Origin of the sequence: uncultured Gimesia sp. (assembly GCF_963976445.1) — a bacterium.
Classification (GTDB): Bacteria; Planctomycetota; Planctomycetia; order Planctomycetales; family Planctomycetaceae; genus Gimesia.
The window spans coordinates 57672-114637 of the sequence record NZ_CAXBKP010000001.1; the positions used below are offsets into that span (position 1 = coordinate 57672).

The 56966-nt window shown below is 50.6% G+C and carries 58 protein-coding genes and 1 tRNA gene (2 of these 59 cut by a window edge); 35 read left to right on the forward strand and 24 right to left on the reverse strand.

What is annotated here, in order from left to right; all coding sequences use genetic code 11:
* Positions 1 to 76, reverse strand: the start of a protein-coding gene (locus AAC022_RS00210) for an isoprenylcysteine carboxylmethyltransferase family protein (RefSeq protein ID WP_339726838.1). Its footprint begins 638 nt before the window's first position; the window shows 76 of its 714 coding nt (coding positions 1-76); the start codon lies at positions 74 to 76; the stop codon falls past the left edge of the window.
* A gap of 314 nt (positions 77 to 390) precedes the next feature.
* Between AAC022_RS00210 and AAC022_RS00215 the strand changes: the two genes are divergently transcribed.
* The 11 genes from AAC022_RS00215 to AAC022_RS00265 all read left to right on the forward strand — a co-directional run bounded on the left by AAC022_RS00215 (position 391) and on the right by AAC022_RS00265 (position 8238).
* Entirely contained in the window at positions 391 to 960 is a 570-nt protein-coding gene (locus AAC022_RS00215; RefSeq protein WP_339726840.1) for a hypothetical protein, read from the forward strand.
* A gap of 99 nt (positions 961 to 1059) precedes the next feature.
* Positions 1060 to 1494, forward strand: coding sequence for a GNAT family N-acetyltransferase (locus tag AAC022_RS00220; RefSeq protein ID WP_339726842.1), 435 nt, complete (start codon positions 1060 to 1062; stop codon positions 1492 to 1494).
* A 46-nt stretch (positions 1495 to 1540) separates the two neighbouring features.
* Positions 1541 to 1897, forward strand: coding sequence for a VOC family protein (locus tag AAC022_RS00225; RefSeq protein ID WP_339726843.1), 357 nt, complete (start codon positions 1541 to 1543; stop codon positions 1895 to 1897).
* Positions 1898 to 2139: 242 nt separating this feature from the next.
* A complete protein-coding gene (locus AAC022_RS00230; protein WP_339726845.1) occupies positions 2140 to 2511 on the forward strand; it encodes a DUF805 domain-containing protein in 372 nt (123 codons plus the stop codon).
* A gap of 113 nt (positions 2512 to 2624) precedes the next feature.
* The gene (locus AAC022_RS00235) at positions 2625 to 3014 is read left to right on the forward strand and encodes a DUF805 domain-containing protein (RefSeq protein WP_339726848.1); all 390 of its coding nucleotides are present in this window, start codon (positions 2625 to 2627) and stop codon (positions 3012 to 3014) included.
* A gap of 321 nt (positions 3015 to 3335) precedes the next feature.
* Positions 3336 to 3983: an SET domain-containing protein gene (locus AAC022_RS00240; RefSeq protein ID WP_339726849.1), complete on the forward strand. Its 648-nt coding sequence runs from the start codon at positions 3336 to 3338 to the stop codon at positions 3981 to 3983.
* Between the two features lie 479 nt (positions 3984 to 4462).
* Positions 4463 to 4873 (forward strand): SMI1/KNR4 family protein, encoded by a 411-nt coding sequence (locus AAC022_RS00245; protein WP_339726851.1) that lies wholly within the window; start codon positions 4463 to 4465, stop codon positions 4871 to 4873.
* Positions 4874 to 5218: 345 nt separating this feature from the next.
* Positions 5219 to 5800 (forward strand): TetR/AcrR family transcriptional regulator, encoded by a 582-nt coding sequence (locus AAC022_RS00250; RefSeq protein ID WP_339726852.1) that lies wholly within the window; start codon positions 5219 to 5221, stop codon positions 5798 to 5800.
* An 87-nt stretch (positions 5801 to 5887) separates the two neighbouring features.
* Positions 5888 to 6472 carry a carboxymuconolactone decarboxylase family protein gene (locus tag AAC022_RS00255; RefSeq protein WP_339726854.1) on the forward strand — a complete coding sequence of 195 codons (585 nt, stop codon included), beginning with the start codon at positions 5888 to 5890 and terminating at the stop codon, positions 6470 to 6472.
* A gap of 96 nt (positions 6473 to 6568) precedes the next feature.
* Positions 6569 to 7525, forward strand: coding sequence for an alpha/beta hydrolase (locus tag AAC022_RS00260; protein ID WP_339726856.1), 957 nt, complete (start codon positions 6569 to 6571; stop codon positions 7523 to 7525).
* A 92-nt stretch (positions 7526 to 7617) separates the two neighbouring features.
* Complete coding sequence (locus tag AAC022_RS00265) at positions 7618 to 8238, forward strand: pyridoxamine 5'-phosphate oxidase family protein (RefSeq protein ID WP_339726857.1); 621 nt, start codon at positions 7618 to 7620, stop codon at positions 8236 to 8238.
* Between the two features lie 35 nt (positions 8239 to 8273).
* Here the strand turns inward: AAC022_RS00265 and AAC022_RS00270 are convergent, their stop codons facing one another.
* Both AAC022_RS00270 and AAC022_RS00275 read right to left on the reverse strand, forming a co-directional pair.
* Entirely contained in the window at positions 8274 to 10694 is a 2421-nt protein-coding gene (locus tag AAC022_RS00270) for a right-handed parallel beta-helix repeat-containing protein (RefSeq protein WP_339726859.1), read from the reverse strand.
* A 348-nt stretch (positions 10695 to 11042) separates the two neighbouring features.
* Positions 11043 to 12557 carry a PcfJ domain-containing protein gene (locus AAC022_RS00275; protein ID WP_339726860.1) on the reverse strand — a complete coding sequence of 505 codons (1515 nt, stop codon included), beginning with the start codon at positions 12555 to 12557 and terminating at the stop codon, positions 11043 to 11045.
* Between the two features lie 344 nt (positions 12558 to 12901).
* Here AAC022_RS00275 and AAC022_RS00280 point away from each other — a divergent pair, with 344 nt between their 5' ends.
* The 7 genes from AAC022_RS00280 (at position 12902) to AAC022_RS00310 (ending at position 18241) form a co-directional block, all read left to right on the forward strand.
* Positions 12902 to 13069, forward strand: coding sequence for an SEC-C metal-binding domain-containing protein (locus tag AAC022_RS00280; protein WP_339726861.1), 168 nt, complete (start codon positions 12902 to 12904; stop codon positions 13067 to 13069).
* Between the two features lie 213 nt (positions 13070 to 13282).
* Positions 13283 to 14023, forward strand: a complete 741-nt coding sequence (locus AAC022_RS00285; RefSeq protein WP_339726862.1) for an RNA ligase family protein — start codon at positions 13283 to 13285, stop codon at positions 14021 to 14023.
* On the forward strand, positions 14020 to 15132 hold the full coding sequence (locus tag AAC022_RS00290; protein ID WP_339726863.1) for an AAA family ATPase: 1113 nt from the start codon (positions 14020 to 14022) through the stop codon (positions 15130 to 15132). Before AAC022_RS00285 ends, AAC022_RS00290 begins: the two co-directional genes overlap by 4 nt.
* Positions 15133 to 15144: 12 nt before the next feature.
* Positions 15145 to 16095, forward strand: coding sequence for a nucleotidyltransferase domain-containing protein (locus AAC022_RS00295; RefSeq protein ID WP_339726865.1), 951 nt, complete (start codon positions 15145 to 15147; stop codon positions 16093 to 16095).
* Complete coding sequence (locus AAC022_RS00300; protein ID WP_339726867.1) at positions 16092 to 16853, forward strand: nucleotidyltransferase domain-containing protein; 762 nt, start codon at positions 16092 to 16094, stop codon at positions 16851 to 16853. Before AAC022_RS00295 ends, AAC022_RS00300 begins: the two co-directional genes overlap by 4 nt.
* Positions 16810 to 17328: a hypothetical protein gene (locus tag AAC022_RS00305; RefSeq protein WP_339726869.1), complete on the forward strand. Its 519-nt coding sequence runs from the start codon at positions 16810 to 16812 to the stop codon at positions 17326 to 17328. The genes AAC022_RS00300 and AAC022_RS00305 overlap by 44 nt, the downstream gene beginning before the upstream one ends.
* Before the next feature lie 223 nt (positions 17329 to 17551).
* Positions 17552 to 18241, forward strand: coding sequence for a LamG domain-containing protein (locus AAC022_RS00310; RefSeq protein WP_339726870.1), 690 nt, complete (start codon positions 17552 to 17554; stop codon positions 18239 to 18241).
* Here the strand turns inward: AAC022_RS00310 and AAC022_RS00315 are convergent.
* The 4 genes from AAC022_RS00315 to AAC022_RS00330 form a co-directional block, all read right to left on the reverse strand.
* A complete protein-coding gene (locus AAC022_RS00315; protein WP_339726871.1) occupies positions 18222 to 18752 on the reverse strand; it encodes an ArsI/CadI family heavy metal resistance metalloenzyme in 531 nt (176 codons plus the stop codon). The genes AAC022_RS00310 and AAC022_RS00315 overlap by 20 nt on opposite strands.
* Before the next feature lie 30 nt (positions 18753 to 18782).
* Positions 18783 to 19202, reverse strand: a complete 420-nt coding sequence (locus AAC022_RS00320; protein WP_339726873.1) for an arsenate reductase ArsC — start codon at positions 19200 to 19202, stop codon at positions 18783 to 18785.
* A gap of 18 nt (positions 19203 to 19220) precedes the next feature.
* Positions 19221 to 20468 carry an ACR3 family arsenite efflux transporter gene (arsB, locus tag AAC022_RS00325; protein WP_339726874.1) on the reverse strand — a complete coding sequence of 416 codons (1248 nt, stop codon included), beginning with the start codon at positions 20466 to 20468 and terminating at the stop codon, positions 19221 to 19223.
* A 132-nt stretch (positions 20469 to 20600) separates the two neighbouring features.
* The gene (locus AAC022_RS00330; RefSeq protein ID WP_339726875.1) at positions 20601 to 20921 is read right to left on the reverse strand and encodes a metalloregulator ArsR/SmtB family transcription factor; all 321 of its coding nucleotides are present in this window, start codon (positions 20919 to 20921) and stop codon (positions 20601 to 20603) included.
* A gap of 321 nt (positions 20922 to 21242) precedes the next feature.
* Between AAC022_RS00330 and AAC022_RS00335 the strand changes: the two genes are divergently transcribed.
* Positions 21243 to 21785 carry a DUF3365 domain-containing protein gene (locus tag AAC022_RS00335; protein ID WP_339726876.1) on the forward strand — a complete coding sequence of 181 codons (543 nt, stop codon included), beginning with the start codon at positions 21243 to 21245 and terminating at the stop codon, positions 21783 to 21785.
* A gap of 59 nt (positions 21786 to 21844) precedes the next feature.
* On the forward strand, positions 21845 to 24070 hold the full coding sequence (locus AAC022_RS00340) for a nitric-oxide reductase large subunit (protein WP_339726877.1): 2226 nt from the start codon (positions 21845 to 21847) through the stop codon (positions 24068 to 24070).
* Position 24071: 1 nt separating this feature from the next.
* On the opposite strand, the gene AAC022_RS00345 is transcribed toward AAC022_RS00340, so the two are convergent.
* The 4 genes from AAC022_RS00345 to AAC022_RS00360 all read right to left on the reverse strand — a co-directional run bounded on the left by AAC022_RS00345 (position 24072) and on the right by AAC022_RS00360 (position 26714).
* Positions 24072 to 24437, reverse strand: a complete 366-nt coding sequence (locus AAC022_RS00345) for a DUF488 family protein (RefSeq protein WP_339726878.1) — start codon at positions 24435 to 24437, stop codon at positions 24072 to 24074.
* A gap of 23 nt (positions 24438 to 24460) precedes the next feature.
* Complete coding sequence (locus tag AAC022_RS00350) at positions 24461 to 24775, reverse strand: metalloregulator ArsR/SmtB family transcription factor (protein WP_339726879.1); 315 nt, start codon at positions 24773 to 24775, stop codon at positions 24461 to 24463.
* Between the two features lie 364 nt (positions 24776 to 25139).
* Positions 25140 to 25538, reverse strand: a complete 399-nt coding sequence (locus AAC022_RS00355; protein WP_339726880.1) for a carboxypeptidase-like regulatory domain-containing protein — start codon at positions 25536 to 25538, stop codon at positions 25140 to 25142.
* A gap of 213 nt (positions 25539 to 25751) precedes the next feature.
* Positions 25752 to 26714 (reverse strand): DUF1559 domain-containing protein, encoded by a 963-nt coding sequence (locus AAC022_RS00360; protein WP_339726882.1) that lies wholly within the window; start codon positions 26712 to 26714, stop codon positions 25752 to 25754.
* A 419-nt stretch (positions 26715 to 27133) separates the two neighbouring features.
* Between AAC022_RS00360 and AAC022_RS00365 the strand changes: the two genes are divergently transcribed.
* The 3 genes from AAC022_RS00365 (at position 27134) to AAC022_RS00375 (ending at position 29196) form a co-directional block, all read left to right on the forward strand.
* A complete protein-coding gene (locus AAC022_RS00365; protein WP_339726884.1) occupies positions 27134 to 27823 on the forward strand; it encodes a DUF2293 domain-containing protein in 690 nt (229 codons plus the stop codon).
* Between the two features lie 97 nt (positions 27824 to 27920).
* Positions 27921 to 28949, forward strand: coding sequence for a class I fructose-bisphosphate aldolase (locus AAC022_RS00370; protein ID WP_339726886.1), 1029 nt, complete (start codon positions 27921 to 27923; stop codon positions 28947 to 28949).
* Between the two features lie 37 nt (positions 28950 to 28986).
* Entirely contained in the window at positions 28987 to 29196 is a 210-nt protein-coding gene (locus AAC022_RS00375) for a DUF1653 domain-containing protein (RefSeq protein WP_339726887.1), read from the forward strand.
* A gap of 26 nt (positions 29197 to 29222) precedes the next feature.
* Here AAC022_RS00375 and AAC022_RS00380 read toward each other — a convergent pair whose 3' ends face one another.
* Positions 29223 to 29411 carry a CPXCG motif-containing cysteine-rich protein gene (locus AAC022_RS00380; protein WP_339726889.1) on the reverse strand — a complete coding sequence of 63 codons (189 nt, stop codon included), beginning with the start codon at positions 29409 to 29411 and terminating at the stop codon, positions 29223 to 29225.
* A gap of 228 nt (positions 29412 to 29639) precedes the next feature.
* Between AAC022_RS00380 and AAC022_RS00385 the strand changes: the two genes are divergently transcribed.
* From AAC022_RS00385 to AAC022_RS00400, 4 genes are all read left to right on the forward strand, one after another.
* A complete protein-coding gene (locus AAC022_RS00385; RefSeq protein ID WP_339726891.1) occupies positions 29640 to 30647 on the forward strand; it encodes a TIGR00341 family protein in 1008 nt (335 codons plus the stop codon).
* A gap of 190 nt (positions 30648 to 30837) precedes the next feature.
* Entirely contained in the window at positions 30838 to 31062 is a 225-nt protein-coding gene (locus AAC022_RS00390) for a hypothetical protein (RefSeq protein WP_339726893.1), read from the forward strand.
* A gap of 60 nt (positions 31063 to 31122) precedes the next feature.
* A complete protein-coding gene (locus AAC022_RS00395; protein ID WP_339726895.1) occupies positions 31123 to 31584 on the forward strand; it encodes a DoxX family protein in 462 nt (153 codons plus the stop codon).
* Entirely contained in the window at positions 31577 to 31936 is a 360-nt protein-coding gene (locus AAC022_RS00400; protein WP_339726897.1) for a dual specificity protein phosphatase, read from the forward strand. Before AAC022_RS00395 ends, AAC022_RS00400 begins: the two co-directional genes overlap by 8 nt.
* 102 nt (positions 31937 to 32038) lie before the next feature.
* Here the strand turns inward: AAC022_RS00400 and AAC022_RS00405 are convergent, their stop codons facing one another.
* The 5 genes from AAC022_RS00405 to AAC022_RS00425 all read right to left on the reverse strand — a co-directional run bounded on the left by AAC022_RS00405 (position 32039) and on the right by AAC022_RS00425 (position 37787).
* Positions 32039 to 33658, reverse strand: a complete 1620-nt coding sequence (locus AAC022_RS00405; protein WP_339726899.1) for a hypothetical protein — start codon at positions 33656 to 33658, stop codon at positions 32039 to 32041.
* Between the two features lie 245 nt (positions 33659 to 33903).
* Positions 33904 to 35622, reverse strand: a complete 1719-nt coding sequence (locus AAC022_RS00410) for an EAL domain-containing protein (RefSeq protein WP_339726901.1) — start codon at positions 35620 to 35622, stop codon at positions 33904 to 33906.
* 409 nt (positions 35623 to 36031) lie between these two features.
* Positions 36032 to 36478 carry a DoxX family protein gene (locus tag AAC022_RS00415; RefSeq protein ID WP_339726903.1) on the reverse strand — a complete coding sequence of 149 codons (447 nt, stop codon included), beginning with the start codon at positions 36476 to 36478 and terminating at the stop codon, positions 36032 to 36034.
* 49 nt (positions 36479 to 36527) lie between these two features.
* Entirely contained in the window at positions 36528 to 37226 is a 699-nt protein-coding gene (locus tag AAC022_RS00420; RefSeq protein WP_339726905.1) for a pirin family protein, read from the reverse strand.
* 69 nt (positions 37227 to 37295) lie between these two features.
* Positions 37296 to 37787 carry a MarR family transcriptional regulator gene (locus tag AAC022_RS00425; protein WP_339726907.1) on the reverse strand — a complete coding sequence of 164 codons (492 nt, stop codon included), beginning with the start codon at positions 37785 to 37787 and terminating at the stop codon, positions 37296 to 37298.
* Positions 37788 to 37969: 182 nt separating this feature from the next.
* On the opposite strand from AAC022_RS00425, the gene AAC022_RS00430 reads away from it, so the two are divergent.
* The 3 genes from AAC022_RS00430 to AAC022_RS00440 all read left to right on the forward strand — a co-directional run bounded on the left by AAC022_RS00430 (position 37970) and on the right by AAC022_RS00440 (position 40435).
* On the forward strand, positions 37970 to 38491 hold the full coding sequence (locus tag AAC022_RS00430; protein WP_339726910.1) for a hypothetical protein: 522 nt from the start codon (positions 37970 to 37972) through the stop codon (positions 38489 to 38491).
* Between the two features lie 235 nt (positions 38492 to 38726).
* Positions 38727 to 39293 (forward strand): hypothetical protein, encoded by a 567-nt coding sequence (locus AAC022_RS00435; RefSeq protein WP_339726913.1) that lies wholly within the window; start codon positions 38727 to 38729, stop codon positions 39291 to 39293.
* Between the two features lie 74 nt (positions 39294 to 39367).
* Positions 39368 to 40435 carry a hypothetical protein gene (locus tag AAC022_RS00440; protein ID WP_339726915.1) on the forward strand — a complete coding sequence of 356 codons (1068 nt, stop codon included), beginning with the start codon at positions 39368 to 39370 and terminating at the stop codon, positions 40433 to 40435.
* Positions 40436 to 40441: 6 nt separating this feature from the next.
* Here the strand turns inward: AAC022_RS00440 and AAC022_RS00445 are convergent, their stop codons facing one another.
* The 5 genes from AAC022_RS00445 to AAC022_RS00465 form a co-directional block, all read right to left on the reverse strand.
* Complete coding sequence (locus AAC022_RS00445) at positions 40442 to 43903, reverse strand: efflux RND transporter permease subunit (RefSeq protein WP_339726916.1); 3462 nt, start codon at positions 43901 to 43903, stop codon at positions 40442 to 40444.
* Between the two features lie 3 nt (positions 43904 to 43906).
* A complete protein-coding gene (locus AAC022_RS00450) occupies positions 43907 to 46021 on the reverse strand; it encodes an efflux RND transporter periplasmic adaptor subunit (protein WP_339726917.1) in 2115 nt (704 codons plus the stop codon).
* Between the two features lie 275 nt (positions 46022 to 46296).
* A complete protein-coding gene (locus AAC022_RS00455; RefSeq protein ID WP_339726919.1) occupies positions 46297 to 46779 on the reverse strand; it encodes a hypothetical protein in 483 nt (160 codons plus the stop codon).
* Between the two features lie 80 nt (positions 46780 to 46859).
* On the reverse strand, positions 46860 to 48431 hold the full coding sequence (locus AAC022_RS00460; RefSeq protein WP_339726921.1) for a TolC family protein: 1572 nt from the start codon (positions 48429 to 48431) through the stop codon (positions 46860 to 46862).
* 270 nt (positions 48432 to 48701) lie between these two features.
* Positions 48702 to 48775: transfer RNA gene (locus AAC022_RS00465), tRNA-Val, on the reverse strand.
* Between the two features lie 275 nt (positions 48776 to 49050).
* On the opposite strand from AAC022_RS00465, the gene thrS reads away from it, so the two are divergent.
* From thrS to AAC022_RS00485, 4 genes are all read left to right on the forward strand, one after another.
* Positions 49051 to 51231 (forward strand): threonine--tRNA ligase, encoded by a 2181-nt coding sequence (gene thrS / locus AAC022_RS00470; protein ID WP_339726924.1) that lies wholly within the window; start codon positions 49051 to 49053, stop codon positions 51229 to 51231.
* Positions 51232 to 51534: 303 nt separating this feature from the next.
* Positions 51535 to 52902, forward strand: a complete 1368-nt coding sequence (locus AAC022_RS00475; RefSeq protein WP_339726926.1) for an aspartate aminotransferase family protein — start codon at positions 51535 to 51537, stop codon at positions 52900 to 52902.
* 32 nt (positions 52903 to 52934) lie between these two features.
* Entirely contained in the window at positions 52935 to 53477 is a 543-nt protein-coding gene (gene mug, locus AAC022_RS00480) for a G/U mismatch-specific DNA glycosylase (RefSeq protein ID WP_339726928.1), read from the forward strand.
* Positions 53478 to 53677: 200 nt separating this feature from the next.
* Positions 53678 to 54238, forward strand: coding sequence for a hypothetical protein (locus tag AAC022_RS00485; RefSeq protein ID WP_339726930.1), 561 nt, complete (start codon positions 53678 to 53680; stop codon positions 54236 to 54238).
* A gap of 6 nt (positions 54239 to 54244) precedes the next feature.
* Here AAC022_RS00485 and AAC022_RS00490 read toward each other — a convergent pair whose 3' ends face one another.
* Complete coding sequence (locus tag AAC022_RS00490; protein ID WP_339726932.1) at positions 54245 to 55348, reverse strand: hypothetical protein; 1104 nt, start codon at positions 55346 to 55348, stop codon at positions 54245 to 54247.
* Positions 55349 to 55616: 268 nt separating this feature from the next.
* On the opposite strand from AAC022_RS00490, the gene AAC022_RS00495 reads away from it, so the two are divergent.
* Positions 55617 to 56072, forward strand: coding sequence for a hypothetical protein (locus tag AAC022_RS00495; protein ID WP_339726934.1), 456 nt, complete (start codon positions 55617 to 55619; stop codon positions 56070 to 56072).
* A 429-nt stretch (positions 56073 to 56501) separates the two neighbouring features.
* On the opposite strand, the gene AAC022_RS00500 is transcribed toward AAC022_RS00495, so the two are convergent.
* Positions 56502 to 56966, reverse strand: partial view of a glycosyltransferase gene (locus AAC022_RS00500; RefSeq protein ID WP_339726936.1) — the end only. 711 nt of this gene lie beyond the right edge of the window; 465 of the gene's 1176 nt are visible here — the last part of the coding sequence; its start codon lies beyond the right edge, outside the window; the stop codon is at positions 56502 to 56504.

Sequence of the window (56966 nt, forward strand, 5' to 3'; positions counted from 1 at the left end):
GGCCAATTAGTCCCCGAACCACACGGCGGCGATTGATTCCCTGTGGCGGTTTGTCCGAGCCGCTGGCAACAGTCATGAATCGTTTCTCATTTCTCGCAGATATCGAGCAATCGCTTGTTTCAGGAGGAACGAAATCAGCCAGAGAACCGGCTTCGCCATCACCGACTTAGCATAAATCGCATTGAGTCCTACGTCAATGCCGTGTCGCCGGTTGTCATTACGAACAAACAAAGGTTCCCGAAACCCAAAACAACTTCGATGAATCTACATGTATCGGGGCCGTTTTCTTTCTTGGAAAATTAACCGGGCTGTCTGATTTTTGTAGTGACTCGCAGGTCAAACAGTTATGTTACAGTTATCGACTGCATTCTCTGCTCTCTGAGGTCGCCGATGAGTGACGAAACGAACCAATCAGAAAACACAGCCACAGCGAAGCCTCGCAAACGCAGGATCATTCGCAGGCTGATTTTCTTTGTGCTGGTTGGCTTATTTCTGTTTCTGCTTCCTGTGATCAGCGAAACGTATTTCAAATGTGCCATCTGTGCGATGCGACAGACTGAGCAACGGGTAACCGGCGCTGGTTTTCTGATTTCCTCCTGGGAACGCCCTACCCCCAGCAGTGACTGGTATCAGGCTAACATCGAACCAGAGCATGATCATGTCTGGGTGCGTGGAGGTTATGCGGAAGGACTCAACTGCTTCGGACGCACAGCCGCGATGTGGCAAGACAGCTCGCTGAGCACTGGCCCTTATAGCTGGCTACCTCTGTCGCGCGACAAGCAAATTAGAATTTACCAGAAGAGTCCTGATCCACAACAGGCGCGGGCGATGTTCTTACAGCTTGCGCATCACGAGCCTGATGGTTCAAAGGCGTATGCAGCGCAGCAGGAAATCATCAGGCGACTGGATGCGTGGATCCGTTCCGATATGGAAGCACCGTGGCCGTTTGAGAAATTTTGAAAATCAGACCGAACCTGTTCGACCCCGGCGTGTCGACAGCTTACAATCAGCCGTCACTCATCACGGCTCTCTCTTCTCAATGACTCATCAGGAACTCAAATGAATCGAACTGTTCGCGAATACCAGGCTGAAGATCTGGAGGATGTCTTATCATCATGGGAAAACGCCACCCGGCTGGCTCATCCTTTTCTGACCGACGAATTTCTGGATCAGGAACGATACAACATTCCTAATCTGTATTTGCCGAACGCAGAAACCTGGGTCATTGAGCAGGCGGGACAGGTCATCGGCTTCATCGCCTTGTTGGGGAATGAAGTCGGTGCGATCTTTGTCCAGCCGGAATTTCATGGCACGGGCGCTGGTAAAGCATTGATGGATAAGGCACAGGAATTACGTGGCGATCTGGAAGTTGAAGTCTTTGAAGCCAACAGTATCGGACGCCAATTTTATCAGCGTTACGGTTTTACGCCGTTATCAGAATCGATTCATGAGCCTACGGGGAACCCATTAGTCCGGCTGCAGTTTACGGCTTAATTGTCTCCAGCATTCAGACAAGTTTAATCGATCAGGAACTCTCTTCATGCCCGCACACGAAAAAATTAACTACGTCGAATTCCCCTCGAACGATCTTCCTGCGACGAAGGCGTTTTTTGAAGCCGCGTTTGGCTGGACCTTCACCGACTATGGTCCCGAGTATACGGCTTTCTCAGACGAAGGACTGGACGGCGGCTTCTTCAAAGCTGACCTGTGCTCTACCACATCGAATGGCGGGGCACTGATCGTGTTTTTTAGTCAGCGGCTGGAAGAAACCCAAACGAAAGTCGAAGCAGCCGGCGGAAAGATCATCAGACCAATCTTTTCCTTTCCCGGCGGTAGACGTTTTCAGTTTACAGAGCCTTCAGGGAATGAATTCGCCGTCTGGTCTGATTTGCCGTAAACGTGTGCCCGGATCACACGGAGCGATCTCTTTTGCAAACGCTGCAGACGACACAATCCCTATATCTACGCTCTCAATCCGCTCATTTCTTTTGAATATTTGAACAGTTCCATTCACGTACACTTTCGTAAGCTACCTTTCAGCCGGTTAACAAGCTATTTTCTGACAGCTTCCATGCCGCCATGAGAAGATGTTCGCTCATGCTTCTATTCATCCTCCTAGCGAGAACGAAAGGTTACGACATGAACTGGTACCTGGCAGTCATCAACAAATATGTGGATTTCAGCGGACGGGCACGCAGAAAAGAATACTGGATGTTCTTCCTGTTTAATATCATCATCTCCTTTGTCGTCGGTCTTCTTGGCGGACTCATCGGGGGCAAGAATGGCCTGATTGCCGTGAGCCTGCCTGCTTTGTATACGCTGTTTATCTTTTTACCCAGTCTGGCGGTTACCGTGCGTCGTCTGCATGATACCAACCGTAGCGGCTGGTGGGTGCTGATCTCACTGATTCCATTTTTCGGTGCGCTCATCCTGTTTGTCTTCACGATCCTGGATAGTGACCCGGAATCGAACTCATACGGGCCGAATCCAAAACTCGCAACAGACCCATAATTCGTAACAACGATTCGATGAGGCACAGATGACTCTCTGTGAATGCGCGCATCAGGATTCACATCCGTGATGACTCTGCGCCTCTGATGATACGACTTTCAAAAGAGAAACGCATGCACTGGTATCTGACCGTTCTGAAAAAGTATGCCGTCCTTGATGGCCGTGCCCGTCCCATGGAATACTGGATGTTTACTCTGCTCGACACACTGTTTGCCATCCTGGCTATCGTAGTGGGAACCATGATCGGCTCAATGATCGGTGGCCCGGGCGAGATCTCCTTCCTGGGATTTTGGCTATTGCTTGCTTACATGTTTATTCTTTTGATGCCCAAGCTGTCCGTGACGGTCCGCCGTCTGCATGACACCGGCAGAAGTGCACTCTGGCTGTTTGTGGGATTGATTCCGCTGGTTGGTTCTTTGATCATACTCGTGCTGATGGTGCTGGAAGGGGAACCGGGCGAAAATGAGTACGGCCCCAATCCGATAGCCGTGCCATCGGTCTAAATAGTGCGCCTGTTGAAATGAAGTCACTCCCCTGCTCTTTCTGGCCATCTCTGCGCCTGACCATCTCTGCGCCTGACAGTTCCTCGAACTGAAGCTGGCTCCTTCTCCCCTGACCGGAATTCCTTTCTGGATTCATAGAATTTCGGTATGCGAGGCTGTGCAATGCCAGATCCCCACGGTATATATCTTCCTGAACTTGTACATGTAACAAAGAGGTGCTCTGTGAAATGAAATTCCGTCTGGTGGTTGGTCCTCAAGTGGGAGCTGTCACCGGCACATTCCTTCCGTGTATTCGCCCGTCATCGGGTCAGGAAACAAACAATGATACACCCCAAAACTGAGCTGAAATTTATCAGTAACGAAATCGGTTACGGCGTTATTGCCACCGAATTCATTCCCGCCGGCTCCATCACCTGGGTTCTGGATAAACTGGACCGTGAGTTCAGCCCCCTCGAATTTCAGTCGATGGAAGAGATCTACCAGAATATTCTGGACACCTACTCTTTCCGAAACAACCAGGGCAATCTGGTTTTATGCTGGGACAACGGCCGCTACGTCAACCACAGTTTCAATTCGAATTGCCTGACCACCGCCTACGATTTTGAAATCGCCATCCGCGACATTCACCCGGGCGAACAGCTGACCGACGATTACGGATATCTGAATATCCCCACCCCATTCCGAGGCATCGATGAAGGGACCCGACGGAAAATCGTTTATCCCAACGACTTGATCAAATACTATAAAATCTGGGACAAGAAACTGCTCAAAGTGTTTCATCGCATTCCCCATCTGGAACAGCCGCTGAAGGAACTGCTCACCGAAACCATGTGGGACGAAATCATAGATGTCTCGAAAGGGAGCCAGGAGATGAAATCGATTTTGACGAACTACTACAACGGGGAAAACGGAGAGGAAGCCAAGCAACCGCCCAGGAAAAGTAGAACCGAGAAAAATGTCTCCGGCTGACAACGGATTCTCTAACCGACATTCTTTCTTGACTCTTAGAGGCGCAAGCTCCGTCCTGTGAGTGTGGCCCCCCACTTGATCCAGACAAACTTGAGGATCTGGTACTTTATGAAGCCGCCAAGGGGGCGCCGCAAAGGGGGCACAGTCTCGTCCCACCGATTGGGGGTGTGCCCTGGGCTTTGTCAGCCTGATCGCCCTGATCCTGCTCTTCTTTTTCGCGATGTTTGTGCTGAAAGGCTGAGATTATAAAACCGGCACTTCAGGCATCTGCTTAATCATGCGAATTGTCTCCGTTTTGGCTTGAAGTCTGGAATTCCGTATTGCTACGATACGCCCAGCTCTCGCAGGAATCATGAGGTGCAGACCTTGCAGCGTTCTCTCTGAATCAGAGATCACAAGCTTTGTGTATTTTAAGTCACTGGTCTCATGCGATCAGGTTAACCGTTCTCACTTTTCATTAGCTGTATAAGGGTCTCGAAATGACCACCCCCAAACTGAATCTGCCAGAAAAATACCTCAAATGGCTCGATGGAATCGACGAAGACGCCTATCTGGAAATCGAAGACTGGCAATGGGCCTTAGCGGGCCGTAAGGAACTACTGCAAACGATTGAGATCAACGAAGATGAAACCATCTGGATCGATCAAGCTAGACTACTGGTGAAAATTATTGAGGAAGTCGCAGAGGAATCGGGCACTGAAGAAAATGAAATCCCCTTTGCACGCATCGCCGGCTGGTTGACTATTGGCGGCAACGAGGAAAACCTGCTCTGCGTTGATCCCGCTGACAAATACTCGGTCTGGGTTTTTTATATCAACGAAGGGGGAGACGTCGAGAAAATCGCCAATTCACTCGATGAACTTATGGAAGAGGCGGAACAGGTAAATTAGAATATCATCAGTTAAATCAATGAATCCACTTTTTTATTGAACTGAAGTATCTGGATTTCATAGGCATACGATTGATGATTTCCGTAATCGTCAAATCGAACTCCTTCCTCTTGCGCCAAAACATCCGGCGATGTTTGGTGGTGATACACTGGGGCAGAGCGAACTTTCTCAGTACTTCTGTAAGATCTCTGCTGGATCGAGGAACGTAAAATCGTGTGGTGCCTTTCAGATCAAACACTGCAAGAGAGCCCCAGATAGACCAGAGCTCGGTCTCAAAATCCGATTTCGTTGAGGAAAATGGAAAAACATGCTTGACAAAAACAGACAGGTCTGTATATTTCAAGTATGAGCAAAACACAACGACCATCCAGTGCCCGTAAACGAATCCTGGAAACAGCAGAACGTCTGTTTTATGCGGAGGGGATTCGGTCTGTGGGGATTGACCGTGTGATCGCCGAAGCGGGGGTCGCCAAAATGACGTTGTACAACCACTTCCCGTCCAAGGACCAATTGATTCTGGAAGTCCTGAAATTCCGCGAGGAACAGTTTGATCTGTTTCTGAAGCAACGAATGATGGAGCACCAGTCCCGAGGACTGGATTCGCTCAAAGCATTTTTTGCAGCCCTTAAAGACTGGTTTGAAAACCCGGATTACCGAGGCTGCTCCTTTATCAATGCCACGGCAGAACTCGCTGACCCACAGCATGCGGCAACACAATTTTGTACGGAGCACAAAAGACGATTTCGAGATCAATTAACAGACATCATTATTGAAGCAGAAGGGGCGAAAGCTGCTGCGGTCGCCCCTGCGATTTCCGTCCTGGTCGAAGGTGCCATCGTCACTTCAGTCAGTGAAGGAAATTCGGAAGCAGCACAGATTGCCGAAGAAGCAGCTTACATGCTGATTGCCAAAGCAAAACGGAAATAGCGTTTCATTTTTATTTAACCAGTTATATACAGACCTGTCTGTATATAACAAATCACTGTTTCACATTTTTTTTGAAGGAGAACTACCATGACTCGTTTAACTGCCATCAACCCTGAAGTAGCAGAAGGAAAATCAAAAGCATTACTGGAGGGAGTGAAAGCCCAACTGGGAATGGCCCCCAACCTGATGCGGACAATGGCGCATTCCCCGGCCGTTTTGGATGCCTATCTCAAATTCAGCGGCACCTTAGCCGAAGGCGTCCTTTCAAAACAGCACCGAGAACAAATTTCGTTAACGGTCGGCGAGTTCAATCAGTGCGGCTACTGTCTGGCCGCTCATGCCACGCTTGGCAAAATGGTTGGTCTGGAGCCGGAACAGATACAGCAAAGTCGGATGGGCTCTGATGCAGATCCTTCCACCGATGCCCTGCTGAAATTCTCCCGCAAGATTCTGGAGAAACGAGGTTTTGTGTCTGACCAGGATCTACAGGACGTGCGCAACGCAGGTCACGATGCCCCAGAGATTGCCGAGGTCGTGGCGAATGTCGCGCTAAACATCTTCACCAACTACTTCAACCACATGGCGCAAACCGAAATCGACTTTCCTGAAGTCGAATCGCTTGACTCACACGCCGCTGCATGCTTTCAGGCAGAAGGATCCACCTGTTCTTGATCAACGGCAAACCGCCTCTCATTCGTCACGTGACGAATGAGAGGTTTCACAAAATGAATCGACACACATATTTCTAATTTGGAAGGGAGAATTCTTATGAATGATCGAAAGCAGCCATTTTTTCTCGGAAGTTTGATCATGATCACAGCCGCATTGACCAACTCGGCTTTGGCAGAACCAACAAATCCTCAGCAGGTACAACATCGGACCGTCAAAGTGAACGGTCTGGACATTTTCTATCGAGAAGCAGGTCCCCAGGATGCACCAACCGTGCTCCTGTTGCACGGCTTTCCGACCTCGTCGCACATGTTTCGCAATCTGATTCCAGAGCTGGCAGACAAATACCATGTGATTGCCCCTGACTATCCCGGTTTTGGAAACAGCAGTGCCCCGCCCGTCGATGAGTTTGATTATTCCTTTGCGAATCTGGCAAATGTAATGGAGCAATTCACCGAACAATTAAATCTAGAAAAATACTCTCTGTATCTGATGGACTATGGTGCTCCAGTTGGTTTTCGACTGGCGGTCAAGCACCCGGAACGCGTCGATACTCTCATCATTCAGAATGGGAATGCGTATGCTGAAGGTCTGGACAATCCGTTCTGGGAGCCGATCAAAGCCTACTGGAAGAATCCTGTTCCAGAACAGGGCAACAAACTGCGATCGCTGCTGACGCTGGGCGCCACCAAGTGGCAGTACACGCACGGCGTCCGTAATCCGAGTGTCATCAGTCCCGATACTTGGGGGCACGTGCAACCTCTGTTGGATCGTCCCGGCAATCAGGAAATCCAGCTGGCACTGTTTTTGAGTTACGGCAGTAATCCAGCCCTTTATCCCCAATGGCAGGAATATCTGCGGACGCATCAACCGCCGACGCTGATTGTCTGGGGAAAGAACGACCAAATCTTCCCGGCTGCGGGTGCGTATCCCTACAAGCGAGACCTCAATAACCTGGAATTCCACTTGCTGGATACCGGTCATTTTGCGATTGAAGAAGAGGGGCAGACCATTGCTCAACTAATGCGGAGCTTCCTCTGCCGACAGACAGACTAATCGAAGTGCCGTTTATGCGTCCGGGTCTTGTAGACGATTCTGCAAGGCTCGGCTTTTTCATTTCCAGATCACGCAAGTCAGGGAGCCTTGAGATGAATCAGTATGCGAGCGATATCGCTTTTACGCCGTCGGTCAAAGCGATTCAATCCAGCAAGGGGTCACGTTCGGTGTATGCGAAAGTCGAACAAGGCTATGGCTGGCAGACAGAAGTCACAACGGAACTGGAAGCCTTCCTGGCGGGAATGGATATGTTTTACCTGGGGACCGCCAATCAAGCCGGTCAACCCTATATTCAATACCGGGGCGGCAGTCCTGGATTTCTGAAAGTCGTCGATAAAAACACACTGGGATTTGCCGACTTTGGTGGTAATCAGCAATATATCACACTCGGAAACTTAGCAGAAAACCCCAAGGCGTTTCTGTTCCTGATGGATTATGTCAACAGCCGTCGCATCAAAATTTGGGGAACAGCGCGGGTGGAAGAAGCCAACCCTGATTTAATCAACCAGCTGCATGATCCAGAATATCCGGCGCGAGCCGAACGTGCGATTCTATTTTCGATCGAAGCCTGGGATATGAACTGCCCCCAGCATATTCATCGGCGTCTTCCCCAAAATGAAATACTGCCAGTCATTCATTCCTTGCAGGAAGAGAATCGACTGTTAAAAGAAAAAATGGCCAGGTTCGAGAAAGGCGTTGAACCTGGCCATTGAACAAAGCAGTCACCCTTTAAACTGCTTCCAGATGATCAGAAATCATCGTCGCTCCCATTATTAGAACCAGTGTTCGTTCCCACGCCGTTTTGTGGTGTTCCAGACAGTACGTCGTAACCTTTAGCTGTGTTGTCTGTCGCTGAGTTGTTCGAGAACGTGGCCGTATTGCCGCCACCAAAGAGATTCACCATGAAGCCATCGCCCGCGTTCTGCTGAGCACTGTTATCGCTAATCGAACCACCTATGATTGGTGCACTAAAATCATACCCGTTTTCGATATTTCCGATGGAGAGATTATTACTGAGAGTACCACTATTGAAGACATTGTCGAAGTCAAAACCGTCTTCCATGTTTCCTGACGCGGTGTTATTAACAATCGTACCGCCATCTATGTCTTCAAAGTCGAAGCCGTCGTCATCGTTTCCACTGGCCATGTTGAAGCTGATGACAGCCCCACTATTGACTGTGTCTCCAAACTTGATTCCATTCCCCCCGTTTTGATTCGCGATGTTCTGAGTAAAGGTCATATTTGATACATCGTCAGCAAAGTAGAAACCGTTGTATCGGTTCAGATTTGCTGTATTTCCAGAGAAGGTCCCGCCGGTGACGTCGTCATCAAAATAAAATCCGTCGTCATTTCTGAGAGCGACATTCCCAGAGAGAGTTCCCCCTGTGAACTCATCGAAGAAAGCAAAGCCGGCGTAAGCGTTATCCAATGCCTGGTTGCCGCTGAGCGTACCTCCGGACATCCCATCTAAATTGAATCCGAAATTTCCGTTGTGCTGAGCGATATTATTGGAGAACACGCCACCGGTGATGAAATCGTCAAAATAGTATCCATCTTCACCGTTGTATTGAGACCTATTTTGTGTAAATGTTCCCCCGTTAAATGTATCGAAATCAAATCCGTCATAGGTATTCTGCTCTGCGAGGTTGTTGCTGATCGTGCCGCCGTTGACCGTCACGAAATAGTATCCATATTCGTTACCACGAGAGATATTTCCCGTGATACTTCCCCCCGTTAAGTTTTCAATTTCCAAGCCATCGTTACCTGTTGGTAATCCATTGCCGGTGAAGGTGTTACCAGTGATACTACCGCTCGTAGCTCCGTCCAGATGCACGCCATCCTCAAACGCACTACTAACGGTATTGCAGGCAATCGTAATTCCGCTCAGGTTGTTACCATAGATACCGTTCTGTCCCCCGATGATTTCCATTCCAACGATGCTGGAATTGTCTGCCATTGTGAAGACATTGTTCGTGAAATCGTTTCCTTTGACGGTAGGCTGTGATCCATAATTAAAGCTGGCTACGGCTCCTGAATTACAGCCCACTACGTTCACGCTCTTGCCACCGCCGAGTGCCAGTTGACCGTTATTGAAGACAAAGCCGGAAGCAGTACTAATCGTTCCCGCGCTGCCGTCAAAAAGCACGACACTGTCAGCGCCGGCTGCGTTGAAGACCGCTTCTGCACTCGCCGTATTGGCGTCAATAATCGTAATGTCATTCAGCATCTGACCAGTCAATTGCAACTTGGCATGTTCTTCCGGCCCCTGTTCCTGATTCAGCACGATATCGAGATCACGCACAATCGGGTTGACCATTCGCCTCTGGAAACGACTCAGTTTCTGGCTGCTTCCATTTCCGGGCAGTGGAATACGTACCGTTAATAACCCCGTCCCTTGAGAGCCACGGACATCATCATGCTGGTACTGACCTGCCAGTACAACGCGGGAACCATTCCCCAGAAAGGGAAGATCGAACATTCGAAATTCCACACGAGCACGGGGACCTGTGATTTCTTTGAATCCTGGTGCAGAGTTGTCAAAATAATAGCCGCCAACATACCCACGCAATTCCGCGTCCACATTCAGGTTTTCAAACGTTTTCAACAGTCGTCCTACTTCAAAGTCGGTCCCCCAGTAAGCCCGCTCTTCACCAGCCCGCATCACAATGTTATTCCCGCTGAGATAGGCGGTATTCAACGAATCAACACGTTGCTGTTTCATGTTGGGGATGTAGCCATTGACCCGGAAATCCCATTCGACGCTCATCAACTCAACTCCAAAACTGCCCTGGCGAAAGATGTTGTCATACTGACTCCGGCGGACATCATAAAAGCCATACGCACCCGCAATCCATTGATCATCAATCATACGACGGTAGGCGAGTCCAAAGTTGCCTTCCGCTGACGAGTTGTCAAAGATGTTTCCCCGCAGATCGGCGAAGAACAGACTCTCTTCATCCTGAGACAGAGGAACAAACAACAGCCCCTGCCCTGTTTCATTCACTCCACCTGCCATTCCCGTGAAGTCGAAATAGGCACGGTAGAGGTAATCCTCTTCTTCGAACCATTCCGGGTCTTGGGCTGAGGATTGCGATGTGAGAAAAAAGCAAATAATACAACAGATCAAGAGGCGCAGTAGAGACTGAGAGCGCAGAAATCGGGCAAGCATGAAAACACGTCTGTTTCTATTTTGAGTTAGAAGACAAGAGAAGTTATTAACAATGCAGGCCACCCGTAACTTCGTCCAAATGGAGGGATTCCCTTCATGTCCTCTTCGCTGCTAACTATACACAGATACAAAAATGTCTAATTACAGATCCGATTAGTTAAAATGCGTGATATATCCGATGCATTAGTACCATCAGGAGTCGGAATTAGTTTGTTTCGGATCAGGTTTTCGATAAACAAACGCCAGTAGCAGCCCCGCCAGGGTGAATTGAATGGCCAGAAGAGTGAGACATATCGGGGTCAGCGAGCGATCGAAGTTCAATGTTGGCCGATTGCTCTTGTGCGGAATTCATACGTAGCTGGATACTTTCAAGCCACTTGACTCCGCCCAGCGACATAGAACGCTACGTTCTAGTTTATTCGGGAGGCGGTTCGCTTTGCCGCGTACCTCACAAATCTGGTTGGACTCCTTACTGACTTCAATTGTAATTGCCTTTTTGAAGCCGCCTTTGAGTTCAATTTCCATAGACCAGATCGAGCATTCACCACTGACACAGGAAGAGACATAGGTCGCCACACAATGATTCATCTGGCGTCCTTCCCTCTCCAGTTCGTGGCTGTTCAATAATTCCCGGATGATCCAACGTTTTCCTTTTTGATTTTCCTGGTCCTCATCCTGATGCTCATACTCAGGAATTTCACTCGCTTCCCATTCACAATCGGGAATCCGGTTTTTACTTTCCAACTCGCGGTGCCACTGAGCAATATCTCTCAAAAGAGACTGAAGAGTCCGCCCCTTGATGGAATAGTCCGGTACAGGAGGAGTCGCTTCTTCTAACAACCCCTCTTGGAAGAGACCATTTTCGTCATCCATGAGTACGCATCCATAACGCTGAAAGAGCAGATACTCAACAATGGGTCTGACGTGAACATAAGCCAACTGCGAACGCTGGGCCAACCAGTGAATGATAGCCGACCAGAATTTTTCTTTCGTGAAGTCTTCGGCAATGCTGGTCCGCAGCAAGGCTCGGGCAAGACGGGCATTTCCTCCCATTCCCAGAACCTGTCCCCAACGAAGGGCCTGTAGAAATGTAAGATCCTGTGGCGCCCGCATGAAATGGTGTGCCATTTTTTTCGTATAAGCAAGTGGCAGTGAGCAATGACGAATATTGTGTCCCAGCCCTATATCCAGATACCATCTTCTCCAAATTTTACAAATCGGCGCATAATTCATCAGCCAGACTGAATCAAAAAACAACGGCATCTGATATTTGACAAACAAATGTCTCAATAAAGAAGCGAACTGTCTCCGCGCGTTACTACCCGTAGGACGCCATTTTTCAATCGGGCGTATCCAGTATCGTGCTTCTTTAGCGATTAATACCAGCGCATCAAGATAGCGTCTCCCCTGATAATTTTCCCAGTCTGCATTCACAGGAGCATTATCAAAGAACTTTGCTTTGCAACAGTATAGATGAGATACCAGCTGTAGAAATGAGTTTCGAATCATTTCTGACCCGTTGATGACACTACTTTGATACCGATATCGTTCGCTGACTAATTTTAGCAAAGGATCTGAATATGATTTTTTATAGGCATTCTCGGAACAGGCTGCGGAAAGCTTATCCACAATGCTTCGCTTTTCCTGTTTTCTCTGCCAGAGATGACTGACGGCAACCGTTTCCCGGTAATGTAACAGTTCCCCTTTTCGTTGAGATCGTGTCTTACGGCTTTGATTATGAAAGCCGTTCTGTACGCACCATAGGCGATACTCCTCAACCGTCTCCAGGCCAAGGTGCTGAATATGATTGAGCAGTTCAGGGTCTGCTGCCTGCTTTGTAGACGTTCCTTTTTTGCGAGCCATGATGATCTGATGTTTTTAATAAAAGTGGAATAAGCGATTTGAACCAGTGTCTTCGTTTCAGAGTCGATCTGTACAACATCTCAAGCTTGTCCTTTCGGCATTAAAAGAGGGTTTGGGATTGAAAGAGGGTTTGAATTTGGAACTACGACACGCAGTCGCAACACAGGGTTCGGATGTAGTCAAAACAAACATCCGACTCTGACTTTTATTTGAATCGTTTTATTCTAGACAACGAACCTGTCTGCCTATTTCGTGTCTCTTTTCGCAAACCACTCTATTCTCTGTCAACGTGAGGTGTGCGATGCAATTCAACGAATTCGACGAAATACCGTTTTTTTGAAACGATGAGCAAACGCCGCAAAGGTTTTCCGTCGGAAACCCAGGTCAAGCGGGGTACGCGGATCGTGCATGGCGATAAGCTACTGGAAGAAAAGCTGGGCCGTAATGATTTGTGCCCCTGTGGTTTCGGCAAGCGATTCAAAAAGTGTTGCCTCAAACGGGGTTGCTTTTGACGGCGTCAACCGCGATCACTTTTTTCAGAGAATAAACAGCACACGCACAACGTTCTGAATCTGTGTGCTTTTTTCAGACATTGAGTTCTCATGTCGGTAGGGATCTGTCAGAATTGACGCAGATGTTCTGTGTCTCCTGACGCTGCTGAACCAGAAACATCCCCTTCACTTTTGTTAAAGCCCCTTTACTTTTATTAAAGAGAGTCCGGACTGATGGGCAGTTCCCACGATCAATTTGTAAAATATCCACGGACACCTCATCTGTTCGGCTCTACGGGGACCGCTGATGATAAACGACTCGGTGCGCAGGAATCGGAACGGTTCATTGCAGATCCGTCGTTAATCGTCGAAGAAAAAATCGATGGTACCAATGTAGGCCTTCATTTTTCCAGCAGCGGAGAACTGGTCCTGCAATGCCGCGGCCATCTGATTAATGAAGGCATGCATCCGCAGTACGATCTATTCAAACAATGGGCTGTCGTTAAACGCTCTATTCTGGAACAGATGCTGGAAGACCAGTTTATCCTGTTCGGCGAATGGGTCTATGCCCGGCATTCGATTCATTATCGAAGCCTGCCACATTATTTCTTTGAATTTGACATCTATGATAAAGTCCGGCAGATTTTCCTGAGTCTTCCACGTCGGCTTGAATTACTCTCGGGCACCGGCATTGAAACGGTTCCTGTAATCCACACCGGCACAATTACAAGGAAAGAACTGGAACCGCTGATTGGCGAATCCGCTTTTGAAAGTACATTTGAAAACCCGATGACGAATACAACAGACAACCTGATGGAAGGCGTGTATTTGAGAACGGAAACAGAAGAATCGGTAACCGGCAGAGCCAAGTATGTCCGTCCGGAATTTGTAGAGAAAATCAAACAGAGCAGCCACTGGCAGCATCAGGCGATGGTGCCGAACCTGCTCTCTAAACAGGCAGATATCTGGTCATGAACTGGGACACCCTTTCACAATCGAGCCTAGAAGAAATCCTGAACTGGGCCGGCAATCAACCCTGGTGCCAGGCGATGGCCCAGTGCGCGCAGGATGCAGACTGGCATGCGGAAGGGGATGTCTGGACTCATACGCAAATGGTCTGTCGCCAGTTGACGGAATTAAACGAGTGGTCTAATTTGGCACCTCAGGAACAAATAGTTCTAATCTTTACGGCACTGCTACACGATGCCGCAAAACCGCTGACGTCACAGACCGATCCCAAAACTGGTCGCATACGCTCCCCCAAACATGCCGTGAAAGGAGAACACCTGACACGAAGCATCCTCCGTGAATTGGACTGTAACCTGGAAACCCGCGAAACCATCTGCCGACTGGTACGGTTTCATGGCCGTCCTGCGTTTCTGCTGGAAAAGTCGAAGCCGGAACACGAAGTCGTTTCGCTTTCGTGGCTGGTAAATCATCGTCTGCTGTACTTGTTCGCGCTCGCTGATACCCGTGGACGCACGACCGATTCGATGAGTCGGCCTGAAGAACACCTTCGCTTCTGGAAAATGATCGCAGAAGAACTCAATTGTTTCGACCAGCCCTACCCTTTCTCCAACGATCAAGCCCGGTTCTTGTTCTACCGCTGTGCCGAACCCAACCTGCATTACGTTCCCCATGAAGACTATACCTGCACGGTCACCATACTGTCGGGATTGCCCGGTAGTGGGAAAGATACCTGGCTGGCGAAGCACCGCCCTGATCTTCCGGTAGTTTCCCTGGATGAGGTCCGCGCTGAACTGGAAATTCATCCTACAGAGAATCAGGGAGAAGTCGCGCAAGTGGCTCAGGAACGCTGCCGGCAATTCTTGCGTGCGAAGACATCGTTCGCTTATAACGCCACCAACCTCTCACGACAGACACGCCAACGCTGGATTAATCTATTTTCCGACTACGGTGCCCGCATCGAAATTGTCTATCTAGAACCGCCGCTGAAAACGATAGTTCAACAGAACCAGCAACGAACGAAATCGGTGCCGGAAAAGGTGATCCATCAACTCGCGCAAAGATGCGAACCTCCCACCATCACGGAAGCTCATTCTTTGACTCTGACTGAATATTAAGAAACGAATACAATGAATAAACGAGTGCACTACCATCCGAATCTGATCTATTCTGAGGGGACACAGATCGTCACCGTGAAAGAGATCATCGGCCCCAATGGTCGCACGCTGCATCCCCGCGGTGCGGTGGGAGTCATTGTACGGTCGCCGCGCGATCTAGATCATTCCTATCGAGTGAAGTTTCCGGATGGCGTCGAAGAAGCACTGAAGGCGGATGAACTGACGTTGTTAGCCAGCTTCAAAGAGGGTGAAATCGGCAACTGCGAGATCAACGCCCATCGCAGTGATCTGTTTGAACGCGTGATTTTCAAGTGCATCATCGGCTCCCGGGCCTTTGGACTGGAAGATGATCAATCCGACACCGATTATCGCGGCGTTTATCTGCCACCGGCTGATTTACAATGGTCGCTGTATGGCGTTCCGGAACAACTGGATTGTCATGAGACTCAGGAAACCTACTGGGAACTGCAGAAGTTTCTAGTGCTGGCGCTGAAGGCGAACCCGAACGTGCTGGAATGTCTCTACACTCCACTGATTGAGAAGGTTACCCCCCTCGGTCAGGAACTGCTCGACATGCGGGAAATCTTTCTGACGCGAATTGTCTATCAGACGTATAACGGCTACGTGATGTCGCAGTTCAAGAAGATGCAGACCGACATTAAAAATCAGGGAAAGGTCAAATGGAAACATGTGATGCACTTGATTCGGCTACTGATTTCAGGGGTAACGCTGCTGCGCGAAGGTTACGTGGTTGTCGACGCAGGTCCTTACCGGGAACAATTACTGGCGATCAAACGGGGGGATGTCCCCTGGGGTGAAACCGAAAAATGGCGGAAAAGTCTGCATCAAGAGTTTGAGCAAGCGTTGGCAGAAACCAAACTGCCCGACAGACCCGATTATGAAAAAGCGAACGCGTATTTAATCAAAGCACGCCAACTGGCGACACGGGAAGAACTGCCATGAACATTGATCCCCGATTACAGAACCAAGTCGAACAACATCCGTTTCCGCTGCTGTTTGCTACGATCAGCGGTTCGCATCTTTACGGCTTCCCTTCTCCTGATTCCGACTACGATCTGCGAGGCGTGCATCTACTGCCTCTGGAAACCATTATCGGTTTGAAAGGGGGACAGGAAACGGTAGAGAGTACGCGCATCGTCGAAGGGCTGGAAATTGATCTGGTGACGCATGATGTCGGTAAGTTTTTTCAGTTGATGCTTAAGAAGAACGGTTATGTGCTGGAGCAACTCCTTTCGCCTCTGGTTGTGTATGCGACACCCGAGTACGAAGAGTTAAAGGCATTGGCTGCCGGGTGTGTAACGAAATATCACGCGTATCACTACCTGGGTTTCGCGGCGACGCAGTGGAAACTGTTCCAGAAAGAAGATCCGCCCCGGGTCAAGCCGCTGCTGTATGTGTATCGGGTTCTGTTGACGGGCCTGCAACTGATGCGAACTGGTGAAGTCGAACCGAATCTGATTACGTTAAACGAATCGGCTAGCCTGTCCTACATTCCGGAGTTGATTGAACGCAAGCTGCACGGAGCAGAGCAATCAACCCTGGATGCCGCCGACATGGATTTTCACGAACGCGAATATCAGCGGCTTGTGAGTGAACTGGAACAGGCGATGGAGACGACCAGCCTACCTGAGAAGCCTCGCGCTACTGAAGCGTTGAATGAGCTGCTGGTACGAATTCGGCTGGCAAGCATCAATGATTGATCTGGATAACGTCATCATTGACTTTCTGAGAACGGGAAAGCTGGGACGACTTGAGCTCGGAATGAGCCGTTCGCAGGTGATTGAAGCGATTGAATTTCCTGACGACGAGGGGTACCATCGCGGAACAGATCCACAAAACAACTGTGTTCTGCTTTATGGCGAATTGGATAAAGTCAATCTTCAATTAGCAATCCATCAGGGTAAGCTGACTGGTATCTGGTTGTATTTTAATGGCAGTGATAATCTCTCTTCTCTTCCGAATTGGATGACATTGAAATCATGGCCATTAAAAGGAACTTCTTCCATCAATCATTTTTTTGCAATCGCCGCACAATCTGGATTGGCCTGGCGGCTGAATCACTCGTTGACTAATGAAGACCAGACAACTCTCCTGGTCTCTCTAACGAATCTTAAACTGATCTGGAATTTCGATCCCAACTCCCTGTATGCCATCATGTTGCCTGGACAGCGATAGAATACAGTGAAGGTTTAATTGTGAATGATCGTGATTCTATTTTGTGAAATTAATATGAATTCTGATTTTCGAGACACAATTTTGAGAACGGAAGACTTTCTATGAGTACAATCACCTAAACCGGAACAAGATTAGACCAACGTGGACTGAGGCAGGATTCAAACCTATGAAAAATTTCCGATTCTGCTTACGCGCTGCGTGTTATTGCATTTGTAGTTTGGCAGTGATATCAAATCCAGCCACCGCCGAGCCAGACAAAGAGGGCCAAGCCAAGGTGCAATACGGCTTAAAGTTTGACGGCAAGGACAGCTATGTCACTCTGCCGCACGTCAATTTTACTGAATGGAACACGTTTACGATCGAAGCCTGGGTCAAGGACTGGCGCGGGAGAATCTGCTGCGAGGGAATTCAGGGGGATCCACAAAACAGTATTTGGATCTCGATTCGTGCGAACAGACACTCGACCGGCTGGGAAAGCAACAACGGAAAAAATTACTCCGCCCCCGTTGATCCCAATTCCGAAGCAGGCTGGGACCACGTGGCCATGGTGTATGATGGAAACGAACAGGCATTTTACCTCAACGGCAAACTTGTCCACAAGATGACCGCACCGAAACCGGGCCCCTTTGATCCTGAACGTAAACTCTTTCTGGGCGCTCAACAAAAATGGAGAGAGACACAAACCAAACCAGCCGGTCTGTTTGGTAAAGGGACCATGCGCATGTTTCAGATCTCCAAAGTCGCCCGGTATACCAAAGAGTTTGATCCGGCTGAATCAAACAAAGCAGACAAAAATACAATCGTCTTATTTGATTTTCTGAAACCGGACCAAACCAGACTACTTGATAGTTCCCACAACAAACAACACGGAACCATCCACAGTGCCCAATGGGTTACTGTGCAGACGGATTAGACTTGGTGTCTGTTTCGGAAGCCTGACACGCATCCAACGTCACCATTTCGGGGCCGCAGCAGCCTGACTGAGCGTAAAGCTCGTCTTTCGCATCAGACTCTAAAACCACGAAGACTTCCCATTTGTGACCATCCGGATCGACGGCCCAGACCTTGTCCTGCACAGCGTAACAACAGGTGGTCGCTTCCTCGGTGATCGTTTCGATACCAGCCGCTTTGAAGCGATCCATGGCAGAGTGTACTTCTTCCACCGACTTGACCTGAATCCCGAAGTGAGCGGATCCGCCTTCAACGGTCACGTCGTCGTCCACTTCATTGAGGGTCAGATTAACAGAAGGATCGACGGGTTCGAACTTAGCGTAGCGGGGACGTTCCTTGCTCGGCGAAACGCCCAGCAGAATTTCATAGAACTGCTTTGACTGATCCAGCTTGGAAACGGTGAGTGCCACGTGCAGGCGAAACTGACCGGGAAAATCAACTGCGGATTTCTGATTCGCGGATTCCTGATTCATTGAATGCTCCTTATGATTAACAATTTGGTTTTAAGCCGATTCATCTGCTAAAAACGTGTTTATTTTTGTTTTAATTTCATCGCGTACACGGCGGAAGGTTTTCATCTTTTCATCATCAGATCCGGTGGCATCAGCGGGATCATCAAAGGGCCAGTGAAATGTTTGCGTGGCACCGGTGAAGACAGGGCATGATTCTTTCGCATTGTCACAGACCGTGACAACCAGATCAAATTCCTGATCGGTAAATTGATCCAGTGACTTACTGGTGTTCTCTGACAGATCGATGTCCAGCTCACGCATTGCTTCGATGGCCAGTGGATGCACGTAACCCGAAGGCTTCGATCCCGCCGACTCTGACTCCCATTCCCCAGCGCCCAGTGTTTCCCACAGTTCTTCAGCCATCTGCGAGCGGCAGGAATTTCCGGTACATAAGATTAACACACGTTTCATTTTCTTGTTTTCCTTTGATTATAAAAGTTCATCACTGACTGTCTCTGTCTTTTGTTCTCCGGCAGATTCGACAAGTGTCTCGTGTGGAAACCAGTTCTGAGTTCTGAGGCAAAACTTAACCAGCAGCAACATCAGCGGGACTTCAATCAGCACCCCGACGACCGTAGCAAGCGCGGCTCCCGAAGAGAGCCCATACAACATTGTTGCAGTAGCGATAGCGACTTCAAAGTGATTCGAGGCACCGATCATGGCTGCCGGAGCGGCATTCTCATACGTTAATCCGAGTGCCCTCGAAAGTAAATATCCTAATGCAAAGATCACTACCGTCTGAATCAACAAAGGAATGGCGATCCAGAGAATCGTTAAGGGGTTGTTGAGAATCGTCTCGCCTTTGAATGAAAACAGCAAAACTAGCGTGACCAGCAAAGCCGTAATTGTAACTGGCGTCAACACGTGCAGAAATTTTTCTCGAAACCACGATTCTCCTTTACTGGCGATCAGCCACTTACGCGAGAGGTACCCCGCGACCAGAGGCAGAGCCACGTAAACGCCGATCGAAAGTAACAACGCCTGCCAGGGAACCGGTAATTTACCAACGCCGAGCAGGAATCCTCCCAGGAAGCCATAGAGCACTAGCATGATCAACGAGTTGATGGCAACCATCACCAGCGTGTGTCCGTCGTTTCCTTTGGCGAGAAATCCCCAGACCAGTACCATCGCGGTACAAGGTGCGATTCCCAGCAGAATGCAGCCCGCCAGATAACTTCTCCACAGCGGAACTTCGAGCATCTTCACGCCTTCAACCAGCACGACTTTGCCAGATCCGTATTCGGCTCCTACCGCAAGGTCTGCACCGAAGGGCATTTTGACGTAGTCGACCGCGTCCGGTCCGATGAATGTGAGGAATAGAGTTCCCAGAAAGAAACTGGCAATCGCATACATCGTGAACGGTTTGATCGCCCAGTTAATGAACAGCGTTAATCCCACCGGACGCACTGCCTTACCTGCTTTCAAAACCTCTCCGAAATCAATTTTCACCATGATGGGATACATCATGAAGAAGAGACAGACAGCAATCGGAATCGAAATCACGGGCGCATCATTGACATAGATTGCCATGCCGTCGAGTGACTGAGCAAACCCCGGCGCAACTTTCCCCAGAACAATTCCGGCAACGATGCACAAAGCCACCCACAGCGAGAGGTAACGTTCAAAGAAACTGATTCCCTGATTCGTACCAGCAGAACAGCCCTTGTCTACAGTCATATTCACGATTCCTAATATTGTCTGTCTGAATTAAAGTTTCTCACACTGCAGTTGAACCGCAGAGTTGAATCGTTTCCATCGAGCGGCATTAAATGGCGAAATTGCCATACGACCATATTTGTGACAAAAATTTTACTTGAGGGACTTCTGTCGCCCCTTCAGATCTGACAGCAGAACAGTTTCCATACACGAAAAGAACCCATCGAGACAACCACAGGTAACCCGATAATAACTGAGCGCCCCTTCCTTACGAACATCGACCAGTCCCACCTCTTTCAGAATGGCGAGATGCTTCGAAACGGTCGATTGATCTGCACCGACCTGATCGGTCAAATCGCCAACGCACATCTCCTGCTTCTGGAGCAGGTCCAGCATCAGCAGCCGACTCGGATGCGCCATCGCTTTGGCGATCTTCGCACGGGCTTCATATTGTTTGCGTGTTTTCTCTTTCATGGTCATACCGCCATATTACCATATCCTTTTTTTCTGTCAACCGTCTGAATTTAAATTGGCTACCTACAGAAGAAAAATGGGAGTACAACCTCGTCCCCCTCAACCAGCCTAGAGTCAATTATCTATAACATATTATTTTTTATAGACTTACAACTTATTATCAACCATCAACAACAAATTCCTCTCTTTGAAACCAGCCCTTTTGTGGACATTGACATCCAATTTAGCGTCGCTATACTACACAATTACGGACCCTTTGATCCTGTTATAAAAATGTGGAATTGATACCCGTATTCAATCTGACAAAAGGAAATTAAAGTAATGTTAAAAATTGTGACAGCGCTCGGCACAGCAGCTCTTGTTCTGACATTGGCTATCAGTAATTTTGTTACTGCTGAGACGCCGCAGGAAGGTGAACAGGCCGGCCCTTCAAAGGCGGCACTTAAGCGAACCCGTAAAACAGTGAGGATGCTGGATGATATTTACAAGTCGTCCATTGTGCTCATCACCGACAAATATGTGAACGATGAAAACGACTATCCGGCCGGCAGCGCATTCGTGGCTCTTTTTAAATCCATGGATAAAAAGGGATACCATAAAGTCCGCTTGATCGACTTGACTGGCGAGCCTTATGAAGCAGAAAACGTCGCCAATGATGAGTTTGAAAAACAGGGAGCAAAGCAGTTAATCGCCGGCAAAGCCCTCGTTGAACAGATCATTGAAAAAGACGGTAAATCCTATCTCCGCACAATGACCCCGATTCCCGTTGTCATGCAGAAGTGCGTGATGTGCCATCCGCATTATGCAAACGCGAAAAAAGGAGCCGCCATCGGGGCCATGAGTTATACTCTGCCCATCGAGTAGATGGCGTTTGAATCGTTCTATAATAACTCCCCTATCATGAAGATGGAGAACTGGCTGTCGTGAAAAAACTCTGGATTGGTTTCACCTGTGTCATGGTATTCTCATTTCTGGTTCTCGGGTGGATCGGGACGCGCATCTACCAGGAGATGCCACCGATTCCCGAGCAGGTTGTGACGACCGACAGCCAGACTGTCATCGCCGCAAACGACATTTCTGCCGGCCAGAATGCCTGGCAGACACTGGGGGGAATGGAAGTTGGTTCTATCTGGGGGCATGGCAGCTATGTTGCTCCTGACTGGACAGCAGACTGGTTACATCGGGAAGCGGTCTTCATTCTCGAAGACTGGTCCCATGCCGATTTTAAACAGGAATTCAAAGATCTTAACGAAGAACAGCAGGCCCAACTGACGGCCCGCTTAACAAAATTGATGCGAACGAATACCTATGATCTGGAGACCGGCACGGTCACCGTTGATCCGGTACGTGCTAGAGCATTTGCTTCGAACCTCGCTCACTACTCAGAGGTGTTCTCAGAAGGAAACTCGGATTACGCCATTCCCGCAGGCGCAGTAACCGACCCGGATCGCCTGCACAAGTTATCTGCCTTCTTCTTCTGGACCTCATGGGCGGCGTCTACAAATCGTCCTGATGACGTGACCAGCTTCACAAATAACTGGCCTCACGAAACCCTGGTTGGAAATCGCCCGACTGGTGATAACATCGTCTGGACCGGAGTGAGTATCATCATGCTGCTGGCGGGGATTTCCGCGATGGCCTGGTGGTACGCTTCGAAACGAGGCGAAGACGAGGAGGATCTGACGATACCGGAATCCGATCCGCTGGCACTCTGGGAGGCGACTCCGTCACAACGGGCCACGATTAAATACTTCTGGATCGTGTCGGCGCTGATTCTCGTGCAAATGGCACTGGGCGTAATCACTGCGCACTACGGCGTCGAAGGAGATGGATTTTACGGTTTCCCACTCTCCGAATGGCTGCCTTACAGTGTGACTCGAACCTGGCACATTCAGATCGGTCTGTTCTGGATCGCGACGGCGTGGCTGGCGGCGGGATTATTTATCGGGCCACTAGTGAGTAATCATGAACCGAAGTGGCAACGGTTTGGTGTGAACGTCTTATTTGGCGCGTTGCTGATTGTGGTCGTCGGTTCGCTTGCTGGCGAATGGTTGAGTATTCAAAATAAAATGACGGACACGGTTTCGTTTTACTTCGGGCATCAGGGTTATGAATATGTCGATCTGGGCCGGGTGTGGCAGATCGGTCTGATGGTCGGCCTGTTGTTGTGGCTGGTCTTGATGATCCGCGTGTTGCTTCCCGCTTTGCGACAGACGGGGCAGCAAAGACACTTGGTTGCACTGCTGGCCGTTGCTTCGGGCGCCATCGCGTTGTTCTACGGAGCCGGTCTGACGTGGGGGCAGCATTCCCATTTAACGATGGTGGAATACTGGCGCTGGTGGGTGGTCCATTTGTGGGTCGAAGGATTCTTCGAGGTCTTCGCCACGACGGTCATCGCTTTCACATTCATGCGTCTCAATCTAATACGCCCCAAGGTTGCGGCAGGCGCGGCACTGCTCTCGGCGACGATCTTCCTGTCAGGCGGAATCATCGGCACCTGTCACCATCTGTATTTCTCGGGCACGCCGACTGTGGCGCTGGTCTGGGGATCAGTCTTTAGTGCACTGGAAGTGGTACCTCTAGTCCTGGTGGGATTTGATGCCACGGAAGACCTGCGGCGATCGAGATCGTCACAATGGGTCCAGAAATATAAGTGGCCGATCTACTTCTTCATCTCGGTTGCTTTCTGGAACATGATCGGTGCGGGTTTGTTTGGATTCATGATTAACCCTCCGATCGCCCTGTATTATATGCAGGGACTTAACACCACGCCACTCCATGGTCACGCTGCGTTGTTCGGCGTGTACGGGATGCTGGGAATTGGATTGATGCTGCTCTGTCTGCGTGTGCTGATTCCCGGCAAGGAATGGAAAGAGGGAATGCTGCGATTCTCATTCTGGTCATTGAACATCGGATTGATGGCGATGTGTATGTTAAGCCTGTTGCCGGTGGGACTCTTGCAGACAAAGGCTTCCGTTGAACATGGTTACTGGTTTGCCCGCAGCAGTGAATTCATGCAGAGTGATCTGATGCAGACGTTGCGCTGGATGCGTGTGCCCGGCGATACGATCTTCTTTCTGGGTGCAGTTGCGCTGGTGATCTTCATCGCCGGACTGAAAACCGGTCATTCTTTCCGGAAGACAGAGTAAATTACCCGTTTGATAGCAGGTCCGTCAGGAATTTTTTCAAGAGGGGAACATGACTGCGTTCCGGATTCTTGACGGCCGTCAGCAGGGTAATGGTCGGCTGATTTAGAGATCCGACTGTCTGTTCGATTTCAGAGCGGTGTTCTTCCAGTTCGTGCTGGTATCGGTTGACGAATTCTTCGTAGTCAGTTGAGTCAGCATGGAACCACTTGCGCAATTCAGTTGAAGGTGCGAACTCTTTCAGCCACAGGTCGACTTTGGCGACTGCTTTCGACATGCCACGAGGCCAGAGCCGATCGACGAGAACCCGGTAACCATCTTCAGGATCTGGATCTTCATAAATACGTTTGATGCGGAGCTCTGTCGACATGGATCTACCTCTGGGGCAATCGTCTACACGTCAGGCACTTCCAGACGGCAGCAGCCGAAGTCGAGATGTTGCTTGCCGGCCTTGCTGACGGCTGAGACTTCCGGATGCAAATTGTAGACCACAAAGCGGCCTTCTTTGCGTTTGATGACCAGACCTGCGTGATATAAAATGCCGAGGTGGTGCGAGATATTGACGACTTCTTCTTCGAGATCTTCGGCGATGAGACTCACTGTCCGCTCGCCATCTCTCAACAGATCAATGATGCGGAGCCGAATCGGCTCACCCAGCGCTTTTAACTTCTCTGCACACAAGTCGGATTGGAGCCGATCTTTCGACATAACTATACCATCGCCACAAAATAGAGAGTCTTCCCCTGTTCCATCGACCTGACAGATTGACTCCGCAATCAGCCTGTGCGGGGAATTCGGACCTTATTGTAGCAAATAATTCATAGAGCGACAGCTTCAGATATTTTCCGAGGAGAGTTTATTGAACATTTCTGCTCTCACCCACTGATGGTGGTAAACTCGTCGCATCACGCTATGAAATGAAAGCCCCCGAAATTGAGACTTTTCCTCAAACCACTTAATTCCCAGACCACTCAACAGGAGCAGGAAACCGGACTCGTCGCAGATTTGAGCCGATGATCTTTGTCGCTGGCCTTGCCACAACAGGTCCATCAAAATCGAAGCATGTCAGCGATCATTGATTCATCAGATCGAAGTCATATTTGTTTTCGCCCGTTTTAACTTCTGCCTTCAATTCTGATTTTGAGTTGTATTTTGCCGGGATCAATTCCTGTCCGGCGACTTCACCTTCCGGCTTGATAATCTTCACAACATACTTGCCCGCCGGGGCACCTGACTCGTCCTGTTTGGATTTCAACTCATACTGCCCTTCGGCATCTGTCAGACCGTGTGAGGAAGCACCGGTATTAACTTCCTCAAAAATGATGATGGCCCCGTCGAGTGCTTCGCCATTGAGCGTCACCTTGCCTGTGACTTTTTCCAAAGGAACGCTTGAGCCACTCGAACTGCAGGAACTCAGCCCCACACAAAGTACTAACAGAGAGAAAGAGATCAGCCGATTTAATTGATGCATTCTTGAAGTTCCTCATCGTTGTAGAGAGTTCCGGGAGGAGCTCCCGGAAGAATTTCGAGCAGAGATCAGTCATCGCAGAGTAGCGAGCCACGAAATCCGCGACGATTTCGTGGGATATGTTCTAGTCGGTGTCCAGGTTTATCGTAGCGTCTCCAAGGCCTTTCGGATCGATAAAAACAACATGAGCGGCGTTAAGGTTACACGGAATGCGTTCTAATATTCACCAATGACTTCGCCGCCTTTGATGGTCACCAGATTTTTCAAAGTATTGAGGTCCAGATTTTCGCTGAGAAATTTCACACTGCCGTCTCCGCGCAATGCGTGAGCGCCTCCGACATGTAAACTACCTGCACCAAATGCGTAAACATACTTCGAAGCAGGATAGCCATTGATACCGTAGTTTCCATAACTGGGGGTAATCCAGTTCGTATGATTGTATTGACTCCAAAAAGGTCCGTAGTCATTACTCGATTTCTGGATCGGCGTCTCCAGCATGATAATACAATTACTGGAGCCATCTGTAATATCTCTAAATCTCGCTGCACCATTGTGGCCCCAGGCTGATTTCCTGGCATTCGCATTGGGATCACTGGCAACGACATAGGTTCCGGTATAAGTTGTATTGATCCTATTCTCGATGGTATTCGAGACGATTCCATAACTGACACGATGATTTTTGTTGCAGGCATAATGTCCGGTGCCCGACTTTGTGTAAGGATCCTTTGTCTGATCGGTCATGCCTGGATCAGAAGGACAGCGAAACACAATGATCATGTGGTCGGTCGCCGAGATCTGCGAACCTCCCCCCCCTTTGCCGTCGACGTCGCAGACACCTGTCGCTGCTTCAAAATTAATCGAATTGTAGATATTGGCTTGATCGAGAAACGGGAGGATCATCATATACATCGTATGATTGCGCACGAGGTTCGTACCGACCCAGTTCCCGGAATTGATTGCGCCAGCGTTGATATCGCCGGGTGGAAAAATAGAATGTGAGTCATGATAGTTGTGGATTGCCAGCCCAATCTGCTTGAGATTATTCTTGCAAGTTGAACGGCGGGCTGCTTCCCGTGCCTGTTGAACGGCGGGAAGTAAAAGCGCAATCAGGATGGCAATGATCGAAATCACGACCAGCAACTCAATCAAGGTAAAACCGCGCGAGTGACTTTTATTCATCGGACACCTTCGCATTCACAAGAGAGGAAACAGAAACAATAGTTGAAAAACATACGATTAGTCTGTCTCAGCCTCACCCTCAGATAAATTATGTTCGGGCAAACTGAAATGGAATACATGCGGCGCGCTGTATATGAACTGTTCATTTACTCTATACAAAGTCTTAACAGAATTCAACTATTTTCTATTCTTTATTAATTAAGACAAGGCGTCATTCCCTGACTAATGCCATGCAACTTTTGACACCTACATTATTTATTAAATATTCTTACCAGTCAAACACACTCCTCTTAAAATGCGGAACCACTCTCTATAAATCACTCAAAATCGACTGGTACCTCTGAAACAGAGCCTTGCTGTAATTCAGAACTTCAATTAGAACATTTCCACTATCATCAGAACTACCGAGAGACCAAGTCATGAACACCCCGAATTTCACCCCCGGTCCCACGCCGGATTCCGTCAAAGCCGCCGATGGCACGATACACACGGTTCCCTCGGGCTGGGCTCTATTGCCTCCCGGTGATGCTGGTTTGACGCGGCGGGTGAAAGCGGCCGGTGAATCCTGGGTTGTGCAGGAGAAAAAGGGACGGCGGACATTTTCGAAAGGGGTCTGGGCGCCAGCGGAGACGATTGAACGCATTCGCACAGAACTTGATGCCGAGCGTTCGACGGACGCGTATGCGAAAAAACAAGCGGCAGCAGCTCAGCGCCGCGAAAAAGTTCAGGCGGAATACGTGGATGATTTTTTGGGTTCCGTGCTGGCGTTTCTGGATTTTCACCCCGCACATGCAGAGTTAGCAAAACAGATGGCCCGCGCGATCACCATACATGCGACGCCGGTCGGCAGCGGGACGGTGGCCCGTACGAAACGAATTCCGGTCGAACAACGGGCGGAAGCAGCCGTGATTGCCTGGATGCGGCATCAGACGACCGCCTATGATGAAATGACCATTCCACGCGTGAAGGGGAAACGGCGGGAAGTGCGGCGGATGCTGGCTCGGCGTTCGAAGGAACTGCTGAACTGTTACCGCAGTCCGTCTGCTCCCTCGTCTAATTGTCCCCTGCAACGTGCCCTTGCACTGATGGAAGGCAATGGTTTACAGTGAAGGGAGTCAGGCCACTCTTTCTGTGCAGATAACGCATTTGAGACAAACTGCCGGTAAGCTGTGAACTTTTTCGGGTCTAGCAAGGGGAGCAGTGAAGATGAGTCACAAACAACTGATCGAGACAGCTTATGCGATGGTGGCGGACGACAAAGGGCTGCTGGCAATGGATGAGAGCACGCCTACCTGCCACAAACGCTTCGCGAAACTCGGAATTCCAGAGACCGAAGAGTATCGACGAAACTATCGGGAGTTGGTCGTCACCACGCCTGGACTGAATGAATCGATCAGCGGCGCGATTCTGTTTGATGAAACGATTCGCCAGCAGACCGAAGATGGCACCCCTTTCGTTCAGATTCTGACTGAGGCAGGCATCATTCCCGGAATCAAAGTCGACAAGAGTACGAAACCATTGGCCGGCCATCCGGGTGAAAAAATCACGGAAGGGCTGGACGGCTTGCGGGAGCGGCTGGAGGAATACGTGCAATTGGGGGCTCGGTTTGCGAAGTGGCGAGCGGTCATTACCATTGGCGACGGGATTCCGAGTCAAGGCTGTCTTGAAGCGAACGCGCATCTGTTAGCACGATATGCCGCGCTCTGCCAGGAAGCAGGTCTGGTCCCGATTGTCGAGCCGGAAGTGCTGATGGATGGCGCACATTCTTTACAACGCTGTTACGATGTCACCACGCAAACACTGCGGATGGTCTTCGCACAGTTGGCTACTCAACGAGTATTGCTGGAAGGAATGATCCTGAAGCCAAATATGGTCGTTCCTGGTTTAGAATGCCCCAAGCAGAACTCGGCCGATGAAGTCGCTGATGCGACGATCACCTGTTTCCGTCGCACCGTTCCTGCCGCAGTGCCTGGTATCGCTTTCTTGTCAGGGGGACAATCGAGTGAACTCGCTTCGGAACGATTGAATGCGATGAATGTGAAATATAAATCACGTGCTCCCTGGGCGCTGGCCTTTTCTTTTGCACGGGCAATCCAGCAACCCGGCATGGGAATCTGGGCTGGTGATCCTGCGAATGTAGAAGCAGCACAGAAATCACTCGCACATCGGGCAAAATGCAATCGAGATGCTCGCCGGGGCGAATATAGTGCGGCGATGGAAGAGGCTTCGGTCTAGCCAATTACAAGGAATGTCATCAAGGAGATCAACTGCAGTGAAGCCAGGTCGATATCGTCATTATAAAGGCAAAGACTATCTCGTCATCGAGGTTGCGCGTCACAGTGAAACTGAAGAAGAAATGGTCGTTTATCGGCAGGACTATGGCGAATGCAGCCTGTGGGTACGGCCGAAGGAAATGTTTCAGGAGACGGTTGAAGTCGATGGACAGCAGGTGCCTCGCTTTCAGTTTGTGAGTCCGGAATAAGGAACACTGCGCTGCGTTAACCCCGCCTATTCGTCCTCTGCTTCTGCCCAGATTCGCACGGCACCATCGGGATCAACGTGCACGTGAATGACGCTCGGGTGACAGCAAACGGGACAGTCCTCCACATACTCCTGTTCGGTGCCTTCCGTCAGATCAACGGGAATGACGATTTCTTCGCCACAGGCGTCACAGAGATAGCTGGCTTCATCCTGCATTGGTTTGTCTCCCTTAACGCGATTCTTATATAATACTGTATTTGTCGGTTTCGCTGTCTCGCTAATGGTTGAGCTATTGAAGGTTGCGCTGCATGAAAGTAAACCGCTCTCAGCCTTTCATTCTACCAATTTTAATCTGATGCAGGTAGAATTTTTAATCAGCGCATATAGAATCTGCCTCAATTCAGTCGAAACACAGTTCACTCATCTTCAACCAAGAGAGACACAATGATTCTGCGGGTCATGCAAATATTCATTCCAGAGAGCAACCATGAAAAACTAGAGGAACTTCTGGAAGGGCGCGAAATTCTCGGTCGTTGGCGAGACACGGACGCGGATCAACTGGTACTGCACCTGCTGGTTCCTGCCGAGGAAACGGAACCGATTATGGATCGGTTTGAACAGGAATACGCAGACACGAAAGGGTTTCATGTGCTTCTGTTTCCGGTGGAAGCGGTGCTGCCGCGTGTGATACCGGAACCTGAAGAAGATGCAGCACAGGAATCAGATCCATCAGAAGAAAAACGCTACGGTAAGCAGCGGATCAGCCGCGAGGAACTCTACTCGAATGTCAACGAGGGACTGGGTGTCACGCGTGTGTTTATGGGGTTGGCAGCACTTTCCGTTGTTGTGGCTGCAGTCGGACTACTGCGGGATGATGTGGCGGTGATTATTGGCGCGATGGTGATTGCCCCCCTGTTGGGACCAAATGTGGCGATGTCACTGGCGACGACCCTGGGCGATTTTGATCTGCTCCGCCGCGCATTGATCACCAACATCGCCGGTTCCTCGGCTGCTTTCGGCTTAGCCATCTGTGGCGGATTGCTATTCATAGTCGACCCGGAGATTCCCTCAATCGCTTCTCGGACCCAAGTTGATATCGGTGATATCCTGCTGGCATTGGCCGCCGGTTGTGCAGGGACACTGGCATTCACTCAAGGTCTCTCTGGTGCCGTGATCGGCGTGATGGTGGCGGTCGCTCTTGTGCCGCCGCTGGTGACGTGCGGCATGCTGCTGGGAAACGGTTCTTTTGCGTTGGCGAGTGGTGCGTTTCTGCTGACGATTACGAACGTGATCTGCATTAACCTGGCCGGAGTGGCGACGTTTCTGTTACAGGGCGTTCGGCCTCGGAGCTGGTGGGAAGTCAAACGGGCTCGAAAAGCAACGACGCAGGCAATATTGATCTGGATTGTGCTCTTGCTGATTCTGGGCCTGGTGCTGTGGTTGAATCAGTGAGAAGTTAAACTCCAGTTATGCCTGATTCTAGCTAATTCCTGATCGTGCTGCTAAAATGCTGCTTGAACTCGGTTCCAGAGCAGTACTCATCGCTCAGTTTGAGCCGATTCCCTAAATTTCCCGGGGCTTACTCCCCTGGGCTTACCCAGACATAAATTCATCAATCATCTCATAAACGGAGACTAGCCAGATGGCTAATAAAAAACAGCAGAAAAAGAAAGATCGCGAAAAACGCGTCGCCAAGAAAAAACATCTTGATGACATCAAAAAGATGACTCAGGAGAAAACCAATCAGGAATCGAAAAAACCGATTCCCGCGCGTGCCAAGATTATGCAGTCCGCAGTTCCCAAAACAGACAACGTTGCGAATGTGAATAAGAAAAGTACATTCACTCAACGGCGGACGGGCGGCTGATCTAAGCGTTTCTCCCGTTTATGGTTCTCCAGAAGCCAGCTTGCGAAAGGAACCGTTGAGATGAGTTTGTTCACAAAAACATTGCAAACAAAAGCTTCACCGGCGGTGATACTGATCCGGTTACTGGTCGGTCTGGTCTTTCTTTCGGAAGGGATTCAGAAGTTTCTGTATCCGGAACTCCGAGGCGCCGGTCGATTTGTGAAGATCGGTTTGCCGGAACCGGAGTTCCTGTCATACTTCGTCGCCGGCTTTGAAGTCGTGTGTGGCGTGCTGATTGTGCTGGGGCTGCTAACGCGGCTGGCGGTGCTGCCAACGATTACGATCATGCTGGTTGCGATTTTCTCAACGAAAATCCCGATGCTATCGGACAAAGGATTCTGGGACATGGCGCACGCGGCCCGTACCGATTTCTCGATGCTACTGGGCTCACTGTTTCTGCTGATTGTGGGTGCCGGCCCGCTTTCACTTGACGCCATCCTGTCATGGAAGAAAAAGGCCAGAAAAAAATCTGCTGATGCGTGAAGTCCTTTCCCAGTTGTTATGGATTGGCAATGCACGGGATGCCCGCGATGTGAAAGGTGTGCTGGATCTTGGAATAGCAGCCGTCATTGACCTGGCGCTGGAAGAACCGCCGATCACTTTTCCGCGAGAGATCGTCTACTGTCGTCTGCCTTTGATCGACGGCGAAGAAAATAACCCGGCAATCCTGCAAACGGCGATTGAGACAACAACACGGTTCATTCAATCGGAAGTCCCCACACTCATCGCGTGCAGTGGTGGCATGAGTCGTTCCCCAGCAATCGCCGCTGCCGCCGGCCCCTGTGATGTGGCGCCTGGTTTGTGGAATGCGATTCAAGCATTGCTGGAATCGTGATTAGTCTACCCAACGCGATTAATTCGCAGCGGTCTGAGATGGATTTACGGTTCTGACGACATCGAAACGGGATTGTGTTTCTCTTGTCTGGTCCATCGTCGTTTACTCTTCCGGCGGCTCGCCCTTGAGGATTTTCTGTATATTGTGACGTAGACTCTCACTCGGTTCTACTTCCGCCGCCTGTTTTAATGGCGCGAACGACTGCGCCGCTTCTCCCCAGGTCGCCAGAGCGGCCACCGCTATATTTCGGTTGCGCACCACCGGACTTTTCAAACCGGCTTCAATCAAAACAGAGCCGTGACCGGGAAACCGACGCAGTTCCTGCAGGATAAAATCGAGACAGGAGTGCTGTTCATATTCCGGGCCAATGCCGAGCGCATCATCTGCGCCACTGGCAATCGATGCTAAGTCCAGCGACTGTTCGGCGAATTCCAGCACTTGTGAAATTTGCGATTCATCACAGACCAGCATCAGATTGAACCAGCGACCGGAATCGTGAGGCAGTTCCTGCAAACGTTTCCAGTGATAATCCCAGGTGGGCATCTCAAGTACGCGGGCGACTTGATTCGCTGCATAAAAGTCCTGTTCGTAAAGACTTTCGAGTCCTCGCTGTACACGGTCCGACCACTCGGGTCGATCCAGATTCTGATTACAAATCGTTAACAGTTCCTGGCGACGCTGCGCCGTCCAACCTCGCTCTGAACGAGATCCCCAGTCGGCTTCCTCATTCTTTAGAAACTGTTGAATCGAACTCACATGTAGAAAATCAGTCAGTCTCTCTATAGCCGTTTCAAGCTGTTGAAGAAACAATTCGACCACAATCGCGCCGTCATCGTAATCGTCCATATCTTCCGCGGGACCACCGTTAATCAGAGCTTCGATGAGTTCTCCCGCTGAAGTGAGCAGTTCACGATCGACGTATGGTTCACTGAGCGCAGCACATAGACCGCCTGTCGTCGCGCAAGTAAATGCCAGGTATTCATTTAAAATGGAGTTGCGGAATCCTTCGCGCAACAGCCAGTTCTTGATTTCGCTGTTTTCCGTTTCTGCCAGCCGCTCCACGACATGAATCCGTCCCCAGCCATCAACGTTACGCGCCAGTTCCCATAACGCCAGCTCACTCTCTTCAGCTATATTCCCGAGTGCTACCGAACAATAAAGTGTGAACTCATCGTGTCGACCCAGTATTTGAAACAACAGGGTATTTTCGGCGACCTGATAGAGCCCGAGAATCGCAATCCCGAATTTGACGGTTTCGCGATCAGGGGCTTCCGTCGCGAACGAAGACGCCAGTTCATAGAGCCGCTCATGATTGAGTTTCTGCTCGTTCAACAGACTCTCGATCACCGCATCGATCATGGAGACGATACTCTCGTTGAGAATGTGCTGGTACAGCGCATATTTATTCGCGGCTGTCGGCTGATCACAATAATTCAATAGCAGCGTGACTGTTTTTTGCACTTGCTCCTGTGCGTTGCCGTTTCCGCCGTGATGCGTCAATACGCCATCCAGGGCACCGGCGGCCCAACGCAATTCCGATCCCTCGTTGATGCGTGCTTCATCGGGCAGAACGTAGCCCGCTTCTATTAAGCCGAATTGATCCGGATTAATGTGAGCGCAGATATGCTCATAGATTGAAGGCCGAGTATCCCACGGCATCGTGTCAGGAATGTCACCTGATTCAAAGTCTTTTTCCCCAAACAATTGATTAAAGAATCCCATCCTCTCTGGTTCGTCCTCTTGAAAACCATATTCATCACAGAGACTCGTGTCTCTTAGTTTAATGCAACATGGGGTTCAAGACACAAATTAATCCCCTCTGGTTCATGGAAAATTGAACATTAAAACAAATGTTCTAAAATCCATGTGCGCAGCGGGAAAGAATGGTTGTTACGTAGGATCATCCGATGAGGTGGGCTAGCGAGAAGGGGTAAAAAAACGGCCTGGAATGACGTTCCTGACTTGGATCAGACGCTGGCCATGCTGGGGGATGGCCATTTTTCGTTAAGAATTTCCTTCTCCAGATCAGCGGCAATGAGTGGTTTCGAAAAGAAATAACCTTGTCCGTACCGACAGCCCAATGCCTGCAGCAAAGCCAGTTGTTCTGCGTTTTCAATGCCTTCGGCAATCACTTCCAGCCCCAGTTTTTCAGCCAGAATGATTAACGCCTCGATCAACATCACTTCACGGTCGCGATCGGATCTTTTGACAAACTCACGATCCAGTTTCAAAACATCGATCGGAAAATCACAGAGACAAGACAGGGAAGAATAACCGGTGCCGAAGTCATCGATGTCAATATTCACACCCAGCTTTTTCAGTTCATTCAAAATGGATACCGAGATCTCACGATCATGCATAATGATGCTTTCGGTGACTTCCAGATGAAGACATTCGGGAGGAATCTCATACTTCTGCAGTGCCTCTTTCACAACTGTCACCAATGTAGGGTGTTCCAATTGTTTGCGCGAGACATTCACATGTAGATTTGCCGGAGCGAGCGGCCCCAGAGTCTTTCGCCATTCGCTGAGCTGGCGACAGGCTTCATGCACAACAAAGTTGCCGACGGGAATGATCAGATCCATCTCTTCTGCAATTGAAATGAATTCATCCGGCGGAATCATCCCACTTTCGGGGTGGAACCAGCGAATCAGCGCTTCGACGCCTCGGAATTCTCCCGATTCCAACTCGACGATCGGCTGATAAAAGAGCGTTAATTCATCTCTTGAAATCACATCACGAAGTTCGTTCTCAATATAGAGTCGCTTCTGTGCCTTATCACGCAGTACCTGGTCGAACACAATCGGGCGATCAACTTTTGCCGCTTTCGCTTCGTACATGGCAAGATCGGCGTTGCTGAGCATCTCACTCGCCGTTTCCGAGAGATGTTCGCTGGTAACAATGCCGACACTGGCACTGGAGTAGATCGTATAGCCCCCCAGTTGATAAGGCTTTGATAAATCTTTCTGGAGTCTTTCAGCAACATGCATCGCAACTTCCGGTGCCGACAGATCATCCAGCAGCACGACAAACTCATCCCCACCCATGCGCGCTGCCTGAATGGAATCTGTCGAGCGGACCGCTTTTCTTAAACGATCGGCGATGGCCTCCAGAAGCTTGTCACCCACATCATGTCCCAAACTATCATTGATCAGCTTGAACCGATCAAAGTCCATGAACAACAAGGCAAAGTGATTGGTTGTTTTCTGATTGATGACCGTTTGAATGGATTGCAGGATCGCAGCCCGGTTCGGCAGCCCGGTTAAGGCATCACGGTGGGCAAGCTGATGCAGACTATCGAGTAGCCGCCTTTGTTCGCTGACATCAATTCGCAGCGCCAGATATCCCTTGATCTTTCCCTGTTCATCCAACATGGGAACGATGGTGGTATCAACCCAGTAGAAATTTCCGTTTTTGGCTCTGTTGCAGATCTCCCCCCGCCACATGGCACCGCGAGCAATCTTGCGATACATGTCTCTGAAGAATTCTGGAGGATGGTAACCTGAGCGCAGAATGCGATGATCGGCGCCAATCAATTCTTCGCGGCTGAAACCGGAAATGTTGCAGAAATTATCATTGGCTTCGAGAATTTCCCCCCGAACATCGGTAATCGCGACAATCCCGGCTTCGTCGACCGCGTCACGAAATGCTTTCAAACAGGTTAGTTCGGATTGAATCTCAGCCACTGCTTCTTCCCCGTTGATTGAAACGTCTTGTTGCCTCTGTCGCTTCTGCGAAATACCTTTCAGTAATATTTCGAGTGCACCATGACGTCATCATCTGTTACCCGATGGGTTCACAATTCTGGCACATGGAGTGCGCTAAAAGCTTAGATCACAGTGATGCCCACAAAGCTGATTAAACAATTAAAAACGGGATTCGCCTCATAAACAGGTCACTTTGTACGGGTTCTGAGTATTTTTACGCCTGAATTGTCCTCGCTTGAAGGGGCAATCGTAGATTCCCTCAGTGGGTTTCTTTCAGATTAATGACGCGTCAATCACCGTAAACGCAGACGAGTATGGCTCAATCTGAAACAGGAATCAGATTGAGCCACTCTACTCTCTCAATGAACTCATTTAGAAAGTGCATTGTTTATTCAGTCGCAGGACTAACCTGCGAACGGGAGGCCAGGCGGTGATCGAGACTCATCCGCCCGGGACCATTGGCCATCAGAAACAACATGGTCCCCATCAGTGCCAGATTTTTCATGAAGTGAATCATTTGCCCCTGTTGTGCCTGTGCGTCCTGTATGGTCCAGAAGTCATGGAAAAAGTATGTCGCCAGTACCAGGAATCCAAACAGCAACCCGGCTCCGATACGAGTCTTGAAGCCGGCAATAATTGACAGGCTGCCGACGATCAGGAACACAATCGCGCCGGCCAGCATGACTTTCGGGAGCGGAACCCCTTCCGAAGCCATGAAACCGGCGACGTTATTGAACTGCGGAATTTTGTTGCCCACGGCGCTCATCAGAAAAATGGTCGCGATCATGGTACGTCCCGCTAAGCTAACGAGCCCCTCTAATAGATGGTGTGACATCGGTTTCTCTTTCTCTTCGATAATGAATGTAGGTGAATTCAAACTCTGTTTAAGCCAGATCAAACAACATGATCTCGGCGTTGTCGGTCGCTTCAATCGTTAACTTCCCGATATCACTGACGGCGGCGCCATCGCTGGTATCGAGCGGCACCTCATTGAGCACTACCGCCCCACGAAGTACTTGCAGCCAGGCGTGCCTTCCTTCTGGCAGTTCATACGTGACCGTTTTCCCCTGGTCGATTTGCGATAGATAGATCCGCGCGTCCTGATGAATCAACAGCGCCCCCTGCTCTGCCTGAGGAGATGCAACGAGCCTCAACTGGTTCTGCTGTTCGCTATCGGGGAAGCGTTTCTGTTCGTAGCTCGGCTCGATTCCTTTCCGCTCGGGGAACAGCCAGATCTGATACAGGTGCACCGACTCGTTCTCTGACGGATTGAATTCGCTGTGCGTGATGCCGGTGCCTGCCGACATTCGCTGGAATTCGCCCGCTCGCAGCACTTCGCCGTGCCCCATAGAATCTTTATGTTCCAAAGCACCTTCCAGAACATAAGTCACAATCTCCATATCCCGGTGCGGATGTGTGCCGAACCCCTGACCGGGCTGAACGACATCTTCATTCATCACCCGTAGTGCCCGGAACCGCATGTGTTCCGGATCCTGGTAGTCGGCGAATGAAAACGTGTGAAATGTATCAAGCCAGCCATGGTCGGCATGGCCCCGCTCCTGTGCCTTGCGAATGCGAATCATTTTGAGATCCTTTCCTGACATTACTTCAATTTAATATTATTTACATGTAAACCATTTGGCTAAAAAAAATCAATCGGCGGCTTTCGACTCTACGACACAGCTCTGCCGCGCTTTGACCAGGAGACGATTTAGTTCCTTGAGTTCGTTCCGTGTCAAGTGTCCGATTAACTGCGTGTGTTGTTCACTCACCCGCTGATCCATTTGGTTCAACAGTTGCTCACCTTTGGCAGTAATTGCCACATAGACAACCCGCCGATCTTTCTTGCAACGTTTGCGTTCGACGAGTTCCTGCTCTTCCAGCCGATCAACTAAACCAGTGATCGCTGGTACGACTTGCACCATGCGACTGGCAATTTCCAAGCTGGGGAGCGGCTGCCCTTCGCCGCGGAGGATTCGCAACACATTATATTGAGAGCAGGTCAAACGATACTCACGAAACAACTTGCCGAGGCGGTTCTGAAACTGATCGCTGGTACGCAATAGGTTCAGAATCGCCTCGACCTCAGGGGACTCGAAGGCCTGCTTCTTCTTTAACTCCTGTTGTAGTTGTTTGTGTGTCATAGCTTGCTCCTGATCTCTGCCCATATACATTACATATAAACTATCGTCACGTCAACCTATTTTCTGAAATTCTTTTGGGGATGGATTTGACAAAAACCAGGATTTCAGTCATTCCGTCAGAACTTCTTAGCCAGATTCATTGTCGCTTCAGTGTCTATTTAAATCTTTTTTAAGGTACAGAGATGAATGATAAACCATGGTATGACCTGAGTGATTACAACATCCGACCATCAGGCAGGAACGCAAAAGCAGAAGACTTCAATGCCTTCGACGGGATATTTTCAGAACGAAACCGGTTTAACATACCCGGACCTATTTACTGCGGCCAGACAGACAACTGTCTGACAGGGCGACCTGAAGCACCTGACAATATCATGTTTGATTGTGATGGCTACGAGTTCATCTACTGCCAACCAATCAATCTTTACGAACTGGAAAACGTGGTGAGTGCTGCGAACGTCGACCCATTCTGTGGCTACGCGGCTGATGGGAATGAGCACTGGACTCTCTCACTGATCCGCGACTGGTGGAACACGCGATATGACCTGTTGTCAGATGCAGATTCACTACGTAAATGGAACAATAATGTGGATGAGTGGCAGTCCTATCTCAATGGCCCGGCAATCGAATATCTGCGGCAGTATGCATTTTATATCGAAGAAGGACGGTTGCCAGAGTTTCAGGATCATTTACCGCGATTGTGAGGAAGGGAATCAGTTTTGCGTGATTGATTTCCGGAGGACTGCGTCTTTTTTTTCTTGACCATTCAAACCAGACAATACATACTCATAAGGAACATAAAAATAGACCGGAGGAATCATGAATCGACTTTGCCTCTTCATTCTGCTACTTACCCCACTCCCCACACACGCCGAACCTTCTTCGGTGATTCACATTCTGGATCGGTCTTACCTCTCGTATGATGACTACAGTACTGATTTGAAAGGCAAGGACAAAACGATTTCCAAGCATCAAATCCTGAAGAACTATATCGTTTTTCTTGAAGACTTGAAAACAATTCAGAAACAGCAAAGGGACCTGCTCAGGAGCTTGATCCCAAAACACAAGCTTACTGCCGTGTATCTTGAACGACTCACCGAGAAAAATCATGAGAAGTTGATGGAGCTTCTCCAATTGTTAAAAAATCACGTGAAAAACTCAGAAACCCCACAAGGGGGACGTGACCAGTTGATTGAACATCAAAATATTATTGGTACGGCTGGTCAGCTTGCTATTTTAGGTGAGCTTAATACATTGCTCCCGGCAGATGACTCAAAAGCGCTGGAGGCAGCGCCCCCCGTTCGGTCTGAAGGCAAGATGATTACCGATAAGAAAGCAATCGAAGCCCGCGAGGACGCCATCGTGACGAACTTACTGAAAGCTGACGGCGTTGCAGTGATCTTCCTGAGTGGTGATCATGACCTGACCAACAACTTCAAGCGACTTGCCAAGGGGATCAAGTATCAGCGAGTAGCTGTGCCGAAATATAAAGAAGTTGTGAAGTGATTGAGCGAATAAAAACGTGGTTGATCATGTTCGTCTTGCTCCTCACTCTGCCGACGCAGTCAGCGGAGGCGTGTATGAGTTGCGCGAACAGTGCGACCGAGGTGCGGGTTCCGTTTCTTTGGCCATTGATTGGCATCTTTTTCGGCTGGCTGGTTCTGTCCCTGATTTTCAGTCGGCCTCTGGCGATGGGGGTCAAACGGTTTCTCTATTTCGGCGTGCCCCTATTGATCTTGGGGGTTCTGCTCATCATACCGCTCGGCGTCGGTCTGCCGGTGGTGCTCTGCTGGGTCTTGTATCTGCTGTTCCGAGTGCTGCAGTTCCTCACAATCAAAGATGAATGGCTGCGGAATAATTTGCGACCTTTCGGCGTGAATGCGATTGCGCTGACGCTGTCCTTCGTCTTGATCTTTGTCACAACGAGCCGGGCCAATTCGACGCCGGGACTGATTGCATCACTGGGTAAGCTCGGTCCGCACTCGACCGGCAGCGTTCACAACCTGATGTCGCGTTTGATCGAACGCGGGCCGGAAGTCGTCGCGCCTCTGAGTGCCGCGTTAGAATACGATTTTGAACGCTTTGATCATGTCAGTCCCTACCGAACCGTGCAGATCGCCTACTGTCTCCGCGCAATTGGCGGTGCCCAGGCCGAAGCCACACTGAAGCAAACCGTTGAACAAAGAGTGACGTTCCAAGACAGGTACAAAACGAGGTGGGAAACGGCGGTCTGTTATCTGTATGCCGAGTCTGCCCGGGAACGGGCGGTGCCGGCACTGATGAAACTACTGAATTCCGCTGAAGGGGAACAGGCGGGTCAGCAGAATCTTGCCGCGTTACTCGCACTGGCGCGAACACAAGATCCGACTGCGGTAGAAACCGTGCTGGACCATGCCACGTTTCTACAGGAACCGCTTAAGAAAAAACAGAACCATCATTGGCAAACCACGATCACCCGCTACACTCTGCAGGCACTCGCGGAAGGACAGAGTCCGGCCGACCTCAGTGCGAGCCCGGTTTATGAGCCGCTGCGTCTCGGCCTGAATCCTGACAGTCGAACCAAAACCGGGATCAAATGGGATCACGAATGGAACGGCGAGCTAGACATCGAAGCATTGAAAGCACACTGGTCTGTTCTATTGAATTAAGGAGACTTAATCTTCGACTCCGGACCAGTGCGGATCGCTCAGGCCGAGATTCATTTTGAATTCCTTATAAGCGACGAAGATCACAGGTACCACGAACAGTGTAATCAGTTCGACAGTCATGCCGCCGATCACGGGTAAGGCCATCGCTTTGGCGACGTCGGAGCCGCGCCCGGTAGAAAGGATCACAGGCATTAAAGCGATGATTGTTGTAAATGTCGTCATCAGGCAGGGACGAATTCGCTTGAGCCCGGCCTGGACGGCGGCGTTGCGAATATCTTCTTTCGTCTTCAGCCTTTTTCGGATGAAGATTTGATCGAGGTAAGTCGCCATTACGACGCCGTCATCCACGGCAATGCCGAACAGGGCAATGAAGCCGATCCAGACAGCGGTATTGATTTGAATCTCATTCCAGCCCAGAAAGATCATACCTCCGGCAAACGCGACTGGAATGCCAGCAAATACGGCGAGTGCGATCGGTAGATTACGAAACTGCAGATAGATAATAAACAGGTTCGTAAAGATCACCAGCGGCACCACCCACATCAGGCGGTTGTTGGCTTCAATCTGGTTTTGAAACGAGCCGACCGCCTGCAGTGCATAACCGGCGGGCAGATTCAACGATTCCTCTTTTTGCGCAGCGCGGAGACTGGTTTCGACCGCATTGACGGTTTCCAGCGCCCCTTCCTGACCAGACGATGAAAAGGAGACGTGTGCTACCAGCCGGGCGTCTTCGCTGTTGATCACGCCGGGTCCCCAGGTCGTTTTCATGTCCGACAGCAGGGAGAGCGGAATAATTTCCCCCGAATGCGTGACGACAGGGAGACGGTTCAACTCATTGATCTGTTCACGCAGATTGCGTTCATAACGGACGCGAATCGGGTAGCGTTCGCGACCTTCGACAGTTCGAGTGACATTCGAACCTCCCAACGCCGTTTCGATGATCTGGTTGACCATCGCCGTGGACATGCCGTAACGGGCCGCGGTTTCTCGATCGACGTCAAATTCGACATACGGTTTCCCCAACACAATATCGGGATTCACAGTCGCTGCATTGACCTGGGGAATCTGCTTCAAATGGTCGGCGACCGCGATCGAGGCTTCTGCCAGACCGTCCAGACTGTCGCCATAAATGCGAATGGCCATCGGTGCCTTGATGCCGCTCTGCAGCATGACCACACGACCTTCGATCGGCTGCAGCGGAGAAGCAGGTGTGACACCGGGCAGTGTCGCAACCGCGTTGATCTGCTCCCAGATTCCCTTGGAAGTCATGCCGGGCCGCCACTGATCGACGGGTTTGAGCATGACGTAGGTTTCAATCATCGCTGCGGGAGCGGGATCAAGGGCCGACTCGATACGACCGATTTTCCCAAGTACATTTTCGACTTCGGGAATCTGTCTGATCAGCGTATCCTGTGTCTGCAAAACCTCCATCGCCTGTGAGAAACTGGCAGCAGGATAAAGCGTCGGCATGTAAAACCAGCTCCCCTCGTCGAGGGCAATCCAGTCGTTAGAGGCTAATCCAGGGAAAAGATGCTTCGTTTCGACCCAGCCGGGCACCTCATTGGGCTCGACTCCCAGGAACCTCGCGACTTTTTCGAACGGCTTCATCACCGTTGCCATCCCGATCCAGGACCCCAGTCCCAGCACGACAATGAACGTGGGAAATGTAAAGAACAGAAATTTGTGTTTCATGAAAAAGCGGAGCGTGGGTTCATACAGAAAGTGAATGATGCGTCCCACCGGATTCTCATCGACGGGTCTGAGTCGTTCGGAGAGCATCCAGAAGCAGGCTATTCCCCCCACACCGGCACTCAACAGGACGAGTATCGGTAGACCTACAGGAATTCGCGCGAGATAGTCAGTACCAAAGGTCCAGGCGAGCACGCCACAGACCATCGCGAACACAACCGAGATGATCACGCGGCGGCGCCAAGGCCGTTGATTCGAATTGAGTAACAGGCGACTCAATAGAGGCACCAGCGTGATGGCGACGATCAAGGCTGCAATAATCGAAAACGTCTTAGTCCAGGCCAGCGGTGCGAAGAGTTTATAATCACGACCGGTAAGCATAAAGACCGGAAAAAAGCTGACGACTGTTGTCAACACAGCTGTGACGACCGCCGGCGCGACTTCGGTGGCGGAGTCATGGATGACCTTCAAACGCTGTTCCTTGCCACCGGGTCTCCCTTCCGTTTCCCACTCGGCGAGTCCGTCGTAGATCGATTCGGAAACGACAATCCCCATATCAACCATGGTGCCGATGGCTATCGCGATACCGGCCAGTGACATGATATTCGCATCAATGCCGAACACATTCATCGCGATGAACGCCATCAACACGGCGAGGGGAAGCGTGACGGCGACAACGAAACTCGCGCGTAAGTGCAGCAGAAACAGCAGAATGACGATCGCGGTAATAAAGACTTCCTGAGTGAGCGCTTCGGTCAGTGTGGCGATGGTTTCATTGATCAGACCGGTGCGGTCATAGACGAGTTTGAACTTCACTCCTTTCAGACTCGGCTCAATCTGTGCCATTTTGGCTTTGATACTGTCAATCACTTTGCGGGGATTTTCTCCGAACCGCATCACGACAACACCACCGACGGCTTCAGTGCCGTTGAGGTCGATGGCGCCGCGGCGGAACTCCGGACCGAGTTGTACGCGCCCGAGATCGCGAATGCGAATCGGCACGCCATCGCGCGAACGGACCACAGTCTGCTCTATGTCGCCAATTGCCTGGGTGGTGTTTTGTCCCGCGCCGATGAAACCGCGACCGCGGATGATGAATTCCATCCCCCCCGATTCGACCGTCTTCGCGCCGACATCAATGTTTGATTTGCGAACGGCTTCGATGACCTGATCGAGGGGAATATCGTGAAACCGAAGTTTATCGGGATCCACTTCGATCTGGTATTGTCGGACATAACCACCCACGCTGGCGACCTCGCTGACGCCGGGCACGGCTTGCAACTCATATTTGACGACGAAATCCTGCAGACTGCGCAATTCCGCAAGGTTCATTCCTTTCGGAGGTTCCAGCACATAATAGAGCACTTGACCTAACCCGGTTGCATCGGGTCCCAGAGTCGGAACAACCCCTTCCGGCAGGAGTGCTGCTGCGGTGCCCAGCTGTTCGACGACACGGGAGCGCGCCCAGTAAAAATCGGTACTGTCTTTGAAGGTGACCTGCACGAAGCTGTAACCGAACAGGCTCTTGCCGCGTACCGATTCCGCATTGGGGACGGCGAGCATCGAAACGGAGAGGGGATACGTGACCTGATCTTCGACGTCTTTGGGAGAACGTCCGGGCCAGGCAGTGAAGATGATGACCTGGTTTTCCCCGATGTTGGGAATGGCGTCGATCGGAACTTCGCGCACGCTATACCAGCCGAAGCCAATGAGGACTGCCGTGATGCAGAACATGATCAGCGGTTCGCGGATACTGAAGGAAATCAAGGTACGTAACATGGATTATTCTCCCTGAGTCCCTGAAGGTGATTGGCGGGGCTGTTTCTGCTGCGTCTGTGTGGCAGGTGCGGGCTGCTTTTTCGCTGCAGACTGTTTCGGCGCTGGTTCAAACGTTGGCACCAGTTCGCCGCAGTGCAACATCTGGCTACCGAAGTAGGGATTGACTAGTTTGTCATCTGGCTGAAGCCAGTCGCCTCCCCCTTGTGGAACCATCGGACAGAAGAAATGATGGAACGACTGTTTTGCTTCACTGCCCCGAACCTGAGTCGCCAGCTTAACCACTGCATGACTGATCGGCTTGAAGTTCTTGCGTGCCTTTTTGAGGGAGAGATGATGCAGATGTTCTGAATTGGTCGCGATCTGCTGGAACTCATCTTTCACTGGTTGACTGAGCTGGGAATCCTGAGCCAGTTGATCGGCCAGTTGATTCAGTGTCTTTGCCTGTTTTTCTGTTATTTTTTTGTCCGCAGCAAACTGTTTCTGAATGGCAAAGTAAGTGGTATAGAGCTGTTCCAGTGCCTTACCGGTCTGCCCGGAGAGTTTTTCAAGCTTGATCGAATCAAATTTGAGCGGTGAATTCTTCTGCTTCGTTTTTTTCTCGGGCACAAATCGTAGCGGATCAATCAGGCTCGGTTTGCCAGAAAGTTGCATCTGGGAATCAATCAGGAAGTTTCCGGCAGTGGCGACTTTCTCACCCGGTTTGACCCCATCCAGAATGACAGCAGTATTTCCGAGCAGCGGCCCCAGCGTAACCAGCCTGAGTTCGAAGCGGCCCGGTTTGGTTTCGACATAAACCACACTGTGGTCGCCGGCCATCAGCACAGCAGAACGCGGCACAGTGAGTGCTTTCCGCTGGGGAACGGGCTGATCGGTATAACCGAAGCGAGACGTGGGCACGAGTTTCATGCCACAAATCGGACAGTCGCCTGGCTGATCACGGATGATCTGGGGATGCATGGGACTGATCCATTTTCCGGCAAGCTCGGCATCGTAAACTTTTCCTTGCGGGCCGATGGGAACGGTGATCTGCGCTTTCGCATAATCGCCGGGCCTCAATTTTCCGTTTGTATTATGAAATTCAACACGTACTCCTACCGTTCGTCGCCTTTGATTGACAGTCGGGTCGATGAATACCACGCGGCCCTTCAAGATTTTTCCTGGCAATGACTGCAATTCAGCATCAACCTGTTGGCCGAAGCGAATCCGGGAGGCATCTTCTGGATAGAGTTCAAGCACGAGCCAGACAGTGGTCAGGTTGGCGATGCGGTAGATGGGCTCTCCGGCTTTGATGTATTTGCCTTCTTCCGCGAGTTTTTCGGTCACGGTCCCGCCGATGGGTGCGTAGATTGTGAGACGCGACTCGGCCTTGCCCGTTGATAACAGCTGGTTGATCTGTGCGTCTGTCATACCTAACTCGACGAGTTTCTGTCGCGAGTTCACAACAAGCTTTTCCTGCACCTCGCGTACTATAGAAAGCGCACCGGAAGTCATTCTTTTAAGCGCATTCCGTGCTTCCAACAGTTCCACCTGGGCAGAATACAGTTCGGGACTGTAAACAATTGCCAGATGATCGCCTTTCTCAACTTCCACGCCGGTATAGTCGGCGAACAGTTTTTCGATCCGCCCGTCAATATAGGCGGCGATCGTGGCCTGCCGACTCTCATCAATCTCAATCGCACCGATGGTTTCAATTGTGGTACTGACGGGTTCCAATTTTGCATCCGCGGTCTGAATGTTCGCTAAACGACGTTGGGCCGGCTCTATCGTAATCGCCATCTGATCGATATTGGCGCCGGACTTCGCTGCAGGCACCAGCGCCATACCACAGATCGGACAGCGGCCTGGCTTGGGCTGGCGGATTTGCGGATGCATCGGGCAGGTAAAGATCTGCTGCTTCCCGCCTTGAGTTGTGCTTGCCGGGGTGGAAAGACCGGCCTGAATCCATCCCAGTCGTTGTGCGACCCCCAGCAATACAATGAGAAACAGACCGACCGAAAGAAACAGGGCTGCCGGCAGCAATTTTCTCAGCCACCAGCGGCCTGATTTCGCATCGGGGGGCGGGGGTGCTATGATAGTCACAGGATTTTTTGCCGGTTCTTCTGTGGAAGATGTTGTCATCTTGCCTCTCCAAAAACAAAACAAGAGAGCGACCAGCCGGTACTTAACAACCAGCATTGGACCGTGCCGGAAAAACCGGCCAGTCGCCCTGTTTCAAATGTGTTCATTCTGTGCCATCGCAGATAATGGCAGACGGGCTCTGAGAATTCAGGAAACGTTTTGTCCCGAAAATCAAACTGGATATCAAACCGGAAATCCAAGTAGATGAGGACAAGACAACCGTTCGCGTGCGCAGAAAATATGAAACGGTATTCCGTCAGCGCGCAGCGCAGTCTTTATAGCAAAGACACACAGAGTAGAATCTGCGCAGACTTGAAAGTCTGTGCCGCAGGGCTGTGACTCTCGCTAAGAGAGTCTTCAGAGAAATCCGTCTGAGTCACGGAGACTGCCATCGGATGTGCCAGAACCTGAAACAACAGCTGTTGTTCCTGTAGCGGACCGCTGGTTGTATCCGGTAGCGCGGGTATGCTGTTAATGCGACTACAATGGCAATCAGAGTCGCTTTGACCGCACTTACCGAGACAAGCTGGCTGTTTTTCATTAGCAGCCGTGGATGTGGCAACCTGAGCACAACAGCTCTTATGTTTCACTACAGAAACAGCACTTGTTTGAGAGAGTCGACAGCAGTTGGTCTGTAATTTTTCTTCAGGCATGCTCTTCTGACAGCAGCAGCCGAATAGAGCTGCCGGGCAGAGAGTCTGTACGAACAACATTGCTGTTGTCATCCAGATCAACATCGCTCGACCAATTCGGTGCATGAAACAGACTCCTGAAGAAGTGTTACCAGACCTTCTTGTACTGTATCGCTTTCGCAGTGGGAAGTCCAGATGTGTTCCGATCAGTTCACGTCGGATAATCCAGGGACAACAGGCACATTAGAGATAGAAAAATCGTGGCCTGCTACACGACTGAGCTGTGTGAGTGAAATTGCGAGCTCACCTATCGCCTGGTGATAGCCCAATTCGAGTGTCAGCAGATTGCGGTAATCGCGAATGACGCGATCGAACTCGACCGCCCCGCGGGAATACGATTCCTGGTCGGCCCTTAATGTCTGACGCGCCTGCGGCAGGATTGTTTCTTTATAGAGTACTGCAGTTTCTTCGGCACGATGGGCTTCCGCCAGCAATTCGGTGATCAGGGCATCATAGCGATCGAGGAGATCTTGTTCCGAGTAATTCGAAGCGAGATGTTTCCAGGTCGCTTCATTTTCGAGGGCATCGTATTTTTCTTTCCAGAGCGGAATACTGACCTGGGCACCGAGCGACCAGGGATCCTGGCCGACCTGATACAGATTCGAGGGAGGGCGATTATTATCCGTTAAGAAATAATTCGCCGAGAGGGTCAATTCCGGTCGCCGACTCAAACGAGCCACTTCAATTCCCCACCGCGTGGCTTGCATACGGAGCTGAGCCGCCTGAATCTCCGGTTGCGAATCCAAAGCACTCTGATAAACCTGCTGAGCAGATAGCTCTGGAATTTGAATTTCCAGTTCTTCCGGAGGAAATACTGCCAGATCCGCATCGCGGGCGACCAGCCGATTGACCTCCGCCTGCACAGCGACTCTCAGCTTACGATAGGTGAGAAGTCGTTCTTCGAGTTTACTGAGTTCCAGTGTACCGAGCAGGACGTCTCCCTGTGTTGCAGTCCCGGTAGCGATCTGGGCATTCGCGACATCGATCAGAGACTTCAGCAGTTGTTGATTGGCGGTCGCTGTCTCAATCTGCTGATCAATCACATATAGTCGATACCAGCCGGTACGGACCGCGGCGATAACGCGCAGACGCTCTGATAAATAATCTGCGCGAACGGCGAAGGCTTCAAAGCAGGAACGCTGTTCTTCGGCATTGAGTTTCCCGAGCCAGGGAATCGCCTGACTTGCACTCAGTACGGCACGCTGCGAGCCGGAAGCGGTTTGAATCGGATCTCCGAACACACTCGCGCCCAGCTTCGGATCGGGGAGCTTGTTGACATAGTGAGAGCGGGACGAAGCAGCATTGTACTCCTGATAAAGTCTCACCAACTGCGGGTTCTGATCGACGGCCAGCATCTCAAGCTCGTCCAGCGATTGAGAGAGCGGCAGATGTTGCATCACCAGTTCTGAATGCGTCCCGTCGGTCAATACGGTTTCGGGCCTCTCGGAACTGGTTTGCACGATCTTCGGACCAGGTACCGGCTTCGTACCAGACGCCGGCTTGGTTCCAGGCACCAGCTTCCTACCAGGCACCGGCTTCGTATCAGGCACCGGTTCCTCATCACCCAGGGAACTCAGCGCAGCGAGCCTCTTTTCGAGTTCGACTTTCGCCGACGACGTCTCTTGTACGTTTGCTGAATGAGAGGCACAGCCTGCGAGAAGCACTGCTGAGAGTGCCAGACCGAATCCGCGCACTTTGACTAAGGGATGATCCGTCATCCTGAAACCTTATTGAAATCCACCGATCGAAGTTTCGCGCAGGGAGAAAATCGTATCTGTGGTGATGTATTGAAATGGCACGGTCCACGGAAAGAATCGTCCTGATCTCTGGTCTGGCTGTGCGTACAATGCCGAATTTGTCGGTTTGACGACCAATTCCAGATCAGTCGTAATGGTTATTCGGGACGCCGGGATCAGGCAAGTGGTACACTACAGCCAGCAGTGCGCATAAAACAAGCCCTAACTCTATACGAGAAAAGGGCTTATTAGTGGACGATACTGGATTCGAACCGGTGACCTCCACGATGTCAACGTGGCGCTCTAACCAACTGAGCTAATCGTCCTGAGGTTTCAAAAGGTTACGGATCAAGGGTGTTATCGTCAAGTTCCAGAAGACGTTCTGTGAAAAAAACTGCTGAATGGAAGAGTCTCAGGTCCTGTCTGACCGATCATAGCAATTTGACAGGTTTTCGCCGATTTTGCCAACAAACGGCGAACATTGACGCGGGCTGTGCCTGTCGAATATAAAGACCGTACCTCCTTCGAACTGCCTGAGCAGTGAGCCCTTTGTAACGGCGACTGTGGTGGTTCCGACTCTAGATGAAGTCCCGATAATCGCATGATTCAAATCAAATTACCCGATGGAACCGTTAAAGAGTATTCAGACAACAGTACAGCTCTCGATGTCGCCCAGTCAATCGGTGAGCGGCTGGCCAATGCGGTCGTCGCTGCTGAAGTAGATGGAACCGTTTGTGATGCGTTTCGTCCCTTGAAAGACGTCTCCGACTCCCAGGAAATCTCACTCCGCCTGCTGACCGACCGCGATGCGGAAGCACTAGGCGTTTTACGTCACTCGTGTGCCCATATCATGGCCCGCGCCGTGATGCGTCTCTGGCCGGGCATTCAACTCGCGTTCGGGCCGACCCTGCCTCATGGCTTCTATTACGATTTTGGTCTGGAACACACCATCAGTGAAGATGACTTCCCCAAAATCGAAGAAGAGATGAAGAAGATCATCAAAGAAGAAGAGCCGTTCGAGCGGTTCTCTCTCGATCGTGTGGAAGCGGTTTCATTCGTGAACGAGATGGACCAGCATTCGAAAGCCGAACATATTGAAACAGGGCTTTCTGATCATGGGCAGCTCAGCTTCTATCGGCAGGGCGAATTTGTTGACTTGTGTCGTGGTCCACACATTCCGAATGCAAGCAAAGTCAAAGCGTTTAAGCTGCTGTCGATCGCCGGTTCGTACTGGAAAGGGGACGCCGGCAACAAACCGCTCCAGCGTCTGTACGGCACCGCCTTTTTCAGCAAGAAAGATATGAAAAAGTATCTGGAACAGATCGAAGAAGCGAAACGCCGCGATCATCGGGTGCTGGGGAAAAAGCTGGGGCTGTTTCAGATCAACCCCGAAGTCGGACAGGGGCTCTGTCTCTGGTTGCCCAAAGGGGCGACGATCCGTGCAGTTCTGGAAGACTTCATTAAGGTCGAGCTGACGCGTCTCGGTTATCAGCCGGTTTACTCGCCGCACATCGGTCGTGTGGAACTGTATGAAACCAGCGGTCACTTTCCTTATTATCGCGACTCGCAATTCGCGCCGTTGTTCGGTCATGATGCCGGCCAACTGGTCGATTTCTGGGTACGAAAGCTGGAAGAAGACACGCTGTCAGATGAGGATGAAGCGACCTTTTTGAAATCATCGCGGGTGATGAACTGCGATTTCGAATTTCCTCCCGGTGCGAGCCGTGAAGAGAAAATTCAGATTCTCAAGGACTGGGAGCACAAACACGAACGATATCTGCTGAAGCCGATGAACTGTCCGCATCATGCAGAGATGTATAAAGCGATCCCGCACAGCTATCGGGATCTGCCCGTGCGTCTGGCTGAATTCGGGACCGTGTATCGTCACGAACAAACCGGGGAATTGAACGGCATGCTGCGGGTCCGCGGGTTGACTCAGGACGACGCACATATTTTCTGTACTCCGGAGCAGGTGGAAGGCGAATTCAAGGCGACTCTAGAGCTGGTGAAATTCGTACTGGCCTCGGTCGGCCTGGATAATTTCCGCGTGCAGCTTTCACTGCGCGAGCCGGGCAGCGATAAGTATGTGGGCAGTGAAGAGAACTGGCAGCATGCGGAAGACAGTCTGCGGAAAGTACTCGAAGCCTCGGGCATGCCTTATAGTGAGTGCGAAGGAGAAGCCGCGTTTTATGGTCCGAAAGCCGACTTTATGGTCTCGGACTGTATCGGCCGTGAATGGCAACTGGGAACCGTGCAGCTCGATTACAATTTGCCGGAACGGTTCAAGCTGGAATATACGGGCTCGGACAATCAGCCGCATCGTCCCGTGATGATTCACCGTGCTCCGTTCGGCTCAATGGAACGCTTCACGGGAATGTTGATCGAACATTTCGCAGGTGCATTTCCGCTCTGGCTGGCACCGGAACAGATTCGTGTCTTACCTGTCAGTGATAAGACGCTGGACTACGCGAACGAAGTCGCCGCCCAACTGCGGCAGAACGGGTTTCGAATTTCGATCGACACCCGCAGCTCGAAGGTCAACGCGAAAATTCGCGATGCCCAGCTGGAACTGATTCCGTATATGTTCATTGTTGGTCCCAAAGAAGCCGAACAGACTGCAGTCGCGGTGCGAGATCGCATCGATGGCGATCTCGGTCCGATGCCTTTAGCCGACGCGATTGCCAAGCTAAAGGCGGAAGCCGATCAACGGCTCGTGCGGCAGGTGGTCAAAAGCAGCTTCTCCGGCATTGAAGGACAGACAGAGAAATCGAACGAGTATTAAACAATTTGTAGGGGCAGCCCTATGTGGCTGCCCGCTATATCTGACTGCCAGCGTATTGTTTTGCAAATGGTTCAACTGGTCCCATCTGGACGACAACTCTAAATTGAGACCGTCCAGGCGGGCGGGCACATGGACCCGCCCCTACATTTGTGTGCTCGATCACTTTGATATTTGGTTCTGATTCCGATATAAATCAGGTAACACGAATTTGTTACTTTTTTAAAGAAATCAAATCCGTGGGCAACGACGATATCTGACAATGCTTCAGAATTCTTTCATACTAATTTTTGTGAGTACAACGCCATGAGCCAGGCAGTGGGACAGCAGATTGAAGCTGATTTTTTTGCGAAATTTCCGACATCGGCACAAGATTACCAAAAAGCGTGTACGCTGTTTCCGAGTGGTGTCACACACGACGGCCGATACATGAAGCCATTCCCGATTTATGTGGATCGTGCGTTGGGTGCTCATAAATATGATGTCGACGGCAACGACATTATCGACTTCTGGAGCGGTCATGGGGCACTGATTCTGGGACACAGTCATCCAGACATGGTCAAGGCGGTACAGGATCAGGTCGCGAAGGGAACGCACTTCGGCGCCTGCCACGAGCTGGAACTGGAATGGGGTGATCTGGTACGTCAGCTGGTTCCCTCCTGTGAGATGCTGCGGTTCACCAGCAGTGGTACTGAAGCCACTATGATGGCACTGCGAGTGGCTCGCATCGCGACTGGCAAAACCAAAGTCATCAAGTTCGCCGGCCACTTTCATGGCTGGCACGATCTGCTCACCCAGGCTTCCGAGCCGCCGCATGATGATAAAACCTACGCCATGCCCGGCGTTACCAACGGGGTGTCCGATGAACTGGTTATCATCCGTCCCAACGATCTGGATCTGGTCGAACGAACGATCGCCGAACATGATCCCGCCTGCCTCATTATCGAAGCGACCGGCAGTCGCTGGGGGGTGGTTCCGCTGGAAGACGGTTTCCTGAAGGGGCTACGCAAGTTGACGGCGGACAAAGGCGTGCTGATGATTATGGATGAAGTCATCAGCGGTTTCCGTGTCGCTCCCGGCGGTATGCAGGAAGTCTGTGACATCGTTCCCGATTTGACATCGTTGGCGAAAATTGTTGCCGGGGGGCTACCCGGCGGCTGTCTGGCGGGACGTGCTGATCTGATGCAGGCGATTGCCTTTGATAATCCCTTCGGTCAAAAAATGAAACACCCGGGAACGTATAATGCGAATCCACTTTCCGCTGCCGCGGGAATTGCCGTGTTGAAACAGGTTGCTACAGGAGAGCCCTGCCGCAAAGCGAGTGAGAGTGCTGCCAAACTACGAAGAGGCATGAATGAAGTCCTGACCCGCAAGAATGTGAACTGGGTTGTTTACGGACAGTTTTCAATTATCAAAGTCTTCCCCGGTTACGATGGTCCACGGCCCACGGATGATTCGTTCGTGCCATACAATAACGATTTTGATCGTCTGGACTGCAAGCATGATGCCCAATTGGGACACGCGTTTCGCTGTGCTCTGCTGCTGAATGGGGTCGACTGGTTTGGCTGGGGGGCGATGACAACCGCCGCTCATACCGATGAAGATATTGATTTTACAATCAATGCCTTCGAGAGTGCCATTGATATCATGCGGAATGACGGCGTCATCGACTAAAGCAGAGAGAGCGAAACAGGAGTCTGAAACGCGTGGAAGAAATCTGGAAGCCAACGGCGAAAGATCTGGAACAGGCCATTCACAAACAGCTTCCCGATCTGATTGAAACAGGATTGAAAGCGCTGTTTGTCGGCACGAATCCGGGCTTGTATTCGGCGGCGGTGGGACATCACTTTGCGCGGCCCGGCAACCGCTTCTGGCCAGCCATGCATCGGGGTAAAATTACCGAGCGACTCTATTCACCGTTCGAAGATGATAAACTGCTCAAGCGAGGAGGCGGGTTGACGAACATTGTGAGCCGTGCCTCCAAACGAGCCGACGAACTTTCCAAAGCAGAGCTCTACGAAGGGGCCGAGATCCTGACGAAAAAGGTCCTCAAATTTCGTCCACAAAAGGTTGTGTTTCTGGGAATCACATCCTACCGGAGTGCGTTTCAGGAAAACCAGGCACAGGTCGGCTTGCAGGAACAGACCATTGGCGAGTCGGAAATCTGGGTCCTGCCCAACCCGAGTGGATTGAATGCCCACTACCAGATCCCTGCCCTGGGGAAAATCTTTGCACAAATGTGGCGCTAACCACTCAACCTATCTTGCCTGCTTTACGATGGAAATTTGATTTCCCGCGCGAAATTTCCATTCGTCGGGAATTGATTGAATGCGACCGTTTTATCGCGACGATGAAAGTCTATATCCGGTCAGAGAAGCTGCGCAATGATTGTCGGCGATTCTGGTTAAACCACATGTGACTCTCATCTACTGCCTGAGCAGGTTGCTCCATGAAACGAAAACCGATCTCCCGCTGGCATCGAAGTATGCTGCTGCTGGTCTGCGCTCTGATGCTCAGTCAGCAGGGGTGTTTTCAACACCGGGAGCGTTATAATCTGGCCAGTTTCTGGATGGATTATAATACGCTGCGAGCACCGGCGATCTTTTTTGAGAAAAAGCGGCACTTCCCGTACAAGGCCAAACAGGTCTCACTGTTTCACTGGCAATACGGGGTGACGCCGGGACGGGATTTAAAGTACGTCCGACCTGATCTGGTGGGTTACAATGTGGAAGAAGAAGCGGCTGCCGTCAATCGCGTGTTGAATATCAGTGCGACAGAGGACTCTCTGCAACCTGTGATGGAACCGCTACAGGAAATGAATTCCAGTACGAAGATGAGCGGGAAGCCAACGGTGAATCCGAATCAAGGCATGAGTGTCGCACCGCCCCAAGTGAAGTTGAAGCCGCACGTTCAAAAAACACAGATCAGAAAGAATGCCCGGTTTTCGGTAGAGATTATCCCGCCTCCCCCTGCACCAGCGGCTGGCCCTGCTGAGCCACTCGTTCCCTGAACCCGCTTACCGTGTTGGCGCGCTGACGCGTGGCTTAAAGACGGTGATCCAGATGAAGGGTTGCCCGCGTTCATCGATGACCAGCTTGCGAGTGAGTCCGTCGCGCCCGATGGCGTTTTTAATCAGAATGCCCCAGGTTGTCCGTTTTTTGGAAACGGTGACATTGATTTTGTCGAGATCAACCTGTTTCTTTGCGATTTCGTATTCATCGGCAATCATAGGGATGCCTGACGCCTTCGACGCCGCCATCAGCACGTCTTTCAGCGGTACGTTCGATAGTTCGACGGGAATAAAATCGAAATAGCGCGGAGCTGTCTTCTGGCGGGAGTCTTTCAAGTCCCAGCCGATAGGCCAGGGTTGCGAGGTAGACTCCCAAGGCGAAATCACCAGCTCCAATGAGCCAGATGGCGTGCGCAGAGGATGAAAGGCGAGGCCATATTGTTTCAGGGCAATCGCCAACACGGTTCCTTTCGCCAGCTTTTCGAGATCGGCTGAGACGGTGAGGTTCCCAGCATCGCCTGCGATCCGTTTCTGGGCATCGAGATCAAACCGCACGGGGAGTGAAGCGGGAAAGTCGAGTTTGCTGATGGCGGCCTTAAGAGTCAATCCCTGTACGTTAGCAGACGCGGGCTGCGCGAGTACCGCGAAGACGGTTTTAAACTGCGCGGCTGAGAGCCCCCACAGCGGTTTGCTTTCCGGCGATCCCTGTGCACCAAAGGTTTTGAGTTCGTTGATCCACTGCTTGAGTTTTGCCAGTTCGCTGCGGGAGAACTGATGGCCGGGAAAATGAATTTCACCGTTGCGGTCGAGACTGCCTGTCAAACGAACTTCACGCAGTGTGCCTCTCAGATCTTCTTTGATCTGGGGTTTATCATCCAGCACGGCCCGCCGGGTGCGGATGGGAATATTCAAATCACGAAAGACGCGGCCCCACTGCTGGGCATACAGGGCCGAGCTGGTGGTTTCCGTGAGCAGTGTGACCGAGATCGTGGTTTTGATCGGAGCCCCCTGGGGAGCCTCTCTTTTCGGAATCGTGAGCTGGGCCTGTAGACTCTGAATTTCTGCGACGCTAAATGTCAGCAGAATACAGAAGCAGAGGAAATGTTTCATAATTTTTTGCGCTGTCGATGAGTGGAACGTTCTCACTGGCAGCACTGTCGGACCAGCCGACAGTGGCACACGCGAGACTGATATTTATGCTGATTAGAGTATAGCAGATTCAATTTGCTTTGATGATAGCAAAGTTGGGAATTGGTGGTTGCAGGGTTAAGTCGATCGCATTGGCGAAAACAAAATAGTAGTTGCCTGAGCCCCAATCTATCATGTTATAATTATCCTGATGTAATTCCTTAGAAACCATGACCGAGTATTGAACCTAATGATCCCCACCTGTATAGACCAAGGCTTATTGCTGGAACGAGCAGGAGTTCTTCTCCCTTGGAAATCAACCAAGGAAGATTTAATGGCTCTGTACAGCCCAAGAATCGTCGAATCTGATCAAAAATTCATGAAAATATTTTATGAGAGTGAATTAATTTTTGAAGGATTGGAATCTCAAATCAGTATCGACTTCAGACCTCGTAGCCGTTTTACCAGTTTTGAAGTATTCACATTAAACTCAAGCCTGAATGCGCGACAAGAGTTCCGGCGTGTCTATGAGCATCTCGCTCAGGTTTTTGGGGAAACAAAGATTGATCTCGCCCTGGGTGAATTACCATATGCCAGCTGGCAGACGAAGTTCTATTCTCTTCAGTATTTTGTCTTTGAACGATTTGGAGAATACTGCGTCTTAAATTTCCAACGAAAACGAATTGCAAGTCAGTCAACGAAATGAAGCGGGGGATGTCAAATGTTGATCTTCAGTTTGAATTCGGTCACTAAATCACAAAGTGAAGAGATCGAGAATACTACATGGGATCTTTAAAATAGCTGAGAGGGGTTGATGATGAAAAGGGAATCTCTGATTTCGAAATCAGGAAGAACCCAGACTAAACGGACCGTTTAACACGACTCATTTTCTTTGAGATAATTGATCAAGATGATTGGCGGCCACTGATGTAATCGGGGGGGGGGGGACAGGCAACTGAAAACTGACAGGGTTAAATCACTAACCGTCTCACGACCGGTAATACATCCCTGTTTCCTTACTTTTGTCCCAGCGATTTAAAATAATTTTGAATCGCTTCAGTCATCACTGTCGGGCAAGTCGATAGTGGAACACGACACCATTATATTGATGTCATTTTCTTTTCATAATTCAATTTTAATACAGATTCTTTTTCAAAACATCGAGCGGGTAGATCGTATCGCGCCAGCGGACGCCGCCGTTTTTGATTGTGATCCAGGCGGAGCGCCAGATGGCAAAAGCCAAGGCCAGTGAAGCGAAGAACAGGAGTGGGGTCACGCGAAGGCCGGAGGAAAACAGAATCGCGATTGCGGCGTAGCAGAGATGTAACAGAACCACGGTGATCAAGAAGCCGATGCTCTGTGAAATTGGAAACAAGAAGGGGATAATGAACGGAGCCTGGAAAAACAGGATGAAGATCAGTGTAACCAGGATGACACGCAACAGGGAATAGTGGAACGAAGCGAACGAATTCTTTTCGACGCCGGTGATTACGCCCCAGGCCGAGGGCTGCCAGCGGACTTTGAGCTCTTGGATGCCTAGATAAAAATCCTGCCGATAGTGGTGGTGTTTGATCAACTTGCCGAGTTTGATGTCGTCGAG

What these genes read in the sequence shown, in the direction of transcription:
- AAC022_RS00230 (WP_339726845.1), top strand. Translation starts at nt 2,140, where the DNA reads ATGAACTGGTACCTGGCAGTCATCAACAAATATGTGGATTTCAGCGGA.
- AAC022_RS00295 (WP_339726865.1), top strand. Translation starts at nt 15,145, where the DNA reads ATGAATAAACGAGTGCACTACCATCCGAATCTGATCTATTCTGAGGGG.
- AAC022_RS00440 (WP_339726915.1), top strand. Translation starts at nt 39,368, where the DNA reads ATGAGTTGCGCGAACAGTGCGACCGAGGTGCGGGTTCCGTTTCTTTGG.
- AAC022_RS00395 (WP_339726895.1), top strand. Translation starts at nt 31,123, where the DNA reads ATGAGTTTGTTCACAAAAACATTGCAAACAAAAGCTTCACCGGCGGTG.
- AAC022_RS00400 (WP_339726897.1), top strand. Translation starts at nt 31,577, where the DNA reads ATGCGTGAAGTCCTTTCCCAGTTGTTATGGATTGGCAATGCACGGGAT.
- AAC022_RS00245 (WP_339726851.1), top strand. Translation starts at nt 4,463, where the DNA reads ATGACCACCCCCAAACTGAATCTGCCAGAAAAATACCTCAAATGGCTC.
- AAC022_RS00350 (WP_339726879.1), bottom strand. Translation starts at nt 24,775, where the DNA reads ATGTCGAAAGATCGGCTCCAATCCGACTTGTGTGCAGAGAAGTTAAAA.
- AAC022_RS00455 (WP_339726919.1), bottom strand. Translation starts at nt 46,779, where the DNA reads ATGCACCGAATTGGTCGAGCGATGTTGATCTGGATGACAACAGCAATG.
- AAC022_RS00270 (WP_339726859.1), bottom strand. Translation starts at nt 10,694, where the DNA reads ATGCTTGCCCGATTTCTGCGCTCTCAGTCTCTACTGCGCCTCTTGATC.
- AAC022_RS00475 (WP_339726926.1), top strand. Translation starts at nt 51,535, where the DNA reads ATGAGCCAGGCAGTGGGACAGCAGATTGAAGCTGATTTTTTTGCGAAA.
- AAC022_RS00285 (WP_339726862.1), top strand. Translation starts at nt 13,283, where the DNA reads ATGGGCAGTTCCCACGATCAATTTGTAAAATATCCACGGACACCTCAT.
- AAC022_RS00330 (WP_339726875.1), bottom strand. Translation starts at nt 20,921, where the DNA reads ATGAAAGAGAAAACACGCAAACAATATGAAGCCCGTGCGAAGATCGCC.
- AAC022_RS00495 (WP_339726934.1), top strand. Translation starts at nt 55,617, where the DNA reads ATGATCCCCACCTGTATAGACCAAGGCTTATTGCTGGAACGAGCAGGA.
- AAC022_RS00315 (WP_339726871.1), bottom strand. Translation starts at nt 18,752, where the DNA reads ATGAATCAGGAATCCGCGAATCAGAAATCCGCAGTTGATTTTCCCGGT.
- AAC022_RS00260 (WP_339726856.1), top strand. Translation starts at nt 6,569, where the DNA reads ATGAATGATCGAAAGCAGCCATTTTTTCTCGGAAGTTTGATCATGATC.
- AAC022_RS00425 (WP_339726907.1), bottom strand. Translation starts at nt 37,787, where the DNA reads ATGACACACAAACAACTACAACAGGAGTTAAAGAAGAAGCAGGCCTTC.
- AAC022_RS00355 (WP_339726880.1), bottom strand. Translation starts at nt 25,538, where the DNA reads ATGCATCAATTAAATCGGCTGATCTCTTTCTCTCTGTTAGTACTTTGT.
- AAC022_RS00280 (WP_339726861.1), top strand. Translation starts at nt 12,902, where the DNA reads ATGAGCAAACGCCGCAAAGGTTTTCCGTCGGAAACCCAGGTCAAGCGG.
- AAC022_RS00335 (WP_339726876.1), top strand. Translation starts at nt 21,243, where the DNA reads ATGTTAAAAATTGTGACAGCGCTCGGCACAGCAGCTCTTGTTCTGACA.
- AAC022_RS00365 (WP_339726884.1), top strand. Translation starts at nt 27,134, where the DNA reads ATGAACACCCCGAATTTCACCCCCGGTCCCACGCCGGATTCCGTCAAA.
- AAC022_RS00385 (WP_339726891.1), top strand. Translation starts at nt 29,640, where the DNA reads ATGATTCTGCGGGTCATGCAAATATTCATTCCAGAGAGCAACCATGAA.
- AAC022_RS00305 (WP_339726869.1), top strand. Translation starts at nt 16,810, where the DNA reads ATGAGCTGCTGGTACGAATTCGGCTGGCAAGCATCAATGATTGATCTG.
- AAC022_RS00430 (WP_339726910.1), top strand. Translation starts at nt 37,970, where the DNA reads ATGAATGATAAACCATGGTATGACCTGAGTGATTACAACATCCGACCA.
- AAC022_RS00370 (WP_339726886.1), top strand. Translation starts at nt 27,921, where the DNA reads ATGAGTCACAAACAACTGATCGAGACAGCTTATGCGATGGTGGCGGAC.
- AAC022_RS00485 (WP_339726930.1), top strand. Translation starts at nt 53,678, where the DNA reads ATGAAACGAAAACCGATCTCCCGCTGGCATCGAAGTATGCTGCTGCTG.
- AAC022_RS00215 (WP_339726840.1), top strand. Translation starts at nt 391, where the DNA reads ATGAGTGACGAAACGAACCAATCAGAAAACACAGCCACAGCGAAGCCT.
- AAC022_RS00220 (WP_339726842.1), top strand. Translation starts at nt 1,060, where the DNA reads ATGAATCGAACTGTTCGCGAATACCAGGCTGAAGATCTGGAGGATGTC.
- AAC022_RS00225 (WP_339726843.1), top strand. Translation starts at nt 1,541, where the DNA reads ATGCCCGCACACGAAAAAATTAACTACGTCGAATTCCCCTCGAACGAT.
- AAC022_RS00300 (WP_339726867.1), top strand. Translation starts at nt 16,092, where the DNA reads ATGAACATTGATCCCCGATTACAGAACCAAGTCGAACAACATCCGTTT.
- AAC022_RS00450 (WP_339726917.1), bottom strand. Translation starts at nt 46,021, where the DNA reads ATGACAACATCTTCCACAGAAGAACCGGCAAAAAATCCTGTGACTATC.
- AAC022_RS00255 (WP_339726854.1), top strand. Translation starts at nt 5,888, where the DNA reads ATGACTCGTTTAACTGCCATCAACCCTGAAGTAGCAGAAGGAAAATCA.
- AAC022_RS00240 (WP_339726849.1), top strand. Translation starts at nt 3,336, where the DNA reads ATGATACACCCCAAAACTGAGCTGAAATTTATCAGTAACGAAATCGGT.
- AAC022_RS00445 (WP_339726916.1), bottom strand. Translation starts at nt 43,903, where the DNA reads ATGTTACGTACCTTGATTTCCTTCAGTATCCGCGAACCGCTGATCATG.
- AAC022_RS00490 (WP_339726932.1), bottom strand. Translation starts at nt 55,348, where the DNA reads ATGAAACATTTCCTCTGCTTCTGTATTCTGCTGACATTTAGCGTCGCA.
- AAC022_RS00265 (WP_339726857.1), top strand. Translation starts at nt 7,618, where the DNA reads ATGAATCAGTATGCGAGCGATATCGCTTTTACGCCGTCGGTCAAAGCG.
- AAC022_RS00415 (WP_339726903.1), bottom strand. Translation starts at nt 36,478, where the DNA reads ATGTCACACCATCTATTAGAGGGGCTCGTTAGCTTAGCGGGACGTACC.
- AAC022_RS00235 (WP_339726848.1), top strand. Translation starts at nt 2,625, where the DNA reads ATGCACTGGTATCTGACCGTTCTGAAAAAGTATGCCGTCCTTGATGGC.
- AAC022_RS00360 (WP_339726882.1), bottom strand. Translation starts at nt 26,714, where the DNA reads ATGAATAAAAGTCACTCGCGCGGTTTTACCTTGATTGAGTTGCTGGTC.
- AAC022_RS00275 (WP_339726860.1), bottom strand. Translation starts at nt 12,557, where the DNA reads ATGGCTCGCAAAAAAGGAACGTCTACAAAGCAGGCAGCAGACCCTGAA.
- AAC022_RS00405 (WP_339726899.1), bottom strand. Translation starts at nt 33,658, where the DNA reads ATGGGATTCTTTAATCAATTGTTTGGGGAAAAAGACTTTGAATCAGGT.
- AAC022_RS00420 (WP_339726905.1), bottom strand. Translation starts at nt 37,226, where the DNA reads ATGATTCGCATTCGCAAGGCACAGGAGCGGGGCCATGCCGACCATGGC.
- AAC022_RS00390 (WP_339726893.1), top strand. Translation starts at nt 30,838, where the DNA reads ATGGCTAATAAAAAACAGCAGAAAAAGAAAGATCGCGAAAAACGCGTC.
- arsB (WP_339726874.1), bottom strand. Translation starts at nt 20,468, where the DNA reads ATGACTGTAGACAAGGGCTGTTCTGCTGGTACGAATCAGGGAATCAGT.
- AAC022_RS00250 (WP_339726852.1), top strand. Translation starts at nt 5,219, where the DNA reads ATGAGCAAAACACAACGACCATCCAGTGCCCGTAAACGAATCCTGGAA.
- AAC022_RS00290 (WP_339726863.1), top strand. Translation starts at nt 14,020, where the DNA reads ATGAACTGGGACACCCTTTCACAATCGAGCCTAGAAGAAATCCTGAAC.
- AAC022_RS00380 (WP_339726889.1), bottom strand. Translation starts at nt 29,411, where the DNA reads ATGCAGGATGAAGCCAGCTATCTCTGTGACGCCTGTGGCGAAGAAATC.
- thrS (WP_339726924.1), top strand. Translation starts at nt 49,051, where the DNA reads ATGATTCAAATCAAATTACCCGATGGAACCGTTAAAGAGTATTCAGAC.
- AAC022_RS00345 (WP_339726878.1), bottom strand. Translation starts at nt 24,437, where the DNA reads ATGTCGACAGAGCTCCGCATCAAACGTATTTATGAAGATCCAGATCCT.
- AAC022_RS00320 (WP_339726873.1), bottom strand. Translation starts at nt 19,202, where the DNA reads ATGAAACGTGTGTTAATCTTATGTACCGGAAATTCCTGCCGCTCGCAG.
- AAC022_RS00460 (WP_339726921.1), bottom strand. Translation starts at nt 48,431, where the DNA reads ATGACGGATCATCCCTTAGTCAAAGTGCGCGGATTCGGTCTGGCACTC.